Origin of the sequence: Methylobacterium sp. NPDC080182 (assembly GCF_050281105.1) — a bacterium.
Taxonomy (GTDB): domain Bacteria; phylum Pseudomonadota; class Alphaproteobacteria; order Rhizobiales; family Beijerinckiaceae; genus Methylobacterium.
The window spans coordinates 111,901-167,941 of sequence record NZ_JBNNWO010000009.1 but is presented as its reverse complement, the minus strand read 5'-3'; the positions used below and the strand labels follow the sequence as shown (position 1 = coordinate 167,941).

Annotated in this window: 52 protein-coding genes (2 of these 52 running past the window's edge); 36 read left to right on the top strand and 16 right to left on the bottom strand. The window is 73.4% G+C overall.

Features of this window, described 5'->3' with window-relative positions; translation table 11 throughout:
• Nucleotides 1-1,088, top strand: partial view of an efflux RND transporter permease subunit gene (locus ACQKQD_RS17185; RefSeq protein WP_020094027.1) — the final stretch only. The gene continues 2,380 nt to the left of window position 1, outside the view; only the last 1,088 of its 3,468 coding nucleotides appear in the window; its start codon lies beyond the left edge, outside the window; the stop codon is at nt 1,086-1,088.
• A 170-nt stretch (nt 1,089-1,258) separates the two neighbouring features.
• A complete protein-coding gene (locus ACQKQD_RS17180) occupies nt 1,259-2,794 on the top strand; it encodes an efflux transporter outer membrane subunit (RefSeq protein ID WP_427508972.1) in 1,536 nt (511 codons plus the stop codon).
• 32 nt (nt 2,795-2,826) lie between these two features.
• Here the strand turns inward: ACQKQD_RS17180 and dmeF are convergent, their stop codons facing one another.
• The gene (gene dmeF, locus ACQKQD_RS17175; RefSeq protein WP_427508971.1) at nt 2,827-3,819 is read right to left on the bottom strand and encodes a CDF family Co(II)/Ni(II) efflux transporter DmeF; all 993 of its coding nucleotides are present in this window, start codon (nt 3,817-3,819) and stop codon (nt 2,827-2,829) included.
• 116 nt (nt 3,820-3,935) lie between these two features.
• Here dmeF and zwf point away from each other — a divergent pair, with 116 nt between their 5' ends.
• Complete coding sequence (gene zwf, locus ACQKQD_RS17170) at nt 3,936-5,462, top strand: glucose-6-phosphate dehydrogenase (protein ID WP_427508970.1); 1,527 nt, start codon at nt 3,936-3,938, stop codon at nt 5,460-5,462.
• A 262-nt stretch (nt 5,463-5,724) separates the two neighbouring features.
• Here the strand turns inward: zwf and ACQKQD_RS17165 are convergent, their stop codons facing one another.
• The 3 genes from ACQKQD_RS17165 to ACQKQD_RS17155 form a co-directional block, all read right to left on the bottom strand.
• Nucleotides 5,725-6,690 (bottom strand): homoserine kinase, encoded by a 966-nt coding sequence (locus tag ACQKQD_RS17165; RefSeq protein WP_020094031.1) that lies wholly within the window; start codon nt 6,688-6,690, stop codon nt 5,725-5,727.
• A gap of 114 nt (nt 6,691-6,804) precedes the next feature.
• Nucleotides 6,805-7,806, bottom strand: a complete 1,002-nt coding sequence (ispH, locus tag ACQKQD_RS17160; RefSeq protein WP_091926965.1) for a 4-hydroxy-3-methylbut-2-enyl diphosphate reductase — start codon at nt 7,804-7,806, stop codon at nt 6,805-6,807.
• Nucleotides 7,807-7,942: 136 nt separating this feature from the next.
• Complete coding sequence (locus ACQKQD_RS17155) at nt 7,943-8,803, bottom strand: C40 family peptidase (RefSeq protein WP_427508969.1); 861 nt, start codon at nt 8,801-8,803, stop codon at nt 7,943-7,945.
• Between the two features lie 347 nt (nt 8,804-9,150).
• Here ACQKQD_RS17155 and ACQKQD_RS17150 point away from each other — a divergent pair, with 347 nt between their 5' ends.
• Nucleotides 9,151-9,483, top strand: a complete 333-nt coding sequence (locus ACQKQD_RS17150; RefSeq protein ID WP_244526967.1) for a hypothetical protein — start codon at nt 9,151-9,153, stop codon at nt 9,481-9,483.
• Between the two features lie 60 nt (nt 9,484-9,543).
• Here ACQKQD_RS17150 and ACQKQD_RS17145 read toward each other — a convergent pair whose 3' ends face one another.
• Nucleotides 9,544-10,254 carry an MgtC/SapB family protein gene (locus ACQKQD_RS17145; RefSeq protein WP_056533658.1) on the bottom strand — a complete coding sequence of 237 codons (711 nt, stop codon included), beginning with the start codon at nt 10,252-10,254 and terminating at the stop codon, nt 9,544-9,546.
• A 257-nt stretch (nt 10,255-10,511) separates the two neighbouring features.
• On the opposite strand from ACQKQD_RS17145, the gene ACQKQD_RS17140 reads away from it, so the two are divergent.
• The 9 genes from ACQKQD_RS17140 (at nt 10,512) to ACQKQD_RS17100 (ending at nt 18,634) form a co-directional block, all read left to right on the top strand.
• Nucleotides 10,512-11,549 (top strand): AAA family ATPase, encoded by a 1,038-nt coding sequence (locus ACQKQD_RS17140; protein WP_427508968.1) that lies wholly within the window; start codon nt 10,512-10,514, stop codon nt 11,547-11,549.
• A gap of 146 nt (nt 11,550-11,695) precedes the next feature.
• On the top strand, nt 11,696-12,565 hold the full coding sequence (locus tag ACQKQD_RS17135) for a DUF58 domain-containing protein (RefSeq protein ID WP_427509014.1): 870 nt from the start codon (nt 11,696-11,698) through the stop codon (nt 12,563-12,565).
• 51 nt (nt 12,566-12,616) lie between these two features.
• On the top strand, nt 12,617-13,108 hold the full coding sequence (locus tag ACQKQD_RS17130) for a DUF4381 family protein (protein WP_091926963.1): 492 nt from the start codon (nt 12,617-12,619) through the stop codon (nt 13,106-13,108).
• Complete coding sequence (locus ACQKQD_RS17125) at nt 13,105-14,124, top strand: VWA domain-containing protein (protein ID WP_427508967.1); 1,020 nt, start codon at nt 13,105-13,107, stop codon at nt 14,122-14,124. Before ACQKQD_RS17130 ends, ACQKQD_RS17125 begins: the two co-directional genes overlap by 4 nt.
• 100 nt (nt 14,125-14,224) lie before the next feature.
• The gene (locus ACQKQD_RS17120; protein WP_091926962.1) at nt 14,225-15,154 is read left to right on the top strand and encodes a VWA domain-containing protein; all 930 of its coding nucleotides are present in this window, start codon (nt 14,225-14,227) and stop codon (nt 15,152-15,154) included.
• Nucleotides 15,154-16,074, top strand: coding sequence for a tetratricopeptide repeat protein (locus tag ACQKQD_RS17115; RefSeq protein WP_427508966.1), 921 nt, complete (start codon nt 15,154-15,156; stop codon nt 16,072-16,074). Before ACQKQD_RS17120 ends, ACQKQD_RS17115 begins: the two co-directional genes overlap by 1 nt.
• Complete coding sequence (locus tag ACQKQD_RS17110) at nt 16,068-17,369, top strand: hypothetical protein (protein WP_427508965.1); 1,302 nt, start codon at nt 16,068-16,070, stop codon at nt 17,367-17,369. Before ACQKQD_RS17115 ends, ACQKQD_RS17110 begins: the two co-directional genes overlap by 7 nt.
• Nucleotides 17,370-17,465: 96 nt before the next feature.
• Nucleotides 17,466-17,945 (top strand): EF-hand domain-containing protein, encoded by a 480-nt coding sequence (locus tag ACQKQD_RS17105; protein ID WP_427508964.1) that lies wholly within the window; start codon nt 17,466-17,468, stop codon nt 17,943-17,945.
• 179 nt (nt 17,946-18,124) lie between these two features.
• Entirely contained in the window at nt 18,125-18,634 is a 510-nt protein-coding gene (locus ACQKQD_RS17100) for a hypothetical protein (protein ID WP_020094045.1), read from the top strand.
• 113 nt (nt 18,635-18,747) lie between these two features.
• Here ACQKQD_RS17100 and ACQKQD_RS17095 read toward each other — a convergent pair whose 3' ends face one another.
• Nucleotides 18,748-19,578: a pyruvate, water dikinase regulatory protein gene (locus ACQKQD_RS17095; RefSeq protein WP_020094046.1), complete on the bottom strand. Its 831-nt coding sequence runs from the start codon at nt 19,576-19,578 to the stop codon at nt 18,748-18,750.
• Nucleotides 19,579-20,077: 499 nt separating this feature from the next.
• On the opposite strand from ACQKQD_RS17095, the gene ACQKQD_RS17090 reads away from it, so the two are divergent.
• From ACQKQD_RS17090 to ACQKQD_RS17080, 3 genes are all read left to right on the top strand, one after another.
• The gene (locus ACQKQD_RS17090; RefSeq protein WP_427508963.1) at nt 20,078-21,244 is read left to right on the top strand and encodes a uroporphyrinogen decarboxylase; all 1,167 of its coding nucleotides are present in this window, start codon (nt 20,078-20,080) and stop codon (nt 21,242-21,244) included.
• A gap of 8 nt (nt 21,245-21,252) precedes the next feature.
• On the top strand, nt 21,253-21,684 hold the full coding sequence (gene hemJ, locus ACQKQD_RS17085) for a protoporphyrinogen oxidase HemJ (protein ID WP_020094048.1): 432 nt from the start codon (nt 21,253-21,255) through the stop codon (nt 21,682-21,684).
• 65 nt (nt 21,685-21,749) lie between these two features.
• Entirely contained in the window at nt 21,750-22,115 is a 366-nt protein-coding gene (locus tag ACQKQD_RS17080; protein ID WP_020094049.1) for a lysozyme inhibitor LprI family protein, read from the top strand.
• 10 nt (nt 22,116-22,125) lie between these two features.
• Here the strand turns inward: ACQKQD_RS17080 and ACQKQD_RS17075 are convergent, their stop codons facing one another.
• The 7 genes from ACQKQD_RS17075 to ACQKQD_RS17045 all read right to left on the bottom strand — a co-directional run bounded on the left by ACQKQD_RS17075 (nt 22,126) and on the right by ACQKQD_RS17045 (nt 28,978).
• Nucleotides 22,126-22,854 (bottom strand): aspartate/glutamate racemase family protein, encoded by a 729-nt coding sequence (locus ACQKQD_RS17075; RefSeq protein ID WP_427508962.1) that lies wholly within the window; start codon nt 22,852-22,854, stop codon nt 22,126-22,128.
• A gap of 96 nt (nt 22,855-22,950) precedes the next feature.
• Complete coding sequence (locus ACQKQD_RS17070; protein ID WP_427508961.1) at nt 22,951-23,802, bottom strand: LysR family transcriptional regulator; 852 nt, start codon at nt 23,800-23,802, stop codon at nt 22,951-22,953.
• Nucleotides 23,803-23,825: 23 nt separating this feature from the next.
• Nucleotides 23,826-24,818 carry an ATP phosphoribosyltransferase gene (hisG, locus tag ACQKQD_RS17065; protein ID WP_427508960.1) on the bottom strand — a complete coding sequence of 331 codons (993 nt, stop codon included), beginning with the start codon at nt 24,816-24,818 and terminating at the stop codon, nt 23,826-23,828.
• On the bottom strand, nt 24,815-25,957 hold the full coding sequence (locus ACQKQD_RS17060; protein WP_427508959.1) for an ATP phosphoribosyltransferase regulatory subunit: 1,143 nt from the start codon (nt 25,955-25,957) through the stop codon (nt 24,815-24,817). The genes hisG and ACQKQD_RS17060 overlap by 4 nt, the downstream gene beginning before the upstream one ends.
• A 214-nt stretch (nt 25,958-26,171) precedes the next feature.
• On the bottom strand, nt 26,172-26,414 hold the full coding sequence (locus ACQKQD_RS17055) for a hypothetical protein (RefSeq protein WP_091926955.1): 243 nt from the start codon (nt 26,412-26,414) through the stop codon (nt 26,172-26,174).
• A 116-nt stretch (nt 26,415-26,530) separates the two neighbouring features.
• A complete protein-coding gene (gene hisS / locus ACQKQD_RS17050; protein ID WP_056533631.1) occupies nt 26,531-28,078 on the bottom strand; it encodes a histidine--tRNA ligase in 1,548 nt (515 codons plus the stop codon).
• A 396-nt stretch (nt 28,079-28,474) separates the two neighbouring features.
• On the bottom strand, nt 28,475-28,978 hold the full coding sequence (locus ACQKQD_RS17045) for a DUF3429 domain-containing protein (protein WP_100252487.1): 504 nt from the start codon (nt 28,976-28,978) through the stop codon (nt 28,475-28,477).
• A 436-nt stretch (nt 28,979-29,414) separates the two neighbouring features.
• Here ACQKQD_RS17045 and rho point away from each other — a divergent pair, with 436 nt between their 5' ends.
• From rho to ACQKQD_RS16985, 12 genes are all read left to right on the top strand, one after another.
• Nucleotides 29,415-30,767, top strand: coding sequence for a transcription termination factor Rho (gene rho / locus ACQKQD_RS17040; RefSeq protein WP_056533627.1), 1,353 nt, complete (start codon nt 29,415-29,417; stop codon nt 30,765-30,767).
• A 359-nt stretch (nt 30,768-31,126) separates the two neighbouring features.
• On the top strand, nt 31,127-31,738 hold the full coding sequence (locus tag ACQKQD_RS17035) for a Maf family protein (RefSeq protein ID WP_427508958.1): 612 nt from the start codon (nt 31,127-31,129) through the stop codon (nt 31,736-31,738).
• A 12-nt stretch (nt 31,739-31,750) separates the two neighbouring features.
• On the top strand, nt 31,751-32,752 hold the full coding sequence (locus tag ACQKQD_RS17030) for a cation diffusion facilitator family transporter (RefSeq protein ID WP_427508957.1): 1,002 nt from the start codon (nt 31,751-31,753) through the stop codon (nt 32,750-32,752).
• The gene (locus ACQKQD_RS17025) at nt 32,749-33,597 is read left to right on the top strand and encodes a shikimate dehydrogenase (RefSeq protein ID WP_020094060.1); all 849 of its coding nucleotides are present in this window, start codon (nt 32,749-32,751) and stop codon (nt 33,595-33,597) included. Before ACQKQD_RS17030 ends, ACQKQD_RS17025 begins: the two co-directional genes overlap by 4 nt.
• Nucleotides 33,594-34,232, top strand: a complete 639-nt coding sequence (gene coaE, locus ACQKQD_RS17020) for a dephospho-CoA kinase (RefSeq protein WP_427508956.1) — start codon at nt 33,594-33,596, stop codon at nt 34,230-34,232. Before ACQKQD_RS17025 ends, coaE begins: the two co-directional genes overlap by 4 nt.
• Nucleotides 34,233-34,298: 66 nt before the next feature.
• Nucleotides 34,299-34,514, top strand: a complete 216-nt coding sequence (locus ACQKQD_RS17015) for a hypothetical protein (RefSeq protein WP_056533818.1) — start codon at nt 34,299-34,301, stop codon at nt 34,512-34,514.
• A gap of 119 nt (nt 34,515-34,633) precedes the next feature.
• Nucleotides 34,634-35,359, top strand: a complete 726-nt coding sequence (dnaQ, locus tag ACQKQD_RS17010) for a DNA polymerase III subunit epsilon (RefSeq protein WP_331297538.1) — start codon at nt 34,634-34,636, stop codon at nt 35,357-35,359.
• A gap of 223 nt (nt 35,360-35,582) precedes the next feature.
• Nucleotides 35,583-36,815: an extracellular catalytic domain type 1 short-chain-length polyhydroxyalkanoate depolymerase gene (locus tag ACQKQD_RS17005; protein WP_427508955.1), complete on the top strand. Its 1,233-nt coding sequence runs from the start codon at nt 35,583-35,585 to the stop codon at nt 36,813-36,815.
• A gap of 125 nt (nt 36,816-36,940) precedes the next feature.
• Entirely contained in the window at nt 36,941-37,846 is a 906-nt protein-coding gene (locus ACQKQD_RS17000; protein ID WP_427508954.1) for a TIGR01459 family HAD-type hydrolase, read from the top strand.
• A 244-nt stretch (nt 37,847-38,090) separates the two neighbouring features.
• On the top strand, nt 38,091-38,489 hold the full coding sequence (locus ACQKQD_RS16995; protein ID WP_427508953.1) for a DUF350 domain-containing protein: 399 nt from the start codon (nt 38,091-38,093) through the stop codon (nt 38,487-38,489).
• Nucleotides 38,490-38,496: 7 nt separating this feature from the next.
• Nucleotides 38,497-39,231, top strand: a complete 735-nt coding sequence (locus ACQKQD_RS16990; RefSeq protein ID WP_427508952.1) for a DUF1190 domain-containing protein — start codon at nt 38,497-38,499, stop codon at nt 39,229-39,231.
• Nucleotides 39,231-40,391, top strand: coding sequence for a glutathionylspermidine synthase family protein (locus ACQKQD_RS16985; protein WP_427508951.1), 1,161 nt, complete (start codon nt 39,231-39,233; stop codon nt 40,389-40,391). The genes ACQKQD_RS16990 and ACQKQD_RS16985 overlap by 1 nt, the downstream gene beginning before the upstream one ends.
• A 22-nt stretch (nt 40,392-40,413) precedes the next feature.
• On the opposite strand, the gene ACQKQD_RS16980 is transcribed toward ACQKQD_RS16985, so the two are convergent.
• Nucleotides 40,414-41,010: an HD domain-containing protein gene (locus ACQKQD_RS16980; RefSeq protein WP_427508950.1), complete on the bottom strand. Its 597-nt coding sequence runs from the start codon at nt 41,008-41,010 to the stop codon at nt 40,414-40,416.
• A gap of 290 nt (nt 41,011-41,300) precedes the next feature.
• On the opposite strand from ACQKQD_RS16980, the gene ACQKQD_RS16975 reads away from it, so the two are divergent.
• Entirely contained in the window at nt 41,301-42,266 is a 966-nt protein-coding gene (locus tag ACQKQD_RS16975) for a YiiG family protein (protein ID WP_427508949.1), read from the top strand.
• 28 nt (nt 42,267-42,294) lie between these two features.
• Here ACQKQD_RS16975 and ACQKQD_RS16970 read toward each other — a convergent pair whose 3' ends face one another.
• Both ACQKQD_RS16970 and ACQKQD_RS16965 read right to left on the bottom strand, forming a co-directional pair.
• Complete coding sequence (locus ACQKQD_RS16970) at nt 42,295-43,131, bottom strand: lysozyme inhibitor LprI family protein (RefSeq protein ID WP_427508948.1); 837 nt, start codon at nt 43,129-43,131, stop codon at nt 42,295-42,297.
• Between the two features lie 76 nt (nt 43,132-43,207).
• Nucleotides 43,208-44,278 (bottom strand): DUF4424 domain-containing protein, encoded by a 1,071-nt coding sequence (locus ACQKQD_RS16965; protein WP_427508947.1) that lies wholly within the window; start codon nt 44,276-44,278, stop codon nt 43,208-43,210.
• Between the two features lie 486 nt (nt 44,279-44,764).
• Between ACQKQD_RS16965 and ACQKQD_RS16960 the strand changes: the two genes are divergently transcribed.
• From ACQKQD_RS16960 to ACQKQD_RS16930, 7 genes are all read left to right on the top strand, one after another.
• Nucleotides 44,765-45,343 (top strand): peroxidase-related enzyme, encoded by a 579-nt coding sequence (locus tag ACQKQD_RS16960; RefSeq protein ID WP_427508946.1) that lies wholly within the window; start codon nt 44,765-44,767, stop codon nt 45,341-45,343.
• Nucleotides 45,344-45,647: 304 nt separating this feature from the next.
• Complete coding sequence (locus ACQKQD_RS16955) at nt 45,648-47,903, top strand: ATP-binding protein (protein ID WP_020094073.1); 2,256 nt, start codon at nt 45,648-45,650, stop codon at nt 47,901-47,903.
• Nucleotides 47,903-48,364: a response regulator gene (locus ACQKQD_RS16950; protein WP_020094074.1), complete on the top strand. Its 462-nt coding sequence runs from the start codon at nt 47,903-47,905 to the stop codon at nt 48,362-48,364. Before ACQKQD_RS16955 ends, ACQKQD_RS16950 begins: the two co-directional genes overlap by 1 nt.
• Nucleotides 48,361-50,088 carry a response regulator gene (locus ACQKQD_RS16945; protein WP_427508945.1) on the top strand — a complete coding sequence of 576 codons (1,728 nt, stop codon included), beginning with the start codon at nt 48,361-48,363 and terminating at the stop codon, nt 50,086-50,088. The genes ACQKQD_RS16950 and ACQKQD_RS16945 overlap by 4 nt, the downstream gene beginning before the upstream one ends.
• A 215-nt stretch (nt 50,089-50,303) precedes the next feature.
• The gene (locus ACQKQD_RS16940) at nt 50,304-53,546 is read left to right on the top strand and encodes a PAS domain-containing protein (RefSeq protein WP_427508944.1); all 3,243 of its coding nucleotides are present in this window, start codon (nt 50,304-50,306) and stop codon (nt 53,544-53,546) included.
• Between the two features lie 175 nt (nt 53,547-53,721).
• Nucleotides 53,722-54,339 (top strand): SOUL family heme-binding protein, encoded by a 618-nt coding sequence (locus ACQKQD_RS16935; protein WP_427508943.1) that lies wholly within the window; start codon nt 53,722-53,724, stop codon nt 54,337-54,339.
• Between the two features lie 291 nt (nt 54,340-54,630).
• Nucleotides 54,631-56,041, top strand: partial view of a TonB-dependent receptor gene (locus ACQKQD_RS16930; protein ID WP_427508942.1) — the 5' portion only. Its footprint extends 1,196 nt past the window's final position; 1,411 of the gene's 2,607 nt are visible here — the first part of the coding sequence; its start codon is at nt 54,631-54,633; its stop codon lies off the right edge, out of view.

Here is a 56,041-nt window from a genome sequence, read left to right as displayed (position 1 = left end):
CCGGCACGGTGGCGGCGGGCGGGACCGTCAACACCAACGCGGCGACCGGCACCAGCAGCCCGGGCAGCGGGTCGTCGGCGAGCGCCGCGACCGGCGTCGCCACGGGCTCCGGCGCCGTCGGCGGCTCGGGCACCGCGGGCGCCGTCGCGGCGGCGGCCGCCGCCGCTTCCGCCAGCACGGCCGACACCGCCTCGAACGCCGCCGCCATCGCGTCCGACTCGGCCCGCAACGCCTCCGCCAACGCCATCGCGGCGAGCAAGGGCGGCGCCTCGTCGAGCGCGCCGGTCTCGGCCGCCAAGGAGACGATGGTGCCGCTCTCGGCCTTCGCGCGGATCGAGCCCGGCAGCGCCCCCGTGCAGGTGAGCCACCAGGGCCTGTTCGTGGCGACCACGATCTCGTTCAACCTCGCCCCGGGCAAGAGCCTGTCGGACGCCACCGACGCCATCGACCGGGCCATGGCCTCCCTGCAGCTGCCCGCCACGATCCACGGCGAGTATGCCGGCGCGGCCAAGAACTACGTCGCCTCCGCGTCGCGCCAGCCGCTGCTGATCCTGGCGGCGATCCTGGCGGTCTACGCGGTGCTGGGGATCCTCTACGAGAGCTTCGTGCACCCGCTGACGATCCTCTCGACCCTGCCCTCGGCCGGCGTCGGCGCGGTGCTGGCCCTGCTGGTGACGGGCACCGACTTCACCATCATCGCGCTGATCGCGGTGTTCCTGCTCATCGGCATCGTGAAGAAGAACGCGATCATGATGATCGACGTGGCGATCGACGCGGAGCGGACCCGGGCCGCGAATCCCGTGGACGCGATCCGCGAGGCCTGTCTCCTGCGCTTCCGGCCGATCATGATGACGACGCTGGCCGCCATGCTCGGCGCCGTGCCGCTGATCCTGGCCAACGGCGAGGGCGCGGAGCTGCGCCGCCCGCTGGGCATCGCCATCGTCGGCGGGCTGATTGTGAGCCAGATCCTGACCCTCTACACCACCCCCGTCGTCTACCTCACCCTCGATCGCCTCCGGCACAGGGTGCTCAACCGGCGCAGGCGCGGCGGGCGGAGCGGAGAAGCGGCGCTGCCGGCCGGAGAGTGATGGTTAAGGTTTCACGTGAAACAGCGGCGGCCGCGATCGCGCGCGGGGGTTCCTCCAACCCACCTCCTCATCCTGAGGTGCCGCGCAGCAGCCTCGAAGGAGGGCTCCAGCCAGGCGCGCGATTCCTGGAGGGCTCCTTCGAGGCCTCCGCTACGCTCCGGCACCTCAGGATGAGGTTCAGGGTGGGCGGTGCGCTCTTTACCCATCAACGGCTCCGCACCCTCGCATCCCTCCTCCTCGCCGCCCCGCTCCTCGCCGGTTGCGTGGTCGGCCCGGACTACACCCGGCCCTCCGTGGAAACGCCGTTGGCCTACAAGCAGGGCGGTGTCCGGGAGGACAGCCCGGCCTACGTGGCGGCGCGGAAGAAGGGCTGGCGCGAGGCCCGGCCGAGCGACGCGGTCGAGCGCGGCGACTGGTGGCGGGTGTTCAAGGACCCGACCCTCGACCGGCTGATCCGCCTCGTCGACGTCGACAACCAGTCCCTCCGGCAGGCGGTGGCGAATTACCGGCAGGCGCGGGCGCTCGTCGCCTCCGCGCAGGCGGCCCTGTACCCGACGGTGATCGGCGCGCCGAGCATCACCCGGACCGGCAGCGGCACCACCACGCGCACCAACGTGGCGCTGCTGGGCCAGGCGAGCTGGGAGCTCGACCTGTTCGGCGGCACGCGCCGCACCATCGAGAGCGAGGCGGCCCTGGCGCAGTCCGACGCCGCCACGATCGCGCTGACCCGCCTGAGCATCCAGGCGGAGATCGCGGCCGACTACCTGACGGTGCGCTACGCCGATTCCCTCCAGAAGGTGCTCGACGAGAACGTCGAGAACTTCAAGAGGACCCTGGCGATCACCGAGAACCAGTACGCCGCCGGGGTCGCGGCGCGCTCCGACGTGATCACCGCGCAGACCCAGGTCCAGACCATCCAGGCCCAGGCCATCGCGGTGCGCCTGACCCGGGTGCAGTTCGTCAACGCCATCGCCACCCTGATCGGGCGCCCGCCCTCCGAGGTGTCGATCCCGGTATCCGGCATCGGGCGCAGCCCGCCGGGCGTGCCGGTGGGCATCCCCGGCGACCTGCTGGAGCGGCGGCCCGACGTGGCCCAGGCCGAGCGCCTCGTCCAGGCGCAGAGCGAGCGCATCGGCGTGGCGGTGGCGGCCTTCTTCCCGACCGTGACGATCTCGGCCCAGGGCGGCATCTCGGGGGCGACCCGCAACGGCCTGCTCTCGGCGGCCAACCAGGTCTGGTCGGTGGCGGCCTCCGGCAGCGAGGTGCTGTTCGACGGCGGCGCCCGCACCGCGGCGCTGCGCTCGGCCGAGGCCGGCTACGACGCGGCGGTGGCCAATTACCGGCAGGTGGTGCTGGCCGCCTTCGCGGAGGTCGAGAACCAGATGGCGGCTTTGCGCATCCTCGGCCAGCAGCAGGGGGCGCAGGACACCGCCGTGGACCTGTCGCGCAGGGCCGTGGAGATCACCCTCAACGAGTACCGGGCCGGCACCCAGAACTTCACCACGGTGGTGACCGCGCAGAACCTGCTCGTGAACAACGAGGTCAACGCCCTTCAGGTGCGACTGAACCGCTTCACCGCGGCGGTCACGCTGATCCGGGCGCTCGGCGGCGGCTGGGACGTGCGCGCCCTGCCGAGCGATTCCGAGCTGAAGGGTCCGAGCCTTCCGATCGACCAGGGCGGCCAGGCGGTCCGCCCCGACGAGTAGCGGCCGCCGGGCCGAGCGCCCGCGCGGGACCTTCAGGCCGCCGCGGCGTGCCTCCCGCAGGGCTGGACCTCGACGGTGACGTGGCTCAGGCCCTTCACCCCGGCGAGGCGCGCCTTGTAGTGGGCGGGCGGTTGCGGATCGTCGCTGACGAGGGCGATCACGGCGGCCCGGTGGCCCGGCCCGATCTGCCAGAGATGCAGGTCGCTGACCCGGTCGCCGCCGATCTCCAGGCGCTCCCGGATCTCCCGGGTGGCCGCCGGCGAGGGCCGTGCGTCGAGGAGCACGAGGGCGGCCGTCCGCAGCAGGCTCCACGACCACGCCAGGATCACGGCGGTGCCGACGAGGCCCATGGCCGGGTCGAGCCAGGCGAGGCCGAGATAGCGCCCGCCGAGCAGCGCCACGATGGCCAGGACCGACGTCAGCGTGTCGGCCAGGACGTGGACGTAGGCGGCCCGGAAGTTCGTGTCGTGGCCGCCGTGGCCGCCATGCGCGTGGCCCGCGTGCGCGTGACCTCCGTGCGCGTGGCCTCCGTGATGGTGAGCGTGGTCGTCGTGGCCGTGATCGTCGTGGTCGTCGTGCAGCAGCCAGACGCTCGCGAGGTTCACGGCGAGCCCCAGCACGGCGATCGGGATCGCCTGACCGAAGCCGATCGCCACCGGATGCAGCAGCCGGTCGAGGCTCTCGGCGCCGATCAGCAGGGCGATCAGGCCGAGCAGCAGCGCGCTGGCGAAGGCCGCGAGGTCGCCGAACTTGCCGGTGCCGAAGCTGAAGCGGGGGTCGTCCGCGTGGCGCCGGGCGAAGTGGTAGGCGAGCGCCGCGACGCCCAGGGCCGCCGCGTGGGTCGACATGTGCCAGCCGTCGGCGACCAGCGCCATCGAGCCGAGCCACGTGCCGCCGGCGATCTCCGCCACCATCGTGACGGCCGTGAGCGCGACCACCGCCCAGGTCCGGCGGGCGTGGCGATCGTGCCGGTCACCCAGGAAGACGTGGCTGTGGGCCCAGGGCTCGAGGGAATGGGTATGCATGCGGGGTTCCTTGATCCTAGCCTCGGCGCAGCATAGCCCAGCGGGTACCGGAACGGGCCTCGCCGCGGCGGGTTGTCAGGCCGGTTTGGTGCACTGCAGCCACACGGGAGTCAGGGATGGCCGAGCCGACGACAGCCCTCAAGGACACGGCAGCCTGCGGCACGCAGCCGGCGCCGCCCTGCACGCTGGTGATCTTCGGGGCCGGCGGCGACCTCACCAAGCGCCTGCTGATGCCGTCGCTCTACAACCTCGCCGGCGCGGGCCTGCTGTCCGAGGGCTTCTCGATCCTGGGTGTCGACCACAGCGACGGCACCGACGAGTCCCTGCGCGAGAACCTCACGCAGACCCTGGAGGCGTTCAGCAAGGACCCGACCTCGGAGTTCCACGCCGACCATATCGACCCGAAGAGCTGGGGCTTCATCCGGGACCGGCTCCACTACCTCAAGGGCGATTTCGAGAAGCCCGAGACCTTCGCGGCCGTGAAGCAGCGGGTCACCGGCAGCGCGGTGTTCTACTGCGCGGTGGCGGCGCGCTTCTTCGGGACGATCGTGGACGGGCTCGGCCAAGCCGGCCTGCTCAAGCAGGAGGGCGACACCTTCCGGCGCGTGGTCATCGAGAAGCCGTTCGGCTCCGACCTCGCCTCGGCCCGGGAGCTGAACGCCCGCATCCTGCGCCAGGGCGACGAGAGCCAGTTCTACCGGATCGACCACTTCCTGGGTAAGGAAACCGTGCAGTCGATCATGGCGTTCCGCTTCGCCAACGGCCTGCTGGAGCCGGTCTGGCGGCGGGAATACATCGACAGCATCCAGATCACGGCGGCCGAGACCGTGGGCGTCGAGGAGCGGGGCGGCTTCTACGAGCCGACCGGGGCGCTGCGCGACATGGTGCCGAACCACATGTTCCAGCTGCTCTGCATGGTCGCCATGGAGCCGCCGAACTCCTTCGACGCGGAGGCCGTGCGCACCGAGAAGGCCAAGCTCGCCGAGGCCGTGAAGCCGATCCCGCCCGAGGACGCGGTGCGCGGCCAGTACACGGCCGGCACCTCGGAGGGGCGCGACGTGCCCGCCTACCGGGACGAGCCGCACGTGGCGAAGGACTCGGTCACCGAGACCTACATCGCGTTGAAGCTCAACATCGAGAACTGGCGTTGGGCCGGGGTGCCGTTCTACGTCCGCACCGGCAAGCGCATGACCGGGCGGCGCACCGAGATCGCCGTGCTGTTCAAGCCGGCGCCGTTCAAGATGTTCGAGGACACGCCCACGGCCGACCTCGCGCCCACCGTGATGCGGATCCAGATCGATCCCGATCACGGGGTGAGCACCGAGTTCAACGTCAAGGTGCCGGGGCCGCAGATGAAGATCGGCCGGGTGCGCTCCGGCTTCCGCTACAAGGACTTCTTCGCCGACCGGCCGAATGTCGGCTACGAGACGCTGCTCTACGATTGCATGACCGGCGACGCGACGCTGTTCCAGCGCGCCGACAACATCGAGGCCGGCTGGGCCGCGGTCGATCCCCTGCTCAAGGGCTGGCCGCAGGCGGAGGTGAACTTCTACCCCGCGGGCAGCGCCGGCCCGACGGAGGCCGACGCGCTGCTCGCCCGCGACGGCCGCCACTGGCTGGGTCTAGACGGCGAGACCGACTGAGCGGCCCGACGATTCGTTCGAACGCGAAGGTCGGCGGTTTCGCGCCTCCCCTTCCCGAAGCGGTGCGGCCGCCTGCCGTCCCCTGCGCCCCAGCCGTCAGTGCGCGTGCAGCGAAGCGATCCAGGGCAGCGCCACGGCGACGAGCGTCGCGCTACCTAGGGTCACGTCGCTGCGCTCGCGGTGACGGGGTTCGGCCCTGTCAAACCGGTCGTGGCGGATGGATCGACCCGGTTGTCCAGCGGGTCGCCGGCTCATCCGCGTCTCAGCCCGCCCGGCCGTAATCGCGGGCGTCCCGCGCTTGGCGGTGAAAGGTGAGCCGGCGATCGAATTCCCGCGGGTCCTTCGGCTTCACCAGGGCGCCCGGGGGCACGTTCAGCCAGTCGACCAGCCGGGTGAGCATGAAGCGGAGCGCGGCGCCCCGGCACAGGATCGGCAGGGCCGCGACCTCGGCGGCCTCCAGGGGCCGCACGGCCTCGTAGCCGGCGATCAGCGCGGCGGCCATGTCGCGGTGGAAGGTGCCGTCGGGGTCGAAGCACCACGCGTTCAGGCAGACCGCGAGGTCGTACGCGAAGGCGTCCGTGCAGGCGAAGTAGAAGTCGATCAGGCCCGACAGCGCGTCGCCGATGAAGAAGACGTTGTCGGTGAACAGGTCCGCGTGGATCACGCCGCCCGGCAGGTCCCGGGGCCAGTGCGCCTCCAGGACGGCGAGGTCCGACCGGGTGCGCGCCGCGAGGCCGGGCTCGACCGAATCGGCCTGGGCCTCGGCCTGCGCGAAGAGCGGGCGCCACGCGGACACCGAGAGATTGTTGTCCCGCACCATCGGGAAGTCCCGGCCGGCGGCGTGCAGCTCCGCGAGGGCCCGGCCGAGTTCCCGGCAATGCTCGACGCCCGGCGCCTTGACCGAGACCCCCTCCAGGAAGCTCACGATGGCGGCGGGCCGGCCGCAGAGCTGGCCGAGGGCCTGGCCAGCCCGGTCGCGCACGGGCTGCGGGCAGGCGAGGCCGCGGGCCGAGAGGTGCTCCATCAGCCCGATGAAGAACGGCAGGTCCTGTTCCCGGACGCGCTTCTCGTAGAGCGTCAGGATGTAGGCGCCCTCGGTCGTGTGCAGGAAGAAGTTCGAGTTCTCGACGCCCTCCGCGATGCCCTTGAAGGAGAGCAGGCTGCCGATCGCGTAGGCGGACAGGAACTCGGCGAGCGCCGCGTCGGATACCTCGGTGTAGACGGCCACGTGTCTGCGCTCTGATGTCGGAAGTTCGATACGGCAAGGGGCGCCGAAGCGCCCCCGCATAAAGCCTGCCGCGCGCCCCGAGCCCGGGGCGTCGGCGCTGTCGGACCGGACCGCCTACTCGGCGGCCTCGCTGCGCAGCTCCCGCGGCAGCGGGAAGACCATGTCCTCGATCACGGTCGAGACCGTGTCGACCATCACGTCGTAGCGGGCCGCGAAGGCGTCGATGATCTCCTCGACCAGGACCTCGGGGGCCGAGGCGCCGGCCGTGAGGCCGAGCTTGCGGATGCCCTCGAAGGCCGGCCAGTCGATCTCCTCGGCGCGGAGCACGAGGCGGGTGATCGGGCAGCCGACGCGCTCGGCGACCTCGCGCAGGCGCTGCGAGTTCGACGAGTTCGAGGAGCCGACCACGATCAGGGCGTCGACCAGCGGCGCCACCTGCTTCACCGCCTCCTGGCGGTTGGTGGTGGCGTAGCAGATGTCGTCCTTGTGCGGCCCGGTGATGTTCGGGAACTTCTTCTTCAGGGCGTCGACGATGTGCCGGGTGTCGTCCACCGACAGGGTCGTCTGGGTGACCCAGGCGAGGTTGTCGGGATTGTCCGGGGTCAGGGCCGCGATCTGCTCGAGATCCTCCACGAGGGTGATCGAGCCCTTGGGCAGCTGGCCCATCGTGCCCACCACCTCGGGATGGCCGGAATGGCCGACCAGCAGGACGTGGCGGCCGCGCTTGTGGTGGATCTCGGCCTCGCGGTGGACCTTGGTCACCAGCGGGCAGGTGGCGTCGATCGTGGTCAGCCCGCGCGAATCAGCGTTGGCCGGCACGGTCTTGGCCACGCCGTGGGCTGAGAAGATCACCGGGGCGCCGCCGTCCGGCACCTCGTCGAGCTCGCGGACGAAAACGGCGCCCTTCCGCTTCAGGCTCTCCACGACGTACTTGTTGTGCACGATCTCGTGGCGGACGTAGACGGGCGGCCCGTAGATGGCGAGCGCCCGCTCCACGACGTCGATGGCCCGCACCACGCCGGCGCAGAAGCCGCGCGGGGCGCAGAGCAGGATCTCCAGCGGCGGCTTGCCGGCGGTGCCCGGGACGGGCTCGGGGGTCGCGATATCGGCGGTCATGCGGGGGATGTGGCGAGGGCGGGGCTGTCCTGTCAACAGGACTGGCCCAGGAACCGGGCGGGAAGAGGGAAGCGGAACCGCTCCGTGGCCCCTCTGTAGCACGATTGCCGCGGGAATGGGACCCGCGCCGGCTCCCTCAGAGCCGCCGGATCCCCGTCACGGCGCCGAAGCTGTGCGCCGCGATGCGGGCGACCGCCCCGGCGAGCGGCTCCGCGGCGACCGCCATGTGGTGGCCGTTGGCGTGGATCAGCGTCTCGGGATCGACCATCAGCCCGACATGGCCGCACCAGAAGACGAAGTCGCCCCGGCGCAGGCCCGCGACCTCCGGGCGCGCGGGGTCGAACGTCAGCGCCTGCCCGAGGGCCCGCTCCTGCATGTCGGCGTCGCGCGGGCAGGGCAGCCCCGCCGCGTCGAGGCAGAGCTGCACGAGGCCGGAGCAGTCGAGCCCGAGGCTGGTGCGGCCGCCCCAGAGATAGGGGGTCCCGGCGAGCCGCGCGGCCGTCGAGGCGTAGTCCGGCTCGCGCGCGTCGACGGGCGCGCAGTGGCGGGCGAACACGTAGCCGCCCGGCGTCTCCAGGTAGGCGCCCGCCTCCCCCGTCGCGGCGAGGCGTGCGCCGAGGCTGAGATGGCCGAGGACCGGCCGCTTCAGGTCCGGCTCGGGATACAGGAAGGTGCGCAGGGCGGTGACGCGGTGCGTCGGCTCCGGATCGGCCGGACCGAGGCTTTCGGCCGGCAGGTAGCCGACGTAGCCGTCGCGGGCGAGCTGCACGAAGGCGAAGCCGTCCGCCGTGTCGTAGAGATCGACCGCGTCGCCGAGCAGCGCCTCGGTGTCGAGCCCCGCATCGGCGGCCGGTGCGCGGCGCAGCGGCGCCGACGGCGATGTCACCCGCCGCGGCGTGCCGGCAACGTAGCGCGCCGCCGCGACGCGGTCCCGCAAGCGGAGATCGGCGACGTGCGGCCGGGCCGGGGTCAGCCGGGGATCGAGGCTCTCGGTCATCCGCGGACCCTACCATGCTGAGTTGAAGCGCGGGTAAGCGCGGGCCCGCCGGACCGCGCCACTATGACGCACGGAGGCGCGTCTCCGGACCGGAGCAGCCGGCACTGGCCCGCGGGGTCGCCCGAAAGTCCGGCAGATCGGGCACCGGGTGCCCGAAGCGGTCCGGGGCTGCCCAAGCGCGCGGCAGCCGGCATCACATCCGGGTCACCTGCGCATCATCCGCGCGTCACCTCCGCGTCACCCGCCGGCGAGACATGTGCGGGAGGCGCCCATCACACGTTTTTGATGCACTGCACAACCTGCCCGGAAGGCGCTATGTCTGGTGCATGAAGACCGCGAGTCGCCCCGTGAAGAAGACGCAGAAGAGCTTCGCCGACCTGCCACCGATCCGCGTCCGCCGGGAGCCGCCCACCGTGAGCGAGGCGGTCGCCGCCGCGCAGGACCTCGCGGACGACGTGGAGCAGCAGGTCGAGATCGCCGCCGGCCTGATGGGCCTGCCGGCCGACGAGGTCCGCCCCCACGTCCTGGCGGCCAAGAAGGCCAAGCCGGAGCGCATGCCCGAGCGGATCCTGACCCAGGCGAGCCCGAGCCGGGCCCCGCGCACCGTGGTGGTGGAGCGCCGCACGCGCCCGACCGTGGTGATCGAGCGCCGCAGCCGGCCCCTCGACCCGCGCCGCTGACGGCCCGGCCCCTCCGCCGGAGGGCGCGCCCTCCGGATCACCCGGCCGGATCGCCCGCGCTCAGTCGGCGGTCTGCACCGACCACGTGGCGTGGCGGATGCCGGGCATCCGGGCCAGCTCGTTGGTCACGGCGTCGAGTTCCTCCGCCTTGACGGCGCTGGCCGTGAGCGTCGCCACCACGTCGACCGCGCTCTCGCCGCGCTCCTCGATCTCGACGCTGCCGACCGGGTAGTTCGCCGCCTCCAGGCGCTCCACCAGCAGGTCCTGCGCCGGCCCGGCCTCGCCGGGCGCCGTGGTGACCTGGACCTCGTAGGTCGCCTCGGTGGCGGATTCGCGGATCGGCGCGCGGTTGATGGCGTTCACCAGCGGCCGAAGCGCGGTGTTGCAGGCGAGCACCGTCACCATCACGAACACCGCCTCCAGGGGCAGGTCGGCGCCGCAGAAGGCCCCGACCGCGGCCGAGCACCACAGGGTCGCGGCCGTGTTGAGGCCGCGGACGTTCATCCCCTCCTTCATGATCACGCCGGCGCCGAGGAAGCCGATGCCGGAGATCACGTAGGCCACGGTCCGGACGCCCCCGTCCGGACCGGTCAGGCGCATGCCGAGATCCACGAAGGCGCTCGCCCCGACCGCGACCAGCACCGCCGTGCGCAGGCCCGCGGTGCGCTGCCGGTACTGCCGCTCGGCCCCGATGATCGTGCCCAGCACGAAGGCCACGAGCAGGCCGATCGCGGATTTCAGTTCTTCGGGGAGGGCGGCGTAGCTGGTCATCCGGCGTCTCATGGGAGCGGAGAGGTGACGGAACCGTGACACCATGGCCCGGGCGGGATCGGAAAGCGTGTCCGAAGCGGGATTGACGGCCGCACCGGGCAGCGGGCACACCGGCAAGAGCCTGAGGATCCCTTAAGAATCCGGGACCCGGCCGAGGAGACGTGCAGGATGCAGCACACGGCCCAGGACAAGGCCCAGGACAAGGCCCGGAACATGGCCCGACGGGCGGATCCGCTCCGTGCCGGATCGTTCTCCGCATGAGCGGCGCCACGAGCGGCGCCCTCGCCGAACGCAGGCCCGACACCGCACCCGACAAAGGGCCCAGCAGCACGCCCGACACCGCCCTGCACGGCCGCGTCATGGCGCTGCGCGAGGGGCTCGAGCGCGGCCTGATCGGCAGCGCCGGCCTCGTGGAGCGCCTGCTGATCGGGCTCCTCACCGGCGGGCACCTGCTGATCGAGGGCGCGCCGGGGCTCGCCAAGACCCGCGCGGTCAAGCGCCTCGCCGACGGCCTCGACGGCTCCTTCGCGCGCATCCAGTGCACCCCGGACCTGATGCCGGCCGACCTCACCGGCACCACCGTCTGGCGTCAGGACAGCGGCACCTTCGAGTTCCTGCCCGGGCCGCTGTTCCACGCCCTCGTGCTGGTGGACGAGGTCAACCGCGCCCCCCCGAAGGTGCAGTCGGCGCTGCTCGAATCGATGGCCGAGGGGCAGGTGACGGTCTCGGGGACGACGCACCGCCTGTCCGACCCGTTCATGGTCGTGGCGACCCAGAACCCGATCGAGCATGCCGGCACCTTCCCGCTGCCGGAGGCGCAGCTCGACCGCTTCCTCCTCCACGTCGTGGTCGACATGCCCGACGAGACCACCGAGCGGGCGATCCTCGACCTCGTGGAGGGCGAGATCACCCACCACGTCGACGCGATGACCGTGCGGCTGTCGCTGGCGGACGTGCGCGCCGCCCGAGAGGCGGCGCTCGCCACCTACGTGTCGCCGGCCCTCAAGGACTACCTCGTCCGGCTGGTGGCGGCGACCCGCACTGACGCGGCCGCCCCGGACCTGCGCGCCATGATCGAGCACCCGGCCTCCCCGCGCGGCACCCTGGCGCTGATGATGGCCGGCAAGGCCCGGGCCTGGCTGCGGGGGCGCGACCACGTCACGCCCGAGGACGTCGCGGAGCTGGCCCGCGACGCCCTCTCCCACCGGATCGGCCTGACCTGGCGGGCGGCCGCCGAGGGCCGGACGGCGCGCGGCCTCGTCGGCGAGCTGGTGCAGCGGGTGCGGGCGCTCTGACGGTGTTCGGGTTCGGGCAGGCGCGGCGCAGATCCCCTCCCCCCGCCGCGGGGGCGGTCGGCCCGACCGCCGGGGGCCCCTTCCCCGCCCGGGAGGCGGGGCGAGACCGCGCCGAGCACGGCATCCACCTCTCGGGCGAGGCCCTGATGGGCCTGCGCCACCTCGCCCGGCGGGGCTCCGCGCCCGCCACCCGGACGCTGGCGGGCCTGCCGGGCGGCATCGTCACCCGGCGCCGCGGGCGCGGGTCGGAGCCGGAGGACGTCCGCCTCTGGTCCGAGGGCGACGACCGCCGCTTCATCGACCGCAACGCCACGGCCCGCACCGGGCAGCTGCACGTCCGCACCCACCACGACGAGCGCGACCGCGCCGTGGTGCTGCTCGCCGATTTCCGGCCCGGGATGCTGTTCGGCACCCGCCGGGCCCTGCGCTCGGTGGCGGCCGCCGAGGCTCTGGCGCTGCTCGGCTGGCGGGTCGCCGCCGACGGCGGCCGGGTCGGCCTCGCGGTCGCCGCGGCCGGCGCGCCGACCGTGCTGCGGCCGGCGGGCGGCGAGCGCGCCATGATCGCGGTCACCGGCGCCCTCGCCCAGGCCCACACCGACGCCTTGAAGGCCGAATCCGGCGCGCCGGCCCGCGCGGAGCCGCCGCTGGAGGCGACGCTCGCCCTCGCCCGTAGCCTGCTGCCGGCCGGCGGCCACCTCGTCATCGCCAGCGCCCTGGACGATCCCGGCCCGGGCTTCGACGAACTCCTGACGCTGCTCGCCGAGCGGATCGCCATCCGGCTGATCCTGGTGAGCGACGCCTTCGAGCGCGCCCGGCCGCCGGGCTACTACCCCTTCGCCCTCGCGGACGGCCGCCGCGGGACCGCGCTGCCGACCGCGGGAGGGCAGGCGGACGCGTCCGCCGAGGCCCGGCTCGCCGACTACGCCCGCCGCGGCATCGCGGGCGTGCGCCTCGACGTCGAGACCGGCCCGGAGGCATACGCGCCGCTCATGGAGCGCCTCGATGCCGTGCTGTGAGGCCGGACCCGGCGGCGCGATCCCCGGCGACCTGATCCGCGGCGCGACCCGATGAATCCCGTCGCGCCCGCCGAGATCCCCCTGTCCCTCGACCAGCTCCGGGGCCTGCACCTGCCCGGAGGCGCCGCCGGCGCCGTGCAGGGCGAGGTCGTGGCGGCGGCCGCCCTGGGCTTCCTCGCCGCCTTGCTGGTGGGGCTCGTGCGCTACGGGCGCGGCCGGGCGCGGGCCACCCTGCGCCGGGCGGCGCTCGCCGAGCTCGCCCGGAGCCGGGGCCTCGACCCGGAGGCGCGCCTCGTCGCCCAGGCCCGGCTGCTGCGCAGACTCGACCGGTCTCTCGACCGGTCCGGCGAGGCCGAGGCAGGGACCGGGACCCGGGCGACGGGCCCGGACTGGGCGGCCCGGCTGGACGGGCTGTTCCGGACCGACTTCTTCACCCGGGGCGCCGGCCGGGTGCTCGCCGACGGGCTGTACCGGCGACAGGATCCCGACCTCGACGCCCTGGACGCCGAGCTCGCCCGCCTGATCGGGCGGCTGCGGGCATGAGCGGATTCCTGCCCGCGTGGCTCAGCGCGCTCCTGTCGGCCTTCGACCTCGCCGCGCCCTGGGCGCTGCTGGCGCTGCCCCTGCCGCTGCTGGCCGCGCGCCTGATCCCGGCGGAGCCGGAGGGCGGCAGCGGCGCCCTGCGCGTGCCCGCGACCCTGGTGGCCGGCGCGCGCGCCGGCGCCGACCGCGCGGCCCGCGGGCGCCGGCGGGCCCTGCTCACCTGGACGCTGTGGATCGCCCTGGTGGCGGCGCTGTCGGGCCCGCGCCTCGTCATGCCGGCGGCCGCCCTCCCGGCCTCGGGCCGCGAGATCATGATCGCCATGGACTTGTCGGGCTCGATGGAGCGGCGCGACTTCGCCCTCGACGGCGAGACCGTGAACCGGCTCACCGCGGTCAAGCGTGTCGGCACCGACTTCATCCGGCGCCGGGCCGGGGACCGGATCGGCCTCGTGATCTTCGCCGACCAGGCCTACGTGGCGGCGGCGCCGAGCTTCGACACCGCGGCGGTCGCCCGGGCGCTGGACGAGGCCACGATCGGCATCAGCGGCCGCTCCACCGGGATCGGCGACGGCCTCGGGCTCGCCCTGCGCCGGCTGGACCCGCGGGACGCCGGGGCCAGGCCGGGCGAGAAGGCCGCGAAGGCCGTGATCCTGCTGTCGGACGGCGCCAACAATGCCGGCCAGACCGCCCCCAAGGACGTGGCCGAACTCGCCAAGGAACTCGGCATCAAGGTCTACACGATCGCCCTGGGGCCCCGCGACATGGCCGACGCCGACGGCGAGCAGGACGTGGTCGACACCGAGACCCTGCGCGACATGGCGCGGGCGAGCGGCGGCGAGGCGTTCCGGGTGCGCACCACCGAGGATCTGGTCCGGGTCGCCGACGCCATCGACCGGCTGGAGGGCGGCCGCGCCCTCGCCCCGCCCCTGCCGCTCCGCCGGGACCTCTGGCCCTGGCCGGCCGCCCTGGCTTTCCTCAGCGCCGCGCTCCTGCTGGCCAGCCGGAGGGGCGCGTGATGGTTCGATACCCCGCGCCCCCGACCCACCCCCGCGTCCCGCGGTGCCGGGGCGCGGCGCCGGCCTCGGGGGCGGGAATGCGGGTCGGAGGGTCCGCCCGATGAGCGCCCTCGACGCCGTCGCCCTCCTGCGCCCCTGGTGGTTCCTGGCGATCCCGGTCGTGGTCCTGCTGGCCCTTCGCGCCGCGTGGCGCTCGGCGCCGCTGGGCGACTGGGCCCGGGCCGTCGACCCGGCGCTGATGGCCCATCTCGCCCGGGCCGGCGCGGTGCTCGGCGGCAGGCGGCAGGCGAACCTCGCCGCCGCGCTGGCGGCCGGGCTGATCGCCCTGGCGCTGACCGGCCCCGCGGTGGAGCGGGCGGACGGGCGGACCTTCCGCAACCTCGACGAGACCGTGCTCGTCGTCGACCTGTCGCGCTCGGTCACCGAGGGCGGCAACCTCCAGGGCGTCCGGCAGGCCGCCGCCGCCGTGGCGGAGGCCGCCGGCACCCGGGCGGTCGCCCTCGTGGTCTACGCGGGCGACGCCTACCTCGCCGCCTCCCCGACCACGGACCGCGACAGCCTCGGCACCACCCTGTTCGCCCTCGACGCCGACACGGTGCCGGACCGCGGCTCGCACCCCGAGCGCGGGCTGGCGCTGGCCCGCCGCACCCTCGCGGAGGCCAGCGTGGTCGCGGCCGACGTGGTGCTGATCAGCGACGGCGACGGCATCGGCGAGGCCGCCACCCGCGAGGCCCGCGCCATCGCCGAGCACGGCTGGCGGCTCCAGGCCCTCTACGTCCCGGCCGACAAGCCGCTGCCGCCCGGCGCGCCGAAGCCCGACCGGACCGCCCTCGACGCCCTCGCCCGGGCCGGCGGCGGCACGGCCGCCGACATCGCGACCCCGGGCCCGGTGCTCGACGCGGTCGGGGCCGGCCTTGCCCAGCACCTCGCGGCGGGCGGCTACGGCGTCCTGGCCTACGCGGATCTCGGGCGCTGGCTGCTGCTGCTGGCGGCGCTGCCGGCGCTGCTGCTGTTCCGCAGGAGCGCGTGATGCGGCTGACCCTTCCCGAGATCGGCCTCGCCGCCCCGCTCCGGGCCGGCCTGCCGCCGCGCTGGCGGCGGCTCGCCCGGATCGCCGGCCTCGCCCTCGCCGGGATCGGCCTCCTGGCGCTGCTCGCGGTCTCGCAGCCCCGCACCGGCTTCGGGCGGCTGCTGATGGGTCTCGGCCTGCCGGGCCTCGCCGCGGACGTGTTCGTCGATCCGGCCTGGCGCGCCGCCGCGCTCTACGAGGCCGGCCGCTACGAGGAGGCGGTCGCGCTGTTCCGTGCCGGCGGGCGGCGGGCGAGCTACAATCTCGGCAACGCTCTGGCCAGGACCGGCGACCTCGACGGGGCGCTCGCGGCCTACGACGAGGCCCTGCGCTTCAACCCCCGCGACGCCGACGCCCAGGCCAACCGCTCGCTGATCGCCCGGATGCGAGCCGAGGTGATCGACCGCGGGCCCGGCGGCGGCATCGCCAACGGCACCGCCCAGTACGGCGCCCGCTACAACAACACCGCCAACCAGGACCAGAACAACGACATCAACGCCGCCTCCAGCGGCGAGGGTCTCGCCGGCAACAAGGAATCGAACGCCAGCGCGTCGCTGCCCGGCAACAGCAAGGTCGCCCGCCGCGGCAAGGCCGAGCAGCAGTCGATCGACGCCGGCAAGGGCCAGGCCCGGGGCTCGGCCGGCGACGCCGCCGGCCGCGGCCGGACCGGCGGCGGCTCAGCCATGGTGGCCGAGGCGCCCGAGCGCGAGGTCCGCCGGGTGACCAAGAGCTTCGAGGCCCACGAGATCCGCCCGGACCGGCTCTGGCTCCAGACCCTGCCGGACGATCCCGGCCGCTATCTCAAGCTGCGCCTGCGCGCCGAGCAGACCCGCCGGGTCGAGGCCGGCACCGCGATCCCCGCCGGGAGCAACCCGTGGTAAGTGTTGTCGGCGTTTCCGAGCGGCGCGCCCTGACCCGCGCCCTGACCTGTGCCCTCATCCTCCTCGCGCCCTTCCTCGCCCCCCTGCCCGCCCGGGCCGAGATCGAGCCGGGCGACCTCACGCTGACGGTGACCGCGGAGCTCAACGGCAACAGCGCCCCCTTCCCCCGCGAGATGGTGCTGCTGAAGATCCACGGGGTCTACAAGCAGCCGATCCTGCTCGAGGAGGTGGTGCAGCCCTCCCTCGCGAACTTCTCGTGGACTCAGCTCGGCCGCGACCACTGGAGCCGGACCAAGCTCCCCGACGGCCAGAGCGCCATCGCGTTCGACCGCACCGTAGCGGTCTTCCCGCACCATGCCGGCCAGTTCACCATCGAGCCGTTCGTCCACAAGCTCACCGTCAACGATGTCGGCGAGCGGCGGGTCGTCGAAGTCCGCTCGAAGCCGATCCCCTTCCCGGTCGCACCCTGGACCGAGCCCACCGGCGGCCCCGACGCCAAGGAGCCCTGGTGGCTGCCCGCCAAGGACGTGGCGATCACCGATTCCTGGAGCCCGGACCCGGAGACCATCAAGGTCGGCGAGACCACCCGCCGGATCGTCACCCTGGAGGCCCAGGGCATGGTCGCCGAAGGCCTGCCGCCCCGGCCGGTCATGCGCACCCGCGGCATCATCACCTTCGCGGGCCCCGTCACCCGCGAGACGCTGCTGACGCCCTCGGGACCCGTGGCGCGGGCCACCTACCAGTGGGACGTGAAGCCCGGCGTGCCGGAGATCATCCCCCTCGACGCCATCGCGATCCCGTGGTTCGACACCAACACCCGCACGATGCGCGAGACCGAGATCCCTGCCCGGCAGATCGGCGGCGGCCTGCCCGACCGCGAGACCGAGCGGGCGCCCCCCGCGATCCCCTCGCCCCTCGTCGTCGCCGCCTCGGCGCTCGCCGCCTTCGGGCTGGGCCTCGCGCTGATCGGCTTCGGCCTCGGGCGGCCGCGCCTGCGCCTCTCCGGCGCGGCGCGGCGCTCCTTACGCGCGGCGGCCCGGGCCGGCGACCCGGCCGGGTTCCGCGCGGCCCTCGACGCGGCCCAGCGGGACGCCCCCGACCTCGCCCGGACCTGGCGGGCGCGGCCCGACCTCGCGGCCGCCTTCGCGGCCCTCGACCGGGCGGTCTTCGGCGCGGCGGGCGCGCCCGTCCCGGATCTCCGGGCCCTGGCCCAAGCCCTGTCGCGCGCCGCTCCGGGCGGAGCCGCCCCCCCCGCGGCGGACCGGCTCGCACCGCTCGACGGCCCGGTCCGCTGAGCGCGGCGCGGCTCCGCATCTCGTGAAGGCGGGCGCGGGAACGCAAGCCGGGACCGGGATTTGGGCTGCCGGAACCGACCGGCACCGGAGAGCCCCATGCCCGCGACCCCGCACCGATCCGCCCGCGCCGCCACGCGCCGCCCGACCATGGGCGCCCCGACCGTCGCCCTCGCCACCGCCCTCGTGACCCTCTTGGTCCTCTTGGTCCTGCCGGCCGCGCTGCCGTCGGCGGCCCTCGCCCGGTCCTCCGGCACCGAGCGCGCGCCGAAGATGGTCGACACCGACCACGACGGCACGATCGACCTGGCCGAGGCCCAGGCCGCCGCCGGCAAGGTCTTCGACGCCGCCGAGACCGACAAGGACGGCACCGTCGACGCCAAGGAGCTGAAGGGCCGGCTCAGCAAGAAGGACCTGAAGGCCGCCGACACCGATTCCGACGGCACCCTCGACCGCAAGGAATACCTCGCCTTGGTCGCGCAGCGCTTCAAGGCGGCCGATCCCGACAACGACGGCACCCTCGACGCCGAGGAGCTCAAGACTCCGGCGGGGCGCAGCCTCCTTCAGCTCCTGAAGTAAGCGCGCCTCCCGGAGCTGCCGCCGTTGCACAGTTCATGAGCAAGTATTATTCCTGTGCAACGGCTCACGTTCTGAGCAGGCATCAATATTTTGCACTATCTTGCGTCATCTGAATTGGCCTCGTAGGTTTCGGTTATCCGAGCGGTAAAGCATCGGGTGAACCACCAGGGAGGAGCGCGATGGCACGCGCCAACGAGGTCAAGGACAGGTTTCGCGCGCGGCTGCAGGCGGCCGACGAGCGCAGCAACGACTTCCGGCGGAAGCTGCTCGAGGACGGGTCCCGGGCGCTCCAGCCCGTCATGGGCGTGCTGAACCTGATGGCCGAGGTCCTCAACGAGGAGGACAACGTCCACGGCAGCATCACCGGCCTCGAGGCGAAGATCGATCAGGACAACTTCATCAGCCTGTGCGCGCAGCTGCGCGGCACCGAGTCCGAGCAGAAGATCAAGATCAAGTACGGTCCGGAACTCGGCGGCAGCAACTACATCTCGGTCTCGGGCCTGAACCAGCGCTACAACGAGCGCCTCGTGCCGGGGGCGGCGAGCTGCTCCATCGGCCGGACGGTCGGCAGCGACATCCAGCTCGACGAGCACCGGGGCGACGAGCTGGCCGAGGTGGTCCGCGAGGTCGTCGAGGACTTCTACGCGGCCCAAATCGAGCAACGCAGCCACTTCGCCTCCGCGCGCTGACGCCAGCGGCGCCGCGAACCGATCCGCGCGCCGCCGGCATCCGCCGGCCCGCCCCCGTCCTCGGGGAGACGGCCGGACCCCGCCGAAGGGCTCGGCCCTTCGGAGGCGCCGCCTCAGTCGGCGATGAACTTCAGCCGGTGGTCGCGGTAGAGGTCGACGATCGCCGCGGCGGTCTCCTCGATGGACCGGCGGGTGACGTCGATCGTCGGCCAGCGGTTCTTGGTGAATAGCCGGCGGGACATGGTGATCTCGTCCGCCACCGCCGAGCGGTCGACGTAGAGGGACGATTCGTCGGCGTTGAGGCTCGACAGCCGGTTCTGCCGGATCTGCACGATGCGCTCCGGCGACGCGAACAGGCCGACCACGAGAGGCTTGCGGGCCCGCTCGATCGCCGGCGGCAGCGGCATGCCCGGCACCAGCGGCAGGTTGGTGGTCTTGAGGCCGCGATTGGCGAGGTAGATCGAGGTCGGCGTCTTCGATGTCCGGCTGACGCCGAGCAGGATCACGTCGGCCTCCTCCAGATTGTCCGGCAGGTTGCCGTCGTCGTGGGCCAGCGTGAAGTTCATCGCGTCGATGCGCTTGAAGTACTCGGCGTTCAGCATGTGCTGGGCGCCGGGCCGCGCCGTGGTCTCGGCGCCGAGATACGCGCGCAGCAGGTCGTGGACCGGCCGCAGCACCGACAGGCACGGCGAGCCGGTCTCCCGGGCGACCTCCTCCAGCCGCTCGCCGAGGTCGCCCCCCACCAGCGTGTAGAGGACGAGGCCCGGCGCGGCCCGGATCTCCGAGATCACCCGGTCGAGCTGCGCGGCCGAGCGCACCAGCGGGTAGACGTGCTCGATCGCCGACACACCCTCGTACTGGGCGGCGGCCGCGCGCCCGACATTGATCAGCGTCTCGCCGGTGGAGTCGGAGACGAGGTGGAGGTGGAAGTAGCTGCGGCCCATTCCGATCGCCTCTGCGGTCGACCTCTCGGCCGACTGTGCGGTCGCCTCGCGCGGCGCCCACGTTGTCCACCGCCGGCCGCCAGGGGAGTCGATGAGTGTGGATAGGATGCCCCGCCGGGCCGGTCCAGGGCGATCCCGGTGCGCGCTGTCGACTCCGCCGTTCACAGGCAGATGATCGGGACGCGCCGAATCCGGCTCTCTGGACGAATCGGCCGCGAATCCGGCGCCCGTACACGACTCGGCGTTGCCAAGGCGCTGTCGGACCATCCGGTTCTCGCAAGTTGGCGGAAATCCTTTAAAGCCCCGTTAACGGCGCGGCGGCGGGGACCGCCTGTGGACGCTTTTGTGCCCCCGAGATTCGGCCCCCCAGAAGAAAAAACAGACTCCAAGATTCTCTCTTATCTTTTCGAAGGGGCCTGTGTGGGGATCGGCGCGCCTCGACTCGACAGGACGCCCGCCGACGGGCATGCGGGGTGAGGGATACGGGATGGGAGCGACCATGACGGGGACGGAGCGCGAGCCCGGGCAGACGGCGTCGGGGACGACGTCCGAGCGCAAGGTGCTGCGGGTCCTCGAGGGCGAGGCGATCGGGCCGCCCCCCGCCTGGATGATGCGCCAGGCCGGGCGCTACCTTCCGGAATACCGGGCGACCCGGGCCGAGGCCGGCTCGTTCCTCGACCTCTGCTACAGCCCGGACTTCGCCGTCGAGGTGACGCTCCAGCCGATCCGGCGCTTCGGCTTCGACGCGGCGATCCTGTTCTCCGACATCCTGGTCGTCCCCCACGCGCTCGGCCAGGACGTGCGCTTCGTGGAGGGCGAGGGACCGCGCCTCGACCCGCTCGACGGTCGGGACGCGTTCGCGCGCCTGCGGGAGGCCGGCGACCCGGCGATCATGACCCACCTCGCGCCGGTCTTCGAGACGGTGACGCGGCTGCGGGCCGAATTGCCGGGCGAGACGACGCTGCTCGGCTTCTGCGGCGCCCCCTGGACGGTGGCGAGCTACATGATCGGCGGCCGCGGCACGCCGGACCTCGCCCCCGCGCGGGCGCTCGCCGAGGGCGACACCGCCCTGGTCGACACCCTGATCGACCGCCTCGTCGCCGTGCAGACCGAGTACCTCGTGCGCCAGCTCGAGGCCGGCGCCGACGCGGTGCAGATCTTCGAGTCCCACGCCGGCACCCTGCCGCGCGCCGTGCCGGCCTCCGGCGGCGGCGTCGAGCCCGTGGGCGACGTGGCCGAGAGCGCCCTGCCAACCGCGTCCGCGGCGGACGCCCTCACCCGCTGGTCGCTGCGGCCGATCGCCCGCATGGTGGCGGGCGTCCGCGCCCGGGTGCCGGGGGCGAAGATCATCGTGTTCGCCCGCGGCTCGGGCCTCGACGGCCACGCCCGGGTGGTGCCGGAGACCGGCGCCGACGCCGTCGGCGTCGACTGGGGCGTGGACCTGAAGGCCCTGCGGGACACGGTGCCGGCCGCGACGGTGACGCAGGGCAACCTGCATCCCGACACGCTGATCGCGGGCGGCGCGGCCCTCGACGCGGCGGTGGACGCGGTGCTCGAGGCGACCGCCGGCCTGCCGCACATCTTCAACCTCGGCCACGGCATCACGCCGCAGACGCCGGTGGCCCATGTCGAGCGGATGCTCGCGCGGCTGCGCGGCCAGGGCTGAGGCCGCGCGTGCTGTACGACTGGATCAAGGCCCTCCACGTCATCAGCCTGATCGCCTGGATGGCCGGGATGCTCTACCTGCCCCGGCTGTTCGTCTACCACGCGAGCCTGCCGCCCGGCGCGGAGGCGCAGTCCGCGACCTTCAAGGTGATGGAGCGCCGCCTGCTCAAGGCGATCATGAACCCCGCCATGATCGCCACCTGGGTGTTCGGGCTGGCGCTCGCCTGGATGAGCGGCTTCTACGCGAGCGTCTGGCTGCAGGCGAAGTTCGCGCTGGTGCTCGCGATGTCGGGCATCCACGGCTGGCTCGCCCGGATGGTCAAGGATTTCGCCGCCGACCGGAACACCCGCGGGCACAAGTTCTACCGGGTGCTCAACGAGGTGCCGACGCTGCTGATGATCGGCATCGTCATCCTGGCGATCGTCAAGCCGGGCCTCTGATCCCGCGATCCCGCGATCCTGTGATCCCGGCCGGAGCCTTTCCGTGGCCGGCCCGTTGGGAGGCCATGTCGAAGCCTCTCGTCCTCGCCCTCGCGCTGGCCGCCCTCGCGGGCCCGGTCGCCGGCGCGATCACCGCGTCCCCCGCCCGGGCCGCGAGCTTCCCGTGCGACAGGGCCGAGGCCCCCGACGAGAAGGCGATCTGCGCCCATCTCCCCCTCAATGACCGGGACGTCGAGATGGCGACCCGGTTCGAGATCCTGAAGAGCGTGCTGCCGATGGGCGGCCAGGCCAAGCTGCGCGACGATCAGGAGGCGTGGCTGACGGAGCGTCGCGCCTGCGGCGGCGACGTCGGCTGCCTGACGGCCGCCTACGACGCCCGGCTGAAGGTCCTGCGCGGGGTCCTGGCGGAGTTCGCCAAGCAGGGCCCGTGAGGTCCCGCGCTCAGGCCGCGCGCGGCAGGGCCGCGGCGTCGACGCGGCAATCCGGCCGGCACGCCGCCACGCAGGCGCGCGCCAGCGCCTCGGTGGCGTCCACCAGCAGGCCCGACGGGTCGCTCCCGGCGAGCGCGAGCGGGATCTCCGTGCAGGCCATCACCACCCGGTCGCAGCCGGCCTCGGCCAGCGCCCGGACCTGCGCCTCCAGGAGCGGCGTCGCCTCGGCCACCCGGTGCGCCTTCACCAGCCGGATCGCCGACGTCACCGCGGCCTGACCCGCCTCATCGGGCGCGCGGCACGCGAACCCGTGCCGCGCCAGCCGCTCCGGGTAGAGCCCGGACCGCAGGGTGCCGTCGGTGGCGAGCAGGCCGATCCGGCCGCCGGTCCCGGTCCGTGTCAGGCTCTCGGCCAGGGTCTCGGCCACCGCGTCGACGATGTGGAGGATCGGCAGGGCGGTCGCGGCCTGCAGCGCCGCGTGCCAGTGATGAGCGGTGTTGCAGGGGATCGCGATCCGGGTGGCGCCCCCGGCCTCGAGCCGCGCCAGGGCGGCGCGGAGCGCCGGCAGCGGGTCCGGGCCGGTGCCCAGGATCGCGTCGGCGCGGTCGGGGATGTCGACGGCCGAGCAGACCAGGGTCGGGATGTGGTCCTGATCGCGCCCCGCGGGCGTCGCCCGCACGAGCTTGGCCAGGAAATCCACCGTGGCCATCGGGCCCATCCCGCCGAGTACACCGAGCATCGCCGCCTCCGACCGTCGCGGCCGCCCTGATGGGCCGCGGCGGGGCGGGAATCCAATGCCGTGTCGGCACCGGCCATGCCGATCTGGCACCGGTTCCTAGAGTTCGGCCGCCAGGGCGGCGGCCGCGGCCCAGACCGCCGCGACCGCGCCGCCGCGCCCGGCCCTGCGGTAGAGCCGGATCTCCAGCGGCGTGCCCGGCCCGGCCATCACGAGGCTGCCGTCGGCGAGCTCGCGGGCGACGAGGCTCTCGGGCAGCCACGCGCGGCCGTGGCCCGCGAGGACCATGAACTTCAGGGCCTCTGCCATGGCGTTCTCGTTGACGTGGGCGGCCGCCGCCCCGTCACCGGCGAGCGCCGCGACCCGGCCCAGGAACGAGTCCCGGGGATAGCCGAGCCCGGGCCGGTCCGCGGCCGGCCCCGGCCGGTGCACCGGCACGAGGCTGTCCCGGCCGATGGACAAGTGCGGGAAGGCGGCCGGGTCGAGGGGGATCGGCACCAGGGGATGGTGGTAGGTCAGCAGCAGGTCGTAGCCGCCCTCGGCCAGCGCCTGCACGCAGGCGTGGAAATCGTCCGGCAGGAGCCGGCTGCCGAGCGGCCCGGTGCGGGCCTCGACGTCGCGGAACCAGCCCGGGAAGACGGTCAGCGCCAGGGTGTGGAGCGCCGCCACCGAAACGGTCCGCGGCGGCGGCCGGATCCGGGCGCGGAGCGCGTCGCGGCTGCCGTGGAGCCGCCGCACGGTCTCCTCGGCGGTCTCCAGGAACAGCCGGCCCTCCGGCGTCAGAGCCGTCGGGTAGGTGCTGCGGTCGACCAGCGCGACGCCGAGCCAGCCCTCGAGCGCCCGGATGCGGCGGCCGAAGGCCGGCTGGGTGACGTGGCGCTCGACCGCCGAGCGCGAGAAGCTGCCGGTGCGCGCGAGGCTCAGGAAGTCCTCGAGCCATTTCAGCTCCATCTCGGCTCCATCGCGCGGCGGTCTCAGAGCCGCGCCAGGAGCCGCTCCGCCAGCGGGTTCTCGGCCGCGAAGGCGTAGTCGACCCGCCGCACCGTGACGGCCCGCGCGCCGGCCTCGACCAGGGCGCCGGCGAGCTCGAACACCGCGGCCTCCCGGCAGCGCAGGACGATCTCGCCCTCCGGCCCCCGCGGCGCGCCGTAGGGCAATTCGGCCTCGTGCAGGCCCGCGAGCGTGGCGAGGTCGATCGTGCCGCTCTCCGGCAGGGCGGCGCGCACCTCGCGGGTGGTCCGGGCGCGCTCCTCGGCGGCGATGCGGCCGAGCACCGTGCGGAGCGCGGCCCGCTGGCCCTCGCCCCAGGGGGCCTTCAGCGAGGCGACGAGGTTCGCCTCCGAGCGCAGGATGATGCCGTCGTCCAGCACCTTCAGGGCGTTGGCCGAGAGCGTCGCCCCCGTGGTGGTGATGTCGACCACGATCTCGGCCGAGCCCGCCGCCGGCGCCCCCTCGGTGGCGCCCAGGCTCTCGACGATCCGGTAATCGGCGACGCCCTTCTCGGCGAAGAACCGGCGGGTCAGGTTCACGTACTTGGTGGCGACCCGCAGGCGCCGGCCGTGGCGGGTCCGCATGCCGGCCGCGACCTCGTCGAGGTCGGACATGTCGCGCACGTCGATCCAGGCCTGGGGCACGGCCACCACCACGGTGGCGTTGCCGAAGCCGAGCGGCGTCAGCAGCTCGACCTGGTCGCGCACGTCCGGCAGGGTCTCGCGGATCAGGTCCTCGCCGGTGACGCCGAGATGGGCGGCGCCCGAGGCGAGCTGCGCGGCGATCTCGGAGGCCGAGAGGTAGCGCACCTCGACGTCGGGCACGCCGATGAGCTTGCCCCGGTAGTCGCGGGCGCCCGCGCCTTGAGCGAGCTTCAGCCCGGCCCGGCCGAAGAACGCGCTGGCATTCTCCTGCAGGCGGCCCTTGGACGGGACGGCGAGGATCAGCGGCATGGCGGCCGCGTCCGAGGCACTCATCGGCCGGCTCCCGCCACGCGCTCGATCCAGAAGGTGCATCCCACCGCCGGCAACGGCGCCGGGCTGCCGAGATGGCCGAGCAGGCCGTCGTAGCGGCCGCCGCCGACCAGGGTCGGGCCGTCCCGCTCGGTCACCTCGAAGATGAAGCCGGTGTAGTAGTCGAGGTTGCGGGCGAAGCCGCCCTGGAAGCGGAAGCGCTCGATCGGCAGGCCGCGGGCCGCGATGAAGCCGGTGCGCTCCTCGAACAGGTCGAGGGCGGCCGCGAGGGCGTCGTGCCGCAGGCCCGCGTCGGCGACGAGCGCCCGCAGGTCGCGGGCGGCGGCGTCCGGATGGCCGGCGATCGCCCGGTAGCGGTCGAGGAGCGCGCGGTTCTCGGTGTTGAGCCCGGCGCCGCCATGGGCCTGCGCGGCGGCCTTGGCGAGGAAGCGCTCGGCGATCTCGCCGGCGCTGCGCCCGCCCACCGCCGAGATCCCGGCGATCGCCAGCACGTCCTCCACGAAGGCGCGCACGCCCCGCGGGTCCTGGCCCTGGATCGCCGCCAGCAGGCCCGCGTGGGGATCCTCGGGACGGGTGCCATCGGCGCCGTTGGTGACGGCGTCCAGCGAGCGCCCGGCGGCCAGCGCCCGGAGCGTCCGGCGCTTGGCGGCGGGCGGGACCGCGAGCCCGTCGAGGAGCGCCACGGTCAGGCCCATATCGCCGAGCCGCACCGCCAAGTCGGTCCGGCCGAACAGGGCGAGGCCCTCCAGGGCGAGGCCCAGCACCTCGGCGTCGGCCGCCGGCGTGTCGGTCCGCCCGATCGACTCGATGCCGGCCTGGAAGAACTCGTCGGGCTCGTCGGCGGCGAGCCGGAAGACCGGGCCGCAATAGCTGTAATCGGCCGCCTGCCCGTCGGCCTCCGCCCGGTGCAGGCGGCAGACCGGGATGGTGAATTCGGGCCGCAGGCACAGCTCGGCGCCGCCCGCATCCTGGGTGACGAAGATCCGCCGGCGGATATCCTCGCCCGAGAGTTCGAGGAACGGCTCCAGCGGCTGCAGCACCGGCGGCGTCACCGGCCGGTAACCCGCCGCCGCCAGATGCGCGGAGAGCCGCGCGCGCGCCGCGTCCCCCGCCCCCGTCTCGCCCGCCTCCGGTCGTGTCATCGCGATCCACCTCGCGGGGCAATCCACCTCGCGGGCGCTCTGTAGCAACCGCGACCGGACTTGGCGACACGCACCCGGGAAGCGTGGGGCCGGCGCGCCGCGCAGGACTGCGCAGACCCCGCGCCGCGGCCGGATTCCGCTACGGCGTCAGTGACCGGACCGGCTCAGAGCGGCTCAGAGCGGCTCAGAGCGGCTCAGAGCGGCTCAGAGCGGCTCAGAGCGGCCGGAGGCTGCCGAGGCGCGCGCCGCGCGGGCGCCGGACCGGCTTGCGGCGGGCGAGCACGGTCAGGGCGGGCGCCCCCGCCATCCCGGCGCTCAGGATCGGCGCGCTGCCGGTCCCGGGCGTGGCCTGCGCGACGGCGCTGGGCAGCCGGCCGAGGACCGGCCGGGCGGCCCAGGCGGGTCCCGCGCCGGCGCAGACCAGGCCGAAGGACAGGACGAGGATCTTCGCGCGCATCCCGACATCTCCGCGGCACCGACCGACGACAACGCCGCCGGAGCCTCTGCGTTCGACGTGCGGTTCGACTTGCGGTTCGACTTGCGGTTCGACTTGCGGTTCGATGCGCGAGTGTCTCAGATCTCCGTTGACGGAAAATGCCGGGCCAGCACGGCGCGGACCTGCGCCACCAGGTCGGCCTCGGGACACGAGAATTGCGCGGGCCGCGCGGCCTTCCACTCGGCGTTGCTGGCGATGGACTCGGCCGCCCGGGCGCCCTCGATCAGGTCCTTGATCTGGACCTCGCCGGCCAGGCGCTCGTTCGAGCCCTGGATCACCGCCACGGGCGCGCGGCGGCGGTCGGCGTACTTCATCTGCGCCTTCATGCCGGCGGCGCCGAGGTAGAGCTCGGCCCGGATGCCGTCGGCGCGCAGGAGCGCGACGAGCCGCTGGTAATCGGCCATGTTCTCCCGGTCGAGGACCAGCACCACCACCGGCCCGGGGGCCTCGGCGCCGGCGATCAGAGGGCTGCCCACGAGCTGGAGCGCCGAGAACAGCCGCGAGACGCCGATCGAGAAGCCGGTGGCCGGGACCGGCTCGGCCCGGAACCGCCCGACGAGGCCGTCGTAGCGCCCGCCGCCCGCCACCGAGCCGAAGCGCACGGTCTGGCCGTCCTCGTTGGTGACCGGGAAGGTCAGCTCGGCCTCGTAGACCGGGCCGGTATAGTACTCGAGGCCGCGCACCACGCTCGGATCGGCCCGGATCACGTCGTGGCCGTAGCCGGCGGCGGCGCAGAGGCGCATGATCGCGTGCAGCTCGGCGATGCCCTCGCGGCCGGTCTCCGAATCGCCGACCGCCTCGTGCCAGCCGGCGAAGAACTTCTCCCAGAACGCCACCTTGTCGGCGCCGTCGCCGGCATCGGCCTGGAACGACACGTAGGCGAGGATCCGGCCGATCGCCGTGGCGTCGAGGCCCGCGCCCTTGGTGAAGTCGCCGCTCTCGTCCTTGCGGCCGCCGCCGAGAAGGTCGCGCACCCCGTCGACGCCCAGCCGGTCGAGCTTGTCGATCGCCCGCAGGACCGTGAGGCGCTGGCCGGCCTTGTCGGGGCCGGCGAGCCCGATCGCCTCCATGACGCCGTCGAGCACCTTCCGGTTGTTGACCTTGACCACGTACTGGCCGCCGAGCCCGAGGCGGTTCAGCGTGTCGGCCATCAGCATGCAGGTCTCGGCATCGGCCGCGACGCTGCCGGCCCCGACGATGTCGGCGTCGAACTGCATGAACTGGCGGAAGCGGCCCGGCCCCGGCTTCTCGTTGCGGAAGACGTAGCCGGCCCGGTAGCTCCGGTAGGGCTTGGGCAGCCCGTCGTAGTTCTCGGCCACGAACCGGGCCAGCGGCGCCGTCAGGTCGTAGCGGAGCGACAGCCACGCCTCGTCGTCGTCCTGGAACGAGAACACGCCGGCGTTCGGACGGTCGAGGTCGGGCAGGAACTTGCCCAGGGCCTCTGTGTACTCGACGAACGGCGTCTCCAGGGCCTCGAACCCGTAGAGCTCGAAGCTCCTGCGGATCGTCTCCAGCATCCGCCCCTGCGCGGCGATCTCGCCGGCGCGGCGGTCGACGAAGCCGCGCGGCAGGCGGGGCTTCAGGGTCTCGGCCTTCTCGGCCTTCGGGGTCTCGGGCTTGGACATGGGCGCATTCGCTCTCGCGGACCCGGAATCCGGGTCCCGCATCGAATCTTCGATCGTCTCCGGCGGGCGGAGATCCTGCGGCCGGGCTCTAGAGCATGCCGGGCGAAAGGGGAATTCGGTTCGTGGGCGCTCTGGCCGCCCGATCATCCAGCCCGATCATCCAGCAATGTCGTCCTTGCGGGCGGAGCGAGCGATCCAGACAGCGCCACGCTTGTCGAGGTCGCGCCGCCCTGGGTCACGTCGCTGCGCTCGTGATGACGGAAAGGGCGCATCGACCGGAGCGGTGAAGCGGGACCCTGCCGGAACTCCGCGCGCGCCGATGCGCCTTTTTCCGGATCGGGTTCCGCTTCGCTCCACCGGTCCGGCACAGGGCGCGGTTCACCCGGACCAAAGACCTCAGTACGGCGCCGTCAGCTTGAGCCAGAGCAGCACCGCGAGACTCACCACGGCGATCGGCATCTGCAGCGGGCGCAGGCGGGCATGCGACAGGGGCACCTCGCCGGCGCGCGCCGCGATCGGGTCGAGGATCCCGATGGCCGCGTAGCCGAGGATCAGCATCGCGAGGGCCGGCACCGCCTTGCCCATCACCGCCGCGAACAGGCTGCCCAGCCCGAGGCCGTAGAGGACCAGCATGGTGACGATCTGCGACACCTGCGGGCCGCCCTCGGTCCGGAAGCTGACGCCCCGGCGCACGCCGGCCAGGAACAGCAGGATCGAGGCGGCATAAAGCAGGGTGAACAGCGCCACGAGGTAGTCGAGGGGTTTGCCGTTCAGCCACCACGCCACGGCGGTGCCGACGGCGATCGGCAGCATCGGGCCGAAGCCGAAGACGATCTCGAGCCAGGGGATCCGGCGCGGCTCGTGCGTGGTGAGGGTGCGTCCGGTGGCGTCGTCGCGCATGGCGGTCTGGGGGAACTCTCGATTCGACGGTCTGCTGCGCCGCAGCACCGGGACAGGGAACGGCCGCGCACCGGCCCGGTTCCGAAACCCGGGTCCGAGCCCGGTTCGACGCCGTCCGTGTAGCGCCGCCGCGGCGCTCCGGCGAGGCCCCGCCGGTCCGTAAACGCGTCACCCGGTCGCCCGCGTCCCCGTCGGCGTCCCGGGCCAATGTCCGGGCCCTTGAGTGCGGGCGAGAAAGGCGTTATCTGTATGGGGCCCTCATCACAAGGTCTGCGCCGCAGCGCGCCCGTGAGCCGCGAGGGTCCTGCCTCATCGGTTTCGCCAACCTGACCCCGGGCCCCTCGCCGCAGCGCGGCCCGCTCTCCGGTGCCCATCCCCCGGGCACCTGGCACTGAACCGGCCCTCCCACCACCTCCGTCGGTTGCAAGATACCCCCATGACGCCAAATCCCGACGCCCTCGCCGACGATATCGAGACCGCGGAGCCGGCCGACGCGCCGACCATGCCCGCCGCCCTCGAGGGCGTCCGCGAGGTCAAGCTCCAGGACCTCAAGTCGAAGACGCCGACCGACCTGACGGCCTTCGCCGAGGAGGTCGAGGTCGAGAACGCCTCGACCATGCGCAAGCAGGAGTTGATGTTCGCCATCCTGAAGCAGCTCGCTGCCAAGGAGGTCGAGATCATCGGCTCGGGCACCGTCGAGGTGCTGCAGGACGGCTTCGGCTTCCTGCGCTCCTCCGACTCGAACTACCTGCCCGGCCCGGACGACATCTACATCTCGCCGACCCAGATCCGCCGCTTCGGCCTGCGGACCGGCGACACCGTCGAGGGCCCGATCCGCGGCCCCAAGGACGGCGAGCGCTACTTCGCGCTCCTGAAGGTCAACACGATCAACTTCGAGAATCCGGAGAAGATCAAGCACAAGGTCCACTTCGACAACCTGACGCCGCTCTTCCCGACGAAGCGGTTCAAGCTCGAGCTGGACAACCCGACCAAGAAGGATTTCTCGCCGCGGATCATCGACATCGTGGCGCCGATCGGCAAGGGCCAGCGCGCCCTGATCGTGGCGCCGCCGCGCACGGGTAAGACCGTGCTGATGCAGAACATCGCGCAGTCGATCACCCTCAACCACCCCGAGTGCTACCTGATCGTGCTGCTCATCGACGAGCGGCCCGAGGAGGTCACCGACATGCAGCGCTCGGTGAAGGGCGAGGTCATCGCCTCGACCTTCGACGAGCCGGCCACCCGCCACGTGCAGGTCGCCGAGATGGTGATCGAGAAGGCCAAGCGCCTCGTGGAGCACGGGCGCGACGTGGTGATCCTGCTGGATTCCATCACGCGCCTCGGCCGCGCCTACAACACCGTGGTGCCGTCCTCCGGCAAGGTGCTGACCGGCGGCGTCGACGCCAACGCCCTGCAGCGGCCCAAGCGCTTCTTCGGCGCCGCCCGCAACATCGAGGAGGGCGGCTCGCTCTCGATCATCGCCACGGCGCTGATCGACACCGGCTCGCGCATGGACGAGGTGATCTTCGAGGAGTTCAAGGGCACCGGCAATTCCGAGATCATCCTGGACCGCAAGGTCTCCGACAAGCGCATCTTCCCGGCGATCGACATCACCCGCTCGGGCACCCGCAAGGAGGAGCTGCTGGTCCCGCCGGACTCGCTCAAGAAGACCTACGTGCTGCGCCGCATCCTCAACCCGATGGGCGTCACCGACGCGATCGAGTTCCTGCTCGACAAGCTGCGCCAGACCAAGAGCAACGGCGACTTCTTCGACTCGATGAACACCTGAGGCCGTCCCCGGCCGCGGGCATCGCCGCCGTCCCCGCGAGCGGAGCGATCCAGGCAGCGCCGCGGTGGCAAGCCGCGCGCTGGCCTGGGTCACGTCGCTGCGCTCCGGTCCCTCAGGATCGGGGAGCGGATGGGACGGGGGTCGCGCCCGCCGTGCGGGACGCCTGTCCCGCGGCGGCACGAAACGCGATTCCGGCCCGATCGGGCCGTTGACCGTCTCCTAACCGGCCTCTGCCAAGGTTCCATCCGGGCGCCAGGTAGCGTATCGGCCCCGCGACAGCCCCGCCGGCCGGTCCATCCCGGCGGCGGGGCTCGTCGCAGCCGGCTTGCACCGATCCCCGGATCCGTGACACTGGCGCGATGCCCCGCTCGCCCTGGACCGGTCCGGATCCGCTCCTCCTCGCCTCGACCAGCCCGACGAGGCGCCTCCTCCTGGAGAGCGCCGCCCTGCCGGTCGAGACCGCCGCCCCGGACGTCGACGAGCGCGCCCTCGAGGCGGCGAGCGCCGGCCTGTCCCCGCCCGACCTCGCCCTGCACCTCGCCCGCGCCAAGGCCGAGTCGGTGGCGGCGCGCCATCCCGGGCGGATCGTCCTCGGCGCCGACCAGGTGCTCGACCTCGACGGCACCGTGTTCCACAAGCCGGCCGACGGCGCGTCGGCCCGGGCCCAGCTCGCCCGTCTGTCCGGGCGCACCCACGCCCTTCATTCCGCCGTGGTCCTGGCCGGGGTGGTCGAGGACGCCTTCGTGGAGACCGCGCGGCTGACCCTGCGCCCACTCGATGAAAGGGCGATCGCGGCCTATGTGGACTGCGCCGGCGCGGAGCGCGTGCGGGCGAGCGTCGGCGGCTACCAGCTCGAGGGGCCGGGGATCCACCTGTTCGAATCGGTCGCGGGCGATCACAGCACCGTGCTGGGCCTGCCGCTTCTGCCGCTCCTCGCGCGGCTGCGCGCCGCCGGGCTTCTGGCTTTCTGAGGGAGTACCGCCTTGGCGGGACACGACCATTCGCACGGCGGCCACGCCCAGGGCGGTCATGCTCATGGCGGTCATGCTCATGGCGGTCATGCCCATGGCGGCCTCGGCGGCCACGCGCACGCGCCGAAGGATTTCGGCACGGCCTTCGCCATCGGCATTGTGCTCAACACCGCCTTCGTGGTGATCGAGGCGGCCTACGGCTACCTCAGCAACTCCATGTCGCTGGTAGCCGATGCCGGCCACAACCTCTCGGACGTGCTGGGCCTCGCGGCGGCCTGGATCGCCGCGATCCTGGTGCGCCGCCGCGCCAGCGCGCGCTTCACCTACGGCTACCGCGGCTCCTCGATCCTGGCCGCCCTGTTCAACGCCGTGTTCCTGCTCATCGCCATGGGGGCGGTGATCTGGGAGGCACTGGTCCGGCTGGTCCACCCGGAGCCCGTCGCGGGCACGACCGTGATGGTGGTGGCGGCGGTGGGAATCCTGGTCAACGGCCTGACCGCGTGGCTCTTCGCCAGCGGCGCCAAGGGCGACATCAACGTCCGCGGCGCGTTCCTCCACATGGTGGCCGACGCCGCCGTCTCGGCCGGGGTCGTGGTGGCGGGCCTCGTGATCCAGCTCACCGGCCTCGCCTGGCTCGACCCGGCGGTCAGCCTCGTCATCGCCGCCCTGGTGGTCTGGGCGACCTGGGGCCTGCTGCGCGACAGCGTGGCCATGTCCCTCGACGCCGTGCCGCCGGAGATCTCCCCGGACGCGGTGACCGGCTTCCTCCTCGAGCGGCCGGGCGTCGCCGGCCTCCACGACCTGCATATCTGGCCCATGAGCACCACCAGCGTCGCCCTGACGGTCCATCTTGAGATGCAGGAGGGGCATCAGGCCCACCGCCAGCCCGGCAACGGCTTCCTCGCCGAGACCGCCGAGGGCCTGCGCGACCGGTTCGGCATCGGCCACGCCACCCTCCAGGTCGAGGAGGCCGGCGGCCCGGCCTGCCGCCTCGCTCAGGATTGCGCGGCGTGAGCGGCGCCCAGCCCCGCGCCTTCGTGGTCGGCCACCCGATCGCCCACTCGCGCTCGCCGCTGATCCACGGCCACTGGCTCGCCGTGCACGGGATCCCGGGCTCCTACGAGCGGCTCGACGTGGCCCCGGAGGCCTTTCCGGACTTCATCCGCGCCCTGCCCGCGTCCGGCTACCGGGGCGGCAACGTCACCATTCCCCACAAGGAGGCGGCCTTCGCGCTGGTGGACACGCTCACGCCGCGGGCGAAAACCATCGGCGCGGTCAACACCCTGGTGGTCGGGCCGGACGGGCGGATCCGCGGCGACAACACCGACGCGCCGGGCTTCTGCGCCCATCTCGACCACAGCCTGGGCGCGGCGTGGCCGGACCGGGCGGGCGGCACCGCCCTGGTGCTCGGCGCCGGCGGCGCGGCGCGGGCGATCGTGGTCGGGCTCGCCGAGCGCGGCCTGCGGCGCGTCTGGGTCGCCAACCGCACCGCGGCCCGGGCCGAGGCGGTGGCGGCCCTCGCGCCGGGCGTCGGCGCGGCGCTCGCCTGGGACGACCTGCCGGCGGCGCTTCCCGGGACAGGCCTCCTCGTCAACACCACGTCCCTGGGCATGAAGGGCCAGCCGCCCCTCGCCGTCGACCTGTCGCCCCTGCCGGCGGACGCGGCCGTGGCGGACATCGTCTACGCGCCCCTGGAGACCGAGCTCCTGGCGGCGGCGCGGCGGCGGGGGCTCGCCGCCGTGGACGGGCTCGGCATGCTGCTGCACCAGGCGGTGCCGGGCTTCGCGGCGTGGTTCGGCCCGCGTCCCGCCGTCACCCCCGAGCTGCGCGACCGGATCGTGGCGGACCTCGCCGGATGACCCCGAAGGCCGGATCCGGACCCGTCATCCTCGGGCTCACCGGCTCGATCGGCATGGGCAAGTCGGCCACAGCCCGGATGTTCGCGGAGCGCGGCGTCCCGGTCCACGACGCCGACGCCGCCGTCCACGCCCTCTACGGGCCGGGCGGCGCGGCCGCCGCGGCGATCGGCGCGGCCTTTCCCGGCGTGCTCGACGATCGCGGCGGCGTCGACCGGGCGCGGCTGCGCGCCGCGGTGCTCGACGCGCCCGACCGGATGGCGGCGCTGGAGGCCATCGTCCATCCCCTGGTCCGGGCGGCCAGCACGGACTTCCTGGCGCGGCACGCGGCGGCGCCGCTGGTCGTCCTCGACGTCCCGCTCCTCTACGAGACCGGCGGCGAGGGCCGCTGCGACGCGGTCGCGGTGGTGAGCGCCCCGCCCGAGATCCAGCGCGACCGGGTGCTCGCGCGTCCCGGCATGACCGAGGCGGCCTTCGCGGCGATCCTGGCCAAGCAGATGCCCGACGCCGAGAAGCGCGCCCGGGCAGATTTCGTCATCGACACGGGCCGGGGTTTCGCCGCCGCCGAGGCCGCGGTCGCGCGGATCGTCGCGCGCCTGACGGCGCACCGTGCGGAGCCGCACGCCGGCGACGGATGACACGCCCGGCGGATTGAATATCTGCGGTTGTGTTCCGGGGGGAATACGGACGGCAGGATGGACGTGATGGCGCGGCGCTGGGGCGGGATTGATCGCATTCGGTCGGGCGGCATCCGGGCCGCAACCCTTCTCGCGCTGCTGGCGGCCGGGCCCGCGCAGGCCCAGTACGCCGCCAGCTGCCCGCCGCCGAAGAAGGTCGCGGCCGGCGCCTGCGTCACCGCCTGCCCGGGCGGCTACGAGGACCGGGGACCCGTCTGCGTCTACCGCAACACCTCTCGGTAGGGCGAGGCGCTCGACGGTTGGTCGACGGTGATGGACGGGGACGGCCGTGCAGGGCGGGTTAACCGCTCGGGCTTATCCCGCTAGGGTCCGCCCCCACCCCCCCGCGAGTCGCGAGACCCATGCTGCGCGAGATCGTCCTCGACACCGAGACCACCGGCACGGAGGCGAAGGGAGGCGACCGGCTGATCGAGATCGGCGCGGTGGAGCTCCTCAACCACATCCCCACCGGCCGGACCTTCCACCGCTACTGCAACCCGCAGCGGCCGGTCTCCGAGGGCGCCTTCAACGTCCACGGCCTGTCCGACGCGTTCCTCGCCGACAAGCCGCTCTTCGCCGAGATCGTCGGCGAGTTGCTGGCCTTCCTGGCCGACGGGCGGCTCGTGATCCACAACGCGCCCTTCGACGTCGGCTTCCTCAACATGGAATACGCCCGGCTCGGCGCGAACGCCCCGCCGCCGATCCAGCTGGAGGACGTCGTCGACACCCTGCCGATGGCCCGGCGCAAGCACCCGGGCGCGGCCAACAACCTCGACGCCCTCTGCAGCCGCTACGGCATCGACAACACCCGGCGCACCAAGCACGGGGCGCTCCTCGACGCGCAGATCCTGGCCGAGGTCTACGTCGAGCTGCTCGGCGGCAAGCAGACCAGCCTCGGCCTCCTGGAGGCCGCGACGGCCGTCCCGGTGGCCGGCTCGGCGGCCCTGGCGTCGGCGGCTCCGGCGGCGCCCCGCCCCTACCGGTCTCGCCTCACGGATGCAGAGCGCGCCCGGCACGACAGCTTCCGCGCGAGCCTCGGTCCTGCCGCGATCTGGGCCGAGTATATCGGGGTGGACGATCCGGCCTGATCGCCGGTCCGTCCCGCTCTCCGATCCGCACGCCTGCCGCGCGCCGCCGGCTGTTGCCGCATCGCACAGGGGCGTTTATTGCAATGCACAAAACGCCGTCGACGGAGCCTCTCGCGGGGTGACGGAGGCTGGCCCGCGCGGTGCCGGTGCGCTCCCTCGGGGGAGGCACGGGCGCGCCGGATCCGGCCGTGACGGAGATGCTGAGGCAGTGAGGCGCGCACGCATGACCGAGGATTTCGGCAGTCGCGACGGACAGCGCGACGACAAGACCGGCCCGTCACCCTTCGCCGACATGATCGAGGCCACCCGCCTGACCGGCCTCGGCCGGCTCGAGGAGGCGACCGCCCTCATCCAGCGCAGCCTCGGGGGGCAGAAGGCTCCGCCCGCCGATCCGCCGGCCGCGCCGCAGCCTCCCGCGCGCCGCGACGCGCCGGCCGCCGAGACGCGCAGTCCCGCGGCGGAGTCCGGGACGCGGATGCGCGAGGTGGTGGGGCAGGTCGTGCGCGGGCTCGCGCCGGTGCTGAAGGGCCTGGGCAACCCGCTCCGGTCGCCGGCCCCGCCGCCCGCCGACCGGGCGGGCGGGACCGGGGGCCGCTTCGTGTCCCTGACCCATGCCGAGCCCGCCGGCACCCGCGAGTACAAGCTGTTCATCCCGAGCCACCCGGACCGGGCGGCGCCGCTGATCGTGATGCTGCACGGCTGCACACAGAACCCGGACGATTTCGCCGCCGGCACCGGCATGAACACCCTCGCCGAGCGCGCCGGCGTGTTCGTGGCCTACCCGGCCCAGAGCCGCCAGGCCCACGCCCAGCGCTGCTGGAACTGGTACGAGCCCCGGGACCAGGGCCGCGGCGCGGGCGAGCCGGCGATCATCGCGGGCCTCACCCGCGCGATCATGGCGGAGCACCCGATCGACCCGGCCCGGGTCTACATCGCCGGCCTGTCGGCCGGCGGCGCCGCCGCCCTCAACATCGCCCGCGCCTACCCGGATCTCTACGCCGCCGTCGGCGTGCATTCGGGCCTCGCGGCCGGCTGCGCCCGGGACCTCGGCTCGGCGCTGATGGCCATGCAGGTCGGCGCCCCGGGCCTCGGCGCCCCGACCGCCTTCGGCACCCCGGCGCCCGCGACCCGCGTCCCGACGATCATCTTCCACGGCGAGGACGACGGCACGGTGAGCGTGCGCAACGCCGACCAGGTGCTGGCCCAGGCCAAGGTCGCCGGGCTGACGCCGCGGTCGGAGACCTTCGAGGGCCGCGGCCACCCCTTCACCCGCACCCGCTACCGGGACGAGGCGGGCCGGGTCGTGGTCGAGGATTGGCGGGTGCGCGGCGCCGGCCACGCCTGGTCCGGGGGCCGCCCCGACGGCAGCTACACGGATCCCGAGGGGCCCGACGCGTCCCGGGCGATGCTCGACTTCTTCGCCGAGCACCGGCTGGGACCGGCGGGGCGCCCGTAAGGGGTTTCCGGAGGGCCGCGCGCTGGCGGGTTGTCAGGGCGCGGCCCTGCTGTATCGCAGGGCGCTGCCCTGCTCCCCCAAAAGGTCCCGGACCTTTTGCATCCAGGACCTCCCCAGGACCTCCCATGAGCACCACCCCCGCGCCGATCCCGACCCTCCAGGGCCTCGCCGAGGTCGCCGACCGGTACGACCTGATCCTCTGCGACGTCTGGGGCGTGCTGCACGACGGCCAGACGGCCCACACGGCCGCCGGCGAGGCGCTGATCCGCTTCCGCGGCCTCCCGGGCGCGCGGCCGCGCCGGGTCGTCCTCGTCTCGAACGCGCCCCGGCCCGGCGACGGCGTCGGCCGCATCCTCGACCGGTTCGGCGTGCCGCGGGAGGCCTACGATGCGATCCTGACCTCGGGCGACCTCACCCACGACCTGATCGCCGCGCGCCCGGGTGCCCGGATCCGGCATCTCGGGCCGGAGCGCGACCTCGGCATCTTCCAGGGGCTCGACCTCAGCCTCGTCCCGGAGGCGGAGGCCGACCTCGTCGTCTGCACCGGCCTGTTCGACGACCGCAGCGAGACCCCCGACGATTACCGGCCGGAGCTGGAGCGCCTCGCCGCCCGCGGGCTGACGATGATCTGCGCCAATCCCGACCTCGTCGTGGAGAGCGGCAACCGCCTGATCCCCTGCGCGGGCCTGCTCGCGGCGGCCTACGCGGAGATCGGCGGCCCCGTGGTCTACGCCGGCAAGCCGCACCGCCCGGTCTACGAGGCGGCGCTCGCCAAGGGGGCAGCGCTCACCGGGGCGGCGCTCGCCGGGGCCCCGGTGGACCCGGCGCGGGTCCTGGCGATCGGCGACGCGATCCGCACCGACATCGCCGGCGCCCGCGGCGTCGGCATCGCCAGCCTGCTGGTGGCCCGCGGCATCCACGCGGAGGAACTCGGCGTCACGGCCGCGCATCACCGCCTGGGCGACGTGGCGGAATGGCTCGGCCGGCAGGCGGTGCATCCGGACGCGGTGATCGAGCGGCTGGTCTGGTAGCGGCCGGTCCTCCGAGGCGGGCCCTTCGAGGCGGGTCCTGCGCGTATTGCCGCCAGTCTAACCCCCTGAAATCCCCGACAAGCTTGACACCGCGCGGGAAATTGCGTGGATTCGCGCGTGTGAATCGGTCCCGCGCGCAGCAATCAGCCCCGACATTCGCCTCACGCGTCGGGCGATTCGACCGGAAGACCTGCCCGATGGCGGCGCGCGCGACGATCGGAACCGGCGAGACGGCGGGTCTTACGTGACCCTCGTCTCCGGACTGCCCGATTTCCTGCTCTATCTCGGCACCGCGACCGGGCTGATCGGCTTCTATCTGCTGATCTACACCCTCGCCACCGCGCACAACGAGCTCGCGCTGATCCGCCGGGACGTGACGGCGGCCGCCGTCGCGCTGGGCGGGAGCCTGGTCGGCTTCACCCTGCCGCTGGCGGTGGCGATCTACAACGCGCGGTCGCTGCTCGACTGCCTGATCTGGGGGCTGATCGCCCTGGTGATCCAGATCGCGATCTACTGGCTCGTGCGCCTCGCGGTGCCGGACCTGTCGCGGCGCATCGAGGAGGATCGCGCCGCCGCCGCGATCCTCCTCGGCGCGGCCTCGCTGGCGGGCGGCGTCGTGAACGCCGCCTCGATGACCTATTGAGGCGCCGGTGAAGGAGACCGCGCCACGTCCCGACGCAGCCTCCGATGCAGCCTCCGGCGACGCCGCCTGCGGGCCCGGGGCCGGCTTCGCCGCTGCCCGCCGCTCCAAGCGCTCGGCCGCCGTGTCGCTGGTCCTGGTCGCGGGCGCCGGCGCGGCCGCCCTGACGCTCGGCGGCCTCGACCCGTCCCAGCGCGAGGAGGAGGCGCTCGTCTACGGGACGCTCGGCGCCTGCATCGCCCAGCAGCTGCGCGGCGCCGAGGCCTGCATCGCCGCCTACACGAGCGCGCAGGAGACCTACGCGGCGACGGCGCCGCGCTACGAGACCGAGGCCGATTGCCAGCGCCACCACGGAACCGGCGGCTGCACCCCGGGCGCGCAGGTCACGGAGGCCGCACGCGGCCGCTACCTGCCGGTGATGGCCGCCTTCATGATGGGGCGCACGGACGCGCAGGACCTGCCGGTCCAGCCGCTCTACCCGCACGCGCCTGAGGAGGAGCGCGACGAGGCCGGGGCCGCGACGGCCGGGCACGGGGGCGGCTACTGCACCGGTGCGGGCGGGCGGGTCGCCTACGCGGGCGGCGCCTCGCGGGTCCACGTCCCCGCCTCGGTCGCCCGCACCACGAGCGCGACCCCGCGCACGATCAGCCGCGGCGGCTTCGGCGGCACCGGGCGGGCGACGGCGTTCTCCGGAGGCTCGGGCGGCCGCGCGGGTGGGTTCGGGGGCGGGTTCGGGGGCGGCTGATGCGCCGCGTGCCGGTCCCGGAGCGGCCCGACTGGCGCCAGCACGCCGCGCGGGCCGGCTTCACCTTCCACACGTTCGACGGCGCCCCCTACTGGGACGAGAGCGCCTACTACGCCTTCGGCCTCGCGGAGATCGAGGACGCCATCGAGGCGCCGAGCGCCGCGCTGCACGACCTCTGCCTCGCCTTCGTGGACCGGGCGGTTCGGGACGCGGCGATCCTCGCCTCGCTGCGGATCCCCGAGCACGCCTGGGACGCGATCCGGGCGAGCTGGGCGCGGCGCGATCCCAGCCTCTACGGGCGCTTCGACTTCAGTTACGGGGGCGACGGGCCGGCCAAGCTCCTCGAGTACAACGCCGACACGCCCACCGCCCTCTACGAGAGCGCGGTCTTCCAGTGGCTCTGGCTGGAGGACGGGCTGGCGCGGGGGCACCTCCCCGCCGGCGCCGACCAGTTCAACACCCTGCACGAGGCGCTGGTGGCGCGCCTCGCCGCCGTGGCGCCCCCGGAGGGCGTCGCCTTCGCGGGCTTCCCCGACGCGCCGGAGGATCGCGGCACGCTGGCCTATCTCCAGGACTGCGCGCTCCAGGCCGGCCGCCCCGCTCCCTTCCTGCCGGTCGAGGCGATCGGGCTCGACGCGGACGGGCGCTTCGTGGACGCGGCCGGCGCCCCGATCGGCTGCCTGTTCAAGCTCTACCCGTGGGAGTGGATGTTCGCCGACCCGTTCGGCCGCGCGGTCGGCGCGGCCGCGACCCGGTTCCTGGAGCCGCCCTGGAAGGCGGTTCTCTCCAACAAGGGGCTGCTGGCCCATCTCTGGGCGATGGCGCCGGGCCATCCCAACCTGCTGCCGACCTATTTCGAGGAGGACCCGGCCAAGGCCGCGCTGGGCCGGAGCTTCGTGAAGAAGCCCCTCTACGGGCGCGAGGGCGCCAACGTGCTGATCGTGCGCGACGGCGCCGTCGCGGCGCGCGACGAGGGGCCCTACGGCGGCGAGGGCTACGTGCGGCAGGCCCTGGCGGAGCTGCCCGATTTCGCGGGCCGCCGCGCGCTGGTCGGCAGCTGGATGGTCGGCGACCGGCCCGCCGGCCTGTGCCTGCGCGAGTCGGACGGCCTCATCACCACCGACCGGGCCCGGTTCGTGCCGCACCTCATCGATCCGTGACCGGGTCCCGAGCCGCCGCGGCTCACCGGCCCAGCGCCGCGAGCTCCCGCCGCATGTTCGACCGCGCCGGCCCCTCCAGCGCCGCCCGGGCCCGGGCGGTGACGAACAGCGGCCGGCCGGATGCGAGGGCGCCCCGCAGGAAGGCGGCGCGGCCCTGCCGGTAGGCGGCCGCGCCCACGACCGGGACGAATTCCCGCGCCACGCCGGCGGCGTAGCCGTCGTAGGCGGCGGGCGCCGCCCCCAGGATCGCCATGTCCAGGTCGAGGAAGGTCGCGACGTCCGCGGCGAGCGCGGCCGGGAGACCGTCCGGGACGGCGTGCCGCTCGGTCGCCAGGATCATCGTCTCGGCCGCCGCCAGCGCGGGCGCCGGGACCGCGCCCTCCGGCAGCGCCCGCAGGAGCGCCGCGCTGCGGCGCTCGTTGTCCGGGGCGCCCGGCCGGTAGACGGCGTCGTGGAACCAGATCGCCAGTTCAACCGCGTCGGGATCGTGGAACGTCCCGCGGCGGGCGCGGAACGCCTCCAGGAGCGCGTCGATATGCGCTTGGCCGTGATAGACGCGCTGCGGCTCGGCCAGCCGGTCGCGCAGGTCAGCCAGGATGCGGGGGTGGCCGTCGAGCATCGGCCGATCCTCTACCCGATCCGCCTTCGCGGGACGAGACGGCCTCGCGCCGCCTGTCCGGGAAGACGCTCCGGGCACCCGCGATGGACTTCCCGGCCTCGCGCTCCGACGCCCCGCGAGATCATCGTCCCCGCGACGATGATCGGGGATGTGATCGTCGAACGCTCCGATAGACGCGCCGCTGTCGATCCCGAGAGATCTATTGGGCGCGATCGACCCGATCCCGCGTCTGGTCTTCGCGCGGAACGCCGGCTACAGGGGCAGAACCATCCGGAGGATCCCCAGCGCCCATGAGAGCGACGAGCCTGAGAACGACGACTTGGTTGATGCTGACGGCGCTGCTCGCCGCCGCCCCGGCCCGTGCGCAGGCCCCCGCGCAGGCCCCTGCCCCGGCACCGGCGGGGCCGGCGACCAAGCCCGAGAGCGATCCGGCTCAGGAGACGATCCGCAAGCTCAACGCCTATGTCGGGCTCCTCAACCGGACCCTGCGGGCGCAGGAATCGCTCGGCCGCTATCAGAGCTGGGTCAACATGAAGACCGGTCCGACCGGCCGCGAGCGGATCATCTACGGCCTCTACGGGCTCTACGACGTGCGCGGCGAGATCGCGAAGGCGGAGGCCGCGACGGCGCAGCCGCCCGCGATGCCGGACCTCGACGGCGCCGTGAAGACCTACATCGCCGCCTATCAGGCGCTCGCCCCGACGGTCACCGAGGCGGAGGGCTACTACGAGCGGCAGGATTACCGCGCGGACAAGATGGAGCAGGGCAAGGCGCTCCACGCCAAGCTCGCCGTCGCGGGGCCGGCCTTCCTGGCGGCGCGCGCCAAGGTCGACGCCGCGCTGCGGGTCGAGAAGGAGAGGAGCGACGCGCTGGAACTCGCCGCCATCGAGGCGCGGGAGGGCCGCAAGGCGCGCTGGCACGTCGCGAACGTGATGACCGCCTGCCGCAAGGTCATGGACCTGCTGCCCACCGACGCCAAGCCGGTCGTCGACATGGCGGCCTTCGACGCCGCGCTCGGGCGCTACGCCGTCGCCGTGAAGGACATGGACGGGTACAGCGCCGCCAACCCGAACTCCTTCCACGTGTTCGAGAGCCGGCCGCGCGCGCTCCTGGGCAAGCTGCGCGAGTTCGACGACAAGCTCGCCAAGGCCAGGGGCGACGCCCGGCGCGGCGCCGGGCGCGACGTGACCTGGATCGTGAACGACTACAACATGATGGTGTCGACCGCGCAGACGGCCACGACCTTCTCGCGGTGACCGGGGGCGTCCGGGACCCGGGCCCCCGTCAGCGGGCGCTCCGGCCCGGTTCCGTCAGCCGCAGCGAGGTCGCGGCCGCGGTGACGGCCGCCTGCCAGCGCGCCTGCTCGGCCGCGGGGTAGCGGACGCGCAGGGTGACGAAGGCGCCGCCGCGCCCGCCCGCCAGCAGGGTCTTCCGATACAGGATCCCGGCCGCCGTCGTGCAGGAGAGCACGATCCAGCCGGGCTTGCGCGCCGCGTATTCCGGCGGCTGCCGCAGGCAGGTCTTCCGGTCCGCGGCCACGACGGCGTCGAGATCCTGGTCGAGCACGTCGTTCAGGCCCGACACCGTCAGGTGCAGGTGGCCGTCGGCCGAGCGGAAGGCCTGCCCGTCGCCGTTGTCCGGCGGCGGCTCCGCGACGAGGTCGGCGGGCACGTCGACGGAGAAGCCGAAACGGGCGTTGACCACGTGGCGCAGCGCCGGCGTGTCCGGCAGCGCCCGGCTCCAGTCGCGCCGGACCTGCGCGATCCGCGCGGTGTAGGCCCGCGTCAGGCAGGCCGTGTCCGGGCAGGCATCGCGGACCCGCGCGCGCCAGCGCGCGTGGTCCTCGCCGAAGGTGTCGATCGCCTGGCCGGTCTCGCCGTCGACCCCGCGCGTCTCGCCCACGATCCGGTCGAACAGGCGCCTGAGTTCCTCGTCCAGCCGCGTCAGGGCGGGGTCGGCACAGATCAGCGTCTCGACCCTGTCCCGGATCCCGGCGCAATCCGGCGCCGCCCGGGCGGCGCCGGTGCCGAGCGCACAGACTGCGCCGACGAGGCCGGATCGGAGGATCGATCGGGGGAACGATCGCGGGCTCAGGCGCGCCGGACGGGCTTGGCTACGCACGGATATCCTCCTGTGGCGGTCTGGACGCGATCGGCCGTCGGGCCTTCCGGATCCGGGCAGGATGGCGCGCCGCCGCTCATCGGCCCGTCGTGGTCTTGAGCATCAGGATGTCGATGTCGCGCCGAGGCACGTAATCCGTCACGACGCTCTCGAAGGTCGTCGGGCCGGTCTTGCGGAGTCCGGTGGCGCAGAACGACACGAGCGTCGTCGGGTCGCCCTTGTCCACGGTCAGCTTGAACGTGCCGATCGGCCCGGCCCAGTTGCCGCCGGAGGTGATCACGTAGGACAGGTACTGCTCGAAGGCCTGCACCCCCTGCCCGCCCGCCGCCGCGATCCTGCGGGCGAGCCCCTGGGCCGCCTTCAGGAAGGCCGCGTCCGTGCAGTATTTCCGCGCGTACTCGGCCTTCTCGTCGGCGCCCTCGGTCGGGGTCCCGAACGACAGGCTGGAGAGGCCGCCGACGCCCGGAACGTAGCTCTGCCGGACGACGACGTCGCGGCCCGCCGGGAAGACCTGCCGGCGCCAGAACTTCGACCGCAGGGTCCAGACCGGGAACAGGCTCGTCGTGCCCTTGCCCATGTCCTGGGGCTCCAGGAGGCCGTCCGCCACGAGGCCGCGGCGCTGATCGGCGCCCAGGGCGGCCAGCGCGGCCTCGGTCGCCTCGACCGTCGGGACGAGGGGGATGCCGAGGCTCCGCAGCCGCCCGGTCACCTCGACCTCCGGCTTGCCGGCCGGCGTGACGAAGGCGCGCTGCTCGACCTGCGAGTCGACCGGCCGGCCGTCGACCTCGGTGGTGAAACGGAGGAAGTTGTCGTGCTTCGGGTCGGCGATGCTCAGCATCGCGTCGGGACCCCCGGAGATGTCGGGCATCGGGAACGCGATCGTCGTCTCGACGTCCCGGTCGGTCAGGTTGCGGAAGCGGTAGACGATCCGCACCGCCTTCTCGGACAGGAAGAGGTCCTCGGAGACGAGGGCGATCCGGTCCGTCTTCTCCAGGACGAGACCGCCGGTCGCGAGGGTCGCGACGCTGTCGTCGGCCCGGGCCGGACGCGGCAGGGCCGACGACAGAGCCGTCGACAGGGCCGCCGACAGGATCACCGGCAGGAGCAGGGTCAGGCGCGGGATGCGGGTCGTGGATGGGATTCGCACGGCTGTCGGGCTCGCGGGTTGGATCCGTCGGTGCGGGGCGGGGTGAGAACCGGCGCGTCGCCGGTCAGCGATCGGCGGGCGGGTCTCGGACGATCCGGTCACGCCTCCGGCTCAGTCGCGGAGCGGGCTCGGCAACCGTCGGTCCCGGTGGGAGACGGGCCTCGATCCGCCGCCCCAGGGCGGTGAGCGCTTCGGCGAAGGCGTCATCGGTCGCGGCACACCATCCTCCCCGCGGCGCGCCCGCACGCGCACCGCCGAATCTCGGACGGACCGAATGGAAGCTTTCGGGCAGAGTTGAGGCCGACCGAGAGGGCCATGTCAGGTCGAGGCGTCAGGTCGAGGCGTCAGGTCGAGGCTGTGAGAAGACACCGCCGTCGGCGGCCGCGCGCGATTGCGCCGCCGCGACCGTTCGGTCTATCGGCTGCCCGGGATGGCCGGCGGCCCCGGGCGCCGGCTCGATCCGCGACGATCTGCGAGGAGCGCCCCGTGCCAGCCGAAGACGCCCCGATCGGCCGCTTCCCGATCCCCCGCCTGGAGACGCTGCCGGACGACATCCGCGCGCGGATCGAGGCGGTGCAGGAGAAGTCCGGCTTCATCCCGAACGTGTTCCTGGTGCTCGCCCACCGTCCGGACGAGTTCCGGGCCTTCTTCGCCTACCACGACGCGCTCATGGACAGGCCGGGCAACCTGACCAAGGCCGAGCGCGAGATGATCGTGGTGGCGACCTCGGCCATCAACCAGTGCCAGTACTGCGTGATCGCCCACGGGGCGATCCTCCGGATCCGCGCCAAGGATCCGCTGATCGCCGACCAGGTGGCGATCAACTACCGCAAGGCCGACATCACCGACCGGCAGAAGGCGATGCTCGACTTCGCCATGCTGGTCAGCCAGTCCGCCCACCAGATCGGGGAGGCCGCGTTCGCGGCGCTCAGGGCCCACGGCTTCGACGACGCGGATGCCTGGGACATCGCCGCCATCGCGGCCTTCTTCGGCCTGTCGAACCGGCTGGCGAACGTCAGCAATATGCGGCCCAACCCGGAATTCTACGCGATGGGGCGCGGCTGACGGCGCGGCGTCCCTCGCCGCCGGCGAGCGGACCGCCGGAGCGGGTTCCGGGTGTCCACCATCCCTTCACAGGGCTCGGCGCCCCGCGGGACCGCCGGAGCCCCGCCGTGCGACCTGGCGTCGCGCGCGGGGAGCGGATGAAACGGCTCCGGCCCTCTGAGCCCGGTCGCGACCGCGCGCGGGGACGCGGCGCGGACGGGGCGCGCCGTCCTTACCAGTGCTTTAAGCCTATAGGAGCCGCCCGGTCCGGCTGTTAACAGGCGTTAAATTTTGTGGCCGACCCGGTGAGGGGGCGAATCCCGGCTTGAACCTTCGAAGCGGCGCGGCCCAGCGTCTCGACCTGACCGCGTGCGATCGCGAGCCCATCCACATCGTCGGCAGCGTCCAGCCGCACGGGTTCCTGCTCGGCCTCGAGGCCCGGTCCCTCACCATCGTCCAGGCGAGCGCCAACGCCCCCGCGGCGGCCTCCGTCGGCACCGTCCTCGACGCGGCCCTGCCCGACCTCGCGGCCGTCGTCCGCCACCACCTGGAGGCGGCGGAGCCCCAGGACGGCGCCCTCTATCTCCGGACGGTGACGCTGGAGACCGCCGGCGGGCGCCAGGCCTACGAGGTCGCGGCCCACCGGGTCGACGAACTCGTCGTGCTGGAGCTGGAGGAGATCGACGCGGCCGCGGCCGAGATCGGCGTCGACGTGCTCACTCCGCGCCTGCGGGCCTTCGTCGAGCGCCTGCAGACCGCCCGCACCGTCGAGGACCTCTGCCAGTTCGTCGCCGAGGACATCCGCCAGATCACCGGCCTCGACCGGGCCCTGGTCTACCGGTTCGACCGCGACTGGCACGGCACGGTGCTGGCGGAGGCCGGCAACGGCGTCCTGCCCTCCTACCTCGACCTGCGCTTCCCCGCCTCCGACATCCCGGCCCAGGCGCGCGAGCTCTACCGCCGGAACCGGCTGCGCATCATCCCGGATGCCGGCTACGTCCCCGTGCCGATCCGGCCGGCCACCACGCCCTCCGGCAAGCCGCTGGACCTCAGCCAGTCGGTGCTGCGCTCGGTCTCGCCGGTCCACGTCGAGTACATGCGCAACATGGGCACGATGGCGTCCATGTCGGTGTCGATCCTCGTCGACGGCGCCCTCTGGGGCCTGATCTCCTGCCACAACCGCGCGCCCAGGCGCGTGCCCCTCCAGGCGCGCAATGCCTGCGACGTGCTCACCCAGATCTTCGCCCTGCAGCTCTCGGCCCGCGAGCGCGGCGCCCAGTCCGAGAAGCGGCTGGCGCTGGGCGCCGTGCAGGCGCGCCTCCTCGCGTTCATGGCCGAGGAGGACAGCTTCGTCGACGGCCTGCTCAACCACCCCGACGACGTCCTGGCCCTGGTGGACGCGACCGGCGCCGCGGTGGTCACGGCGGACCGCTGCCGGCTGCTCGGGGCGACGCCGACCGAGCGCGAGGTCCGCGCCCTCTATCGGTGGCTGTCCGAGCGCGAGGATGCCGAGGAGGTCTTCGTCTCCGAGGCCCTGTCGGAGGCGTTCCCGGCCGCCGCCGCCTTCGCCGACCGGGCGAGCGGCCTCCTGGCGATCTCGGTCTCGAAGAAGTACGCGAGCTACATCCTCTGGTTCAGGCCCGAGGTCGTGCGGACGGTGAAGTGGGGCGGCAACCCCGTGAAGGCCGTCCGGCCCGACCCGGAGGGCGGCCCGGACCGGCTGCACCCGCGCAAGTCGTTCGAGATCTGGAAGGAGACCGTGCAGGGCCGCTCCCTGCCCTGGTCCGACCCGGAGGTGGAGGCCGCCAAGGACCTGCGCGCCTCGGTGCTCGGCATCGTGCTCCGCCGGGCCGAGGAGCTCGCCGCCATGAGCGAGGAGCTGCAGCGCTCGAACAAGGAGCTGGAGGCGTTCTCGTACTCGGTCAGCCACGACCTGCGCGCGCCGTTCCGCCACATCGTCGGCTACGCGAACCTGCTCAAGACCCGCGAGGGCGCCCAGCTCTCCGACAAGGGCCGGCACTACGTGGAGACGATCATCGAGGCGGCCTTCTCGGCCGGCACCCTGGTCGACAGCCTCCTGAGCTTCTCGCAGATGGGCCGGCACGCCCTCAACAAGGTCTGGGGCGACATGAACGCCCTGGTCGAGGAGGTCCGCCGGAAGGTCCTGCGCGACGTCACCCCCGACCGGACCCTCCGCTGGGAGATCGCGCCGCTGGGCCGCGCCTACGCCGACCCGGTGATGCTGCGGCTCGTCATCGAGAACCTGCTGTCGAACGCCGTGAAGTACACCCGCGGCACCCCGGAGGCGGTGATCGCGATGGGCAGCCTCCCGCCCCGGGAGGGCGAGGCGGTCTACTACGTGCGCGACAACGGCGCCGGGTTCGACATGGCCTACGTCGACAAGCTGTTCGGCGTGTTCCAGCGGCTGCACCGGGTCGAGGAGTTCGAGGGCACGGGCATCGGCCTCGCCAATGTCCGGCGCATCGTCGAGCGCCACGGCGGCCGGACCTGGGCCGAGGGCAGGCTCGGCGCGGGCGCCACCTTCTACTTCACCCTGCCCATCCGGGAGGAGGCGCACTGATGGCGGGACTGAAGCCCATCCTCCTGGTCGAGGACAACCCGAACGACATCGAGCTGACGCTGGCGGCGCTCGAATCGAGCCAGCTCGCCAACGAGATCGTCATCTGCCGCGACGGCGCCGAGGCCCTCGACTTCATCTACCGGCGGGGCGCGCACGAGAAGCGGCAGGCCCAGGACCCCGCGGTGGTCCTGCTCGACCTGAAGCTGCCGAAGGTCGACGGCCTGGAGGTGCTCGCCAAGATCAAGGGCGACCCAGTCACCCGCCAGGTGCCGGTGGTGATGCTGACCTCGTCCCGCGAGGAGACCGACCTCGTGCGCTCCTACGATCTCGGGGTGAACGCCTTCGTGGTGAAGCCGGTCGCCTTCGAGGAGTTCTTCGCGGCGATCAAGGAGATCGGCGTGTTCTGGGCCCTCCTCAACGAGCCGCCGCCGTACCGGGGAGGCTGGCCATCGAACGCGTGATCGGACCTTCCGCGGGGCCGCTGCGCATCCTCCACCTGGAGGACAGCGACCTCGACGCCGAGCTGATCGAGGCCGAGCTGGAGACCCTCGGGCATCCGCTCGCGATCGAGCGGGTGATGACCCGCGACGCCTTCGCGCGCGCGGCGGTCGCCGGCCGGTACGACCTGATCCTCGCGGACTACGTCCTGCCGACCTTCGACGGCGTGAGCGCCCTCGGCATCGCCCGGACGCAGTGCCCCGACACGCCGTTCATCTTCTGCTCGGGCACGCTCGGCGAGGATGTCGCCGTCGAGGCCCTGAAGAACGGCGCCACCGACTACGTCGTCAAGCAGCGCCTCGACCGGATGCCGCGCACGATCGTCCGGGCGCTGACCGAGGCGCGGGCGCGCGCCGACAAGCGCGAGGCCGAGGCCGCCCTGCAGGCGCTCAACGAGACGCTGGAGGTGCGCATCGCCGAGCGGACTCGGGAACTCGCGACGGCGAACGAGGCCCTCCAGGCCCAGATCGTCGAGCGGGAGCGGGCGGAGGACGCCCTGCGGCTCGCCCAGCGCCTGGACGCGGTCGGGCAGCTCACGAGCGGCGTCGCGCACGACTTCAACAACCTGCTGACGGTGATCGCCGGCAACATCGAGTTCCTGGAGAAGGCCGTCTCCGACACCCGCTCGAAGCGCCGCCTCGCCATGATGCGCGGGGCCGCCGAGCGCGGCGCCCGGCTCACCGCGCAGCTCCTCGCCTTCTCCCGGCGCCAGCGTCTGGAGCCGACGCCGGTCAGCCTGAACCAGACGGTCGCCTCGATGCGCGACCTGCTGCAGAGCTCGATCGGCGGCGCGGTCCGCATCGAGACGACCCTTCAGCCCGACCTGTGGCCGGCCCTGATCGACGCCACCCAGATCGAGCTCGTGATCCTCAACCTCGCCATCAACGCCCGCGACGCGATGGCGGTGGGCGGCCGGCTCGCCATCGAGACCGCCAATGTCAGCGTCACCGGGGCGCCGACGCGACCCGAGCAGCCGGCGCCCGGCGCCTACGTCATGGTGGCGGTGAGCGACACCGGCACCGGGATGACGCCGGACGTGCTGGCCCGGGTGTTCGAGCCGTTCTTCACCACCAAGGAGGTCGGCAAGGGATCGGGTCTCGGGCTCGCCCAGGTCTACGGCTTCGTCAAGCAGTCCGGCGGCGGCATCCGCATCGACACGGTCGCGGGCGAGGGCACCTCGATCAAGGTCTACCTGCCCCGGGCCGCGGAGCCGGAGGGCGCCGCGGCCCGCCTGCCCGCCGCGGCCGAGGCCGCGCGGACGCATCCGCCCGGGAGCGGCCCCCGGCTCCTGGTGGTCGACGACGACGCCGAGGTGCGCGAGGTGACGACGACCCGCCTCAGCGAGGCCGGCTACGCGGTCCGCGAGGCGGCCTCCGGCCTCCAGGCCTTGGCCGCCCTCGAGGCGGATCCGGGGGTCGACCTCGTCGTGATGGACTTCGCCATGCCGGGCATGAACGGGGCCGAGACGGCCCTGGAGGTCCGGAAGCGCTGGCCGGCGCTGCCGGTCCTGTTCGTCACCGGCTTCGCCGACACCACCGCCCTGACAGAGGCCGGCGCCGTCGGCCCCGACGCGATCGTGCTGAAGCCGTTCCGCGTCGGGGAGCTCGAGGGCAAGGTCGCCGCCGCCCTGGCGGCCCGCCCGACCGCGCAGCTCCGCCTGATCTCGGGCCGCGACAGGAGCGCCTGAGGCGCTTCCAGGGCGTCCTCCACACGGGTCGCGGCCGTCGGAGGGCCCGACTTGATCGATGCGGTTGCACAGGCCCGCGCGCTGGGGCACCGATGGGTCTGCGGGCACCGTACGGCCCCTCCGCGCCGGTGCGAGGCCGCCCTGTCAGCCGGCCCCGCGGCCGGGACGGTGGCGCCAGGCGGAGGGGTGCCCATCGTGGAGCCTGTCCCTGTCCCATGTCTGAGACCGTCAGGACCGCGGATCTGCCCTTCCTCGCGGAGGGCGGGGCGATGGGCGCCCGGATGCGCGCCCACGACTGGTCCGGCTCGCCGCTCGGGCAGCCGGACGGCTGGGCGCCGTGCCTGCGGGCGACGCTGAGCCTGATCCTCGGCTCGCGATTCCCGATGTTCGTGGCGTTCGGGCCCGACCTCGTCTTCCTCTACAACGACGCCTACGCGGAGATCCTGGGCGACAAGCATCCCGCGGCGCTCGGCGCGCGCTTCCGCGACGTCTGGCCGGAGATCTGGCCGGAGATCGGGCCCCTGATCGACCGGGCGCTCGCCGGCGCGGCGACGTGGTCCGAGAACATGCCCCTGACCATGAACCGGCACGGCTACGACGAGCCGACCTGGTTCACCTTCTCGTACGCGCCGGTGCGCGACGAGGCGGGCCGGGTCGCCGGCATGTACTGCGCCTGCACAGAGACGACCGGCCGGGTCCTGGCCGAGGAGCGCCTGCGCGAGGCGGAGGCCCGGATCCGGGCGCTCACCGACCACCTCCCGGGCGGCTACGTCTACCAGCTCGCCACGGGCCCGGACGGCGCGGACCGGCGCTTCCTCTACGTCTCGCAGGGCTTCGAGCGCATGACCGGCGTGGCGGCCGAGGCGGTCCTCGCCGACCCCTCCGTCGCCTACGACCTGATCCTGCCGGAATACCGCGGCGGCATCGCCGAGGCCGAGGCCGCCGCGATCCGCGACGTCGCGCATTTCGACGTCGAGGCGCCGATGCGCCGTCCCGACGGCAGCCGCGTCTGGACGCGCATCATCTCGGCCCCCCGCCGCGTCGGCGACGCGCTGGTCTGGGACGGGCTGCACCTCGACGACACGGTGCGCCGCCGGACCGAGGAGCAGCTGCGGGAGAGCGAGCGGCGCCTGCGGCTGGCGACCGAGGCGGCCGAGATCGGCCTCTGGGACGTCGACGTCGTCGCCGACACCCTGTTCTGGCCGGCGCGGGTCAAGGCGATGTTCGGGATCTCGGCCGACGTGCCGGTCTCGATGGCCGACTACTACGCGGGCCTGCATCCCGAGGACCGGGACGCCACGAGCGCGGCCTACGCCTCCGCCCTCAATCCCGCGCGGCGCGCCCTCTACGACGTCGAGTACCGCACCGTCGGCAAGGAGGACGGCGTCGTCCGCTGGGTCGCCGCCAAGGGGCGCGGGATCTTCGAGGGCGAGCGCTGCGTGCGGGTGATCGGCACGGCGCTCGACATCACCGCCCGCAAGCAGGCCGAGGAGGCCCTGCGCGCCAGCGAGGCGCAGTTCCGCGTCCTGTCGCAGGTGCTGCCGAATTTCGTCTGGGCGGCCGATGCCGGCGGGGCGGCGGACTGGTTCAACGAGCGCGTCTACGCCTATGCGGGCCTGCAGCCCGGCACCCTCGACGGGGCGGGATGGCGCGGGATCATCCATCCCGACGATCAGGATCGGGTTTCCGGGGAGTGGCGGGCGGCCGTCCAGACGCGGACCGACTACCAGTCCGAGTACCGCCTGCGGCGCGCCGACGGGGCCTATCGCTGGTTCCTGGCCCGGGCGCAGCCGGTCCTCGGCGCCGACGGCGCGGTCGTTCGCTGGGTCGGCACCAGCACCGACATCGACGACCAGAAGCGGCTCATGGCCGAACTCGTGCGCTTCAACGAGACCCTGGAGCAGCGCGTGGCCGAGCGCACGGCCGAGCACGACCGGGTCTGGCGCAACTCGCGCGACCTACTGGTCGTGGTCGGGGCCGACGGCATCTTCCGCGCGGTCAATCCGGCCTGGCAGACGATTCTCGGGCACGAGCCGGCCGAGGTTGTGGGCCGCAGCTTCCTGGACTTCATCTGGCCCGAGGATGCGGACCTGACCCAGGAGGCGCTCGAGGCCGCCGCCGCCGCGCGCGACCTCACCGATTTCGAGAACCGCTACCGGCACAAGGACGGAACCCCGCGCCTGATCTCCTGGCGCACCTCCGTCGAGGGCGATCGCGTCTACGCCTACGGTCGCGACGTCACCGCCGAGAAGGCCCAGGCCGAGGCGCTCCGGCACGCCGAGGAGGCGCTGCGGCAGTCGCAGAAGCTGGAGGCGGTGGGCCAGCTCACGGGCGGCGTGGCGCACGACTTCAACAACCTGCTGACCATCATCCGCTCGTCGGTGGACTTCCTGCGCCGGCCGGATCTCGCGGAGGAGCGCCGGTCCCGCTACCTCAACGCCGTGTCGGAGACGGTGGACCGCGCGGCCAAGCTGACCGGGCAGCTCCTCGCCTTCGCCCGGCGCCAGGCGCTCAAGCCCGAGACCCTCGACGTCGGGGCGCGGCTGCGCGGCGTGGCCGACCTGCTCGACACGGTCACGGGCGCCCGCATCACGGTCGTGACCGAGCTGCCGGACAATCCCTGCTTCGTCCGGGTCGACCTCAGCCAGTTCGAGACCGCCCTGGTCAACATGGCGGTGAACGCCCGGGACGCGATGGACGGCGCGGGCACGCTGACCCTGCGCCTGCGCTGCGGCGCGGCGCTGCCGCCGATCCGCGGCCATGCCGGCGCCGCCGGCCCGTTCGCGGCGATCGACCTCGCCGATACCGGCGCCGGCATCGGGCCCGACGTCCTGTCCCGGGTGTTCGAGCCGTTCTTCACCACCAAGGAGGTCGGGAAGGGCACGGGCCTCGGCCTGTCCCAGGTCTTCGGCTTCGCCAAGCAGTCCGGCGGCGACGTCGCGGTCGAGAGCGCGCCCGGCCGCGGCGCCACCTTCACGCTCTACCTGCCGCAGGTCGAGCCCGAGGCGTCCTGCGAGGCCGCCGCCGCGGAGACGGCCGCGCTCGATCCCGGCGGCGCGGGGCAGCGCGTGCTGGTGGTGGAGGACAACATCGAGGTCGGCCGCTTCGCCACGCAGATCCTGGAGGATCTCGGCTACGCGACGACCTGGGCGGCCAATGCCGAGGAGGCGCTGGAGCAGCTCGGCGCCGACGGCGCGGCCTTCGACGCCGTGTTCTCCGACGTGGTCATGCCCGGCATGGGCGGGATCGCGCTGGCCCGGCTCCTCCGGCGACGGATGCCGCACCTGCCGGTGGTGCTGGCCTCCGGCTACAGCCACGCCCTCGCCCAGGAGGGGATCCGCGAGTTCGAGCTGCTGCCCAAGCCCTACTCCGCCGACCAGGTCTCGCGCGTGCTGCGCAAGGTCGTCGGCGCGCGGCGGAGGCGGCCGAGGGGCGGGCAGCCGGGCGGGCAGCCCTGACGCGGCGGGGCGCTGCCGGGACCAGCGGAGACCTGACAGAGACCTGACAGAGACCTGACAGAGACCTGACAGAGGCCTGACGCCGCAGCCGGGCGGCGACGGGCGGTCCCGGCGCCATGTTCCCGCGGGAGGTTCCGCGTGCGCGGGAGACGCCGCGCCCGCCCCCGGAGGTCCCATGGACAGGGTCATGTACGCGCTCGTCACCCTGGCGGAGGCGGTGCTCGGGATCTTCGGCGTGCGGGCGCTCTACGAGCAGCCCGCCTACGCGGTCGTCGAGCGCCTCGACCGCGGGGTCGAGATCCGGTCCTACGCGCCGCGCCTCGCGGTCGAGACCGACGCGCGCGGCCAGGGCGACGGCGACGCCTTCGGGCGGCTGTTCCGCTACATCACCGGCGCGAACCGGGCGGGCGACCGCATCGCCATGACGGCGCCGGTCGAGAGCGGCGGCCAGCGCATCGCCCAGCCCATCGCCATGACCGTCCCGGTGGAGCGGGACGGCACCGGCACGATGCGGTTCTTCCTGCCCCGCGCGGTGGCGGCGGCCGGGGCGCCGGCCCCGACCGAGCCGGGGGTCCGGCTGGTCGAGGTCCCGGCCGAGCGGATCGCGGCCCTGCGCTTCTCCGGCCGCCTCACCCCGGAGGCGCGGGCCGCGCAGGCGGGCATCCTCGCCGCCGTCCTGGCGGCGGCCGGCCGCGCACCGGCGGGCGCGCCCTTCGTCATGGGCTACGACCCGCCCTTCGCGATCCCGTTCCTGCGCCGGAACGAGGTCGCCGTCCGCCTGCCGCCGCCGTGAGAGCCGGGACCGGTCCTGACGACCCGGCGCGCGGCCTCGGACGCCGCCCCGGAGGACCGGCCCGATTGCGCAATTATCCCGCGATGTCCTTCATAATAATCCCGAAGACTTGCCGCCATCTTCCTCTTTTGTTGTCTTTGCGCCACAGGCCCGATCATTCGAGCCCGCAAGTCGTCCCCCGCAGGGATTAAACAGAATGTGAATTGAGGTCGCGACCCGACCCGAGATCAGTGAGGCGCACGCAGCCGACGCGAAGCGGCGCGTGCCTTCGAATCCAGGTTGGGGGAAGATATGCGGGCCCTGCGAGGCAGCTTGATCGCGTCCGTGGCTCTGTTGCCGGGTGTCGCGCAGGCTCAACAATCCGTCACCCTCGGCGAGATCAGCGTCGTCTCGACGTCGCCGGTGGGTGCGGGCGGCGGCAATTCCAGCGGCGCCCAGAATCTCGATACGCTCGCCCAGGCCGCGCCGACCTTGCCGGCCCCGGCCGGCGGGGTGCGGCTGCGCGGCTCCGAGCAGCCGCTCAACAAGATCCCCAGCACCGTCGAGACCGTCACGGCCCGGCAGATCGAGGTCGATCAGGGCTCCGACAACGTGATCGCCACGCTGGCGCGGCGCACGCCCGGGGTGAACCTCAACGACTCGCAGGGCAATTCGAACCGGGTCGATCTCAGCTACCGCGGCTTCACGGCCTCGTCGGTGCAGGGCGTGCCGCAGGGGCTCGCCGTCTACCAGAACGGCGTGCGCATCAACGAGGCCTTCGGCGACGTCGTCAATTTCGACCTGATCCCGCCGCAGGCGATCCAGCGCATCGACGTGGTCACCGGCAACCCGGTCTTCGGCCTCAACGCCATCGGCGGCGCGGTCAACATCCAGATGAAGAACGGCTTCACCTGGCAGGGCACAGAGATCTCGGCCTGGGGCGGCTCGGACGCGCGCACCGCCGGCTACCTCGAGTACGGCAAGATCTCCGGTCCCTGGAGCTTCTACTTCACCGGCGACGGCCTGAACGACCGCGGCTGGCGCTACCAGAACCCGAGCACGATCGGCCGGCTCTACGCGGATCTCGGCTACCGCTCGCAGGATTCGGAGTTCCACCTGATCGGGCTCGCCGCCCGCAGCTTCTACGGCGCCGCCGCCGCCACGCCGGTGGACTTCACCCATCTCGACCCGCGGGCGATCTTCACCTACCCGCAGACCCAGACGACGCAGGTGGGCACGCTCCAGCTGACCGGCCGGATCGACCTGTCGCCGACCTGGGACCTCGCCGGCAACGCCTATTACCGGCGCTTCAGCGAGTTCTACGTCGACGGCAACCAGGGCAACTTCGAGAATTGCAGCAGCCGCAGCAGCTTCCGGGGCTCGCTCTGCTACCAGGACGACGCGTTCAACGTGAACGCGCCGCCCACCAGCCAGGTGGCGGCGCGCCGGGCCTACGCCAACCAGTTCGCGATCCTCGGCCTGAACAACCAGACGATCCCGTTCGTCCGGAACATCCCGTACGGCACGATCGACACGACCCGGACGGAGGCCGAATCCTACGGCGGCTCGCTCCAGGCCGCCAACCGCGACCGGATCTTCGGCCTGAACAACGCCTTCGTGGTCGGCGGCAGCGTCGACGCCTCGAATTTCTCGTTCAAGTCGGCGAGCCAGCTGGGCGTGATCAACCCGAACCTGTCGATCACCGTCGATCCGAACAACCCGT

Bases quoted from the DNA above. Each gene is read 5' to 3' on its own strand.
- ACQKQD_RS17180 (WP_427508972.1), top strand. From the start codon at position 1,259: ATGAGGTTCAGGGTGGGCGGTGCGCTCTTTACCCATCAACGGCTCCGC.
- dmeF (WP_427508971.1), bottom strand. From the start codon at position 3,819: ATGCATACCCATTCCCTCGAGCCCTGGGCCCACAGCCACGTCTTCCTG.
- zwf (WP_427508970.1), top strand. From the start codon at position 3,936: ATGGCCGAGCCGACGACAGCCCTCAAGGACACGGCAGCCTGCGGCACG.
- ispH (WP_091926965.1), bottom strand. From the start codon at position 7,806: ATGACCGCCGATATCGCGACCCCCGAGCCCGTCCCGGGCACCGCCGGC.
- ACQKQD_RS17155 (WP_427508969.1), bottom strand. From the start codon at position 8,803: ATGACCGAGAGCCTCGATCCCCGGCTGACCCCGGCCCGGCCGCACGTC.
- ACQKQD_RS17145 (WP_056533658.1), bottom strand. From the start codon at position 10,254: ATGACCAGCTACGCCGCCCTCCCCGAAGAACTGAAATCCGCGATCGGC.
- ACQKQD_RS17140 (WP_427508968.1), top strand. From the start codon at position 10,512: ATGAGCGGCGCCACGAGCGGCGCCCTCGCCGAACGCAGGCCCGACACC.
- ACQKQD_RS17135 (WP_427509014.1), top strand. From the start codon at position 11,696: ATGGGCCTGCGCCACCTCGCCCGGCGGGGCTCCGCGCCCGCCACCCGG.
- ACQKQD_RS17130 (WP_091926963.1), top strand. From the start codon at position 12,617: ATGAATCCCGTCGCGCCCGCCGAGATCCCCCTGTCCCTCGACCAGCTC.
- ACQKQD_RS17125 (WP_427508967.1), top strand. From the start codon at position 13,105: ATGAGCGGATTCCTGCCCGCGTGGCTCAGCGCGCTCCTGTCGGCCTTC.
- ACQKQD_RS17120 (WP_091926962.1), top strand. From the start codon at position 14,225: ATGAGCGCCCTCGACGCCGTCGCCCTCCTGCGCCCCTGGTGGTTCCTG.
- ACQKQD_RS17115 (WP_427508966.1), top strand. From the start codon at position 15,154: ATGCGGCTGACCCTTCCCGAGATCGGCCTCGCCGCCCCGCTCCGGGCC.
- ACQKQD_RS17105 (WP_427508964.1), top strand. From the start codon at position 17,466: ATGCCCGCGACCCCGCACCGATCCGCCCGCGCCGCCACGCGCCGCCCG.
- ACQKQD_RS17100 (WP_020094045.1), top strand. From the start codon at position 18,125: ATGGCACGCGCCAACGAGGTCAAGGACAGGTTTCGCGCGCGGCTGCAG.
- ACQKQD_RS17095 (WP_020094046.1), bottom strand. From the start codon at position 19,578: ATGGGCCGCAGCTACTTCCACCTCCACCTCGTCTCCGACTCCACCGGC.
- ACQKQD_RS17090 (WP_427508963.1), top strand. From the start codon at position 20,078: ATGACGGGGACGGAGCGCGAGCCCGGGCAGACGGCGTCGGGGACGACG.
- ACQKQD_RS17080 (WP_020094049.1), top strand. From the start codon at position 21,750: ATGTCGAAGCCTCTCGTCCTCGCCCTCGCGCTGGCCGCCCTCGCGGGC.
- ACQKQD_RS17075 (WP_427508962.1), bottom strand. From the start codon at position 22,854: ATGCTCGGTGTACTCGGCGGGATGGGCCCGATGGCCACGGTGGATTTC.
- ACQKQD_RS17070 (WP_427508961.1), bottom strand. From the start codon at position 23,802: ATGGAGCTGAAATGGCTCGAGGACTTCCTGAGCCTCGCGCGCACCGGC.
- hisG (WP_427508960.1), bottom strand. From the start codon at position 24,818: ATGAGTGCCTCGGACGCGGCCGCCATGCCGCTGATCCTCGCCGTCCCG.
- ACQKQD_RS17060 (WP_427508959.1), bottom strand. From the start codon at position 25,957: ATGACACGACCGGAGGCGGGCGAGACGGGGGCGGGGGACGCGGCGCGC.
- ACQKQD_RS17055 (WP_091926955.1), bottom strand. From the start codon at position 26,414: ATGCGCGCGAAGATCCTCGTCCTGTCCTTCGGCCTGGTCTGCGCCGGC.
- hisS (WP_056533631.1), bottom strand. From the start codon at position 28,078: ATGTCCAAGCCCGAGACCCCGAAGGCCGAGAAGGCCGAGACCCTGAAG.
- ACQKQD_RS17045 (WP_100252487.1), bottom strand. From the start codon at position 28,978: ATGCGCGACGACGCCACCGGACGCACCCTCACCACGCACGAGCCGCGC.
- rho (WP_056533627.1), top strand. From the start codon at position 29,415: ATGACGCCAAATCCCGACGCCCTCGCCGACGATATCGAGACCGCGGAG.
- ACQKQD_RS17035 (WP_427508958.1), top strand. From the start codon at position 31,127: ATGCCCCGCTCGCCCTGGACCGGTCCGGATCCGCTCCTCCTCGCCTCG.
- coaE (WP_427508956.1), top strand. From the start codon at position 33,594: ATGACCCCGAAGGCCGGATCCGGACCCGTCATCCTCGGGCTCACCGGC.
- ACQKQD_RS17015 (WP_056533818.1), top strand. From the start codon at position 34,299: ATGGCGCGGCGCTGGGGCGGGATTGATCGCATTCGGTCGGGCGGCATC.
- dnaQ (WP_331297538.1), top strand. From the start codon at position 34,634: ATGCTGCGCGAGATCGTCCTCGACACCGAGACCACCGGCACGGAGGCG.
- ACQKQD_RS17005 (WP_427508955.1), top strand. From the start codon at position 35,583: ATGACCGAGGATTTCGGCAGTCGCGACGGACAGCGCGACGACAAGACC.
- ACQKQD_RS17000 (WP_427508954.1), top strand. From the start codon at position 36,941: ATGAGCACCACCCCCGCGCCGATCCCGACCCTCCAGGGCCTCGCCGAG.
- ACQKQD_RS16985 (WP_427508951.1), top strand. From the start codon at position 39,231: ATGCGCCGCGTGCCGGTCCCGGAGCGGCCCGACTGGCGCCAGCACGCC.
- ACQKQD_RS16980 (WP_427508950.1), bottom strand. From the start codon at position 41,010: ATGCTCGACGGCCACCCCCGCATCCTGGCTGACCTGCGCGACCGGCTG.
- ACQKQD_RS16975 (WP_427508949.1), top strand. From the start codon at position 41,301: ATGAGAGCGACGAGCCTGAGAACGACGACTTGGTTGATGCTGACGGCG.
- ACQKQD_RS16950 (WP_020094074.1), top strand. From the start codon at position 47,903: ATGGCGGGACTGAAGCCCATCCTCCTGGTCGAGGACAACCCGAACGAC.
- ACQKQD_RS16940 (WP_427508944.1), top strand. From the start codon at position 50,304: ATGTCTGAGACCGTCAGGACCGCGGATCTGCCCTTCCTCGCGGAGGGC.
- ACQKQD_RS16935 (WP_427508943.1), top strand. From the start codon at position 53,722: ATGGACAGGGTCATGTACGCGCTCGTCACCCTGGCGGAGGCGGTGCTC.